Origin of the sequence: Mesorhizobium sp. XAP4 (assembly GCF_029269325.1) — a bacterium.
GTDB classification, from domain to species: Bacteria; Pseudomonadota; Alphaproteobacteria; order Rhizobiales; family Rhizobiaceae; genus Mesorhizobium; species Mesorhizobium ciceri.
The window spans coordinates 344364-401776 of sequence record NZ_JARIXW010000004.1 but is presented as its reverse complement, the minus strand read 5'-3'; the positions used below and the strand labels follow the sequence as shown (position 1 = coordinate 401776).

The window sequence follows — 57413 nt, the reverse complement described above, 5'->3', positions numbered from 1 at the left end:
GCGCCGACCTGGTCGACCGTTTCATCCACGTCGTCGAACACCGCTACGGACACGCGCTGGCCGCACGTGTCGAGAAGGCCAAGATAGAGCTGACCGACAGGTCATCCGCAGAGGTCGCTGTGAAGCTGCCGGGTGCGGAGTTCACCGCCGAAATCACGCGCAGCGGGCTCGACGCGACGATTGCCAGGGACATCGAGCGGGTCACCGCAACGGTCGGGCAGACTATCAGGGACGCTGAGGTGAAGCCGTCCGACATCACCGCGGTGTTCCTGACCGGCGGATCGACCGCGATCCCGCTGGCCAAACGAGAGATCCTGTCGCTGGTGCCGCAGGCATCCGTCATCGAAGGCGACACGTTCGGCTCGGTCGGACTTGGCCTGGCGCTGGATGCGCAACGCAAGTTCGGCTGAGGCTTTCTTCGAGCGGTCCAGCTTTTCAGAGATTACTGATCCGCCTTAGGCCAGGTCGTGTACCCATAACCTTCGGCGTGATGCGATGAAGATCACGTCCGCTTTGCGCCGATAGCGACCAAGCTCGTGCGCCAGCGCGATATGTCGCAATTGGCCAGAAGCTGCCGTGGGGCCGCCGTGACACCCGCGTGTCGTCAAAGTCGAGAGCTGGTTAGTATCGTAGCGGTTCCGCAGCTCAGCGAGGGCTTTTGGGTCCGGCGCACCCTGCGCCGCGAGTCTGGCAAGTTCTTCGAAGTAGCGTTCGTGGCCAGGCGGAGAGACGGTCATCAGCACGCGGGCGGGTCTCTCACTGACATTCGTGATGTCGTGCGGCACTCCCGGTGGAATGAACAGATAGGTTCCGGGCGTTGCGCGAACCGTCTTGTCGCCGACATGCCACGCACACTCGCCTTCGAGCAGGTAGAACGTCTCTTCCTGCACACGGTGAACATGCCGTCCGGTGGCGAATCCCGCTGGGATCGTCCAGTCGAACATGCTCGTGTGCTTGGTGTTTTCGCCGGTGACGAGGAAGACCATAGGTTGACCACGCAGCATGATCCCCTTCTTCTCGTCGGGCATGCGAATAATGGCATTGGCGCTCATAGGATCCTCCTTTGACTGGGTGCTTACTTCCGGCAAGCACCTGTGCAACATTGGCCGTCGATGCCGGGAAAGTCGTGAATTCGTTCCCAAAAATTTGCTAAAAGCGTTGGATGACAATCGGAGGCGACCTTTATCAGTTTGGCCCGTTCCGTCTCGATCAGGTGGCGGGCATTTTGTATCACGGCGCCGAGCCGACCATGCTTGGGCAACGCGCCGTTTCGCTTCTGCGTTTGCTGCTCCAAAACGCGGGCGTACCGGTATCCAAAGACGCGCTGGTCGAAGCCGGCTGGGGCAAATTGGCGGTTGCCGACAACAACCTGACGGTCCAGATCGCGGCGTTGCGCCGGGTATTGGCCGACGCAGCGGATGCTGAGAGCTGGATCGAAACACTGCCGCGCCGAGGCTATCGCTATGTAGGACCGGCTGTTGCGACGAATGTCCCCGATCGTTTTGCAGCCGCCCGCACCGCGTCGGCGCCGACCTTGCCTGAGAAGCCTTCCGTCGCGGTCCTGCCGTTCTCGAATTTGAGCGGAGATCCGCAACAGGAGTACTTCGCCGATGGAATGGTCGATGACATCATCACCGGCCTGGCACGCATAAAATGGCTTTTCGTTATCGCGCGAAACTCGACCTTCGCTTACAAAGGCCGCGCCGTGGACGTGAAGCAGGTCGGCAGCGAGCTTGGCGTACGATATGTCCTCGAAGGCAGCGTGCGCAAAGCTGGCGGTAGTGTGCGCGTAACCGCTCAGATGATCGATGCATCGACCGGCGCGCACGTGTGGGCCGAGCGCTACGACCGGAGTTCGGAGGACATTTTCGCGCTTCAGGACGAAATCGCGCTATCAGCGGTGGGCGCGATTGCTCCAAGCTTGCGAAAAGCGGAAATTGAACGTGTCAGGCGGAAGCGCCCAGAGAGTCTCGACGCATACGATCTCGTGCTTCAAGCCCAGCCTGATGTCGATACAGGTATGCCGGAACAAGTTACGAGAGCACTGGCGCTTCTTGAGCGTGCCATCGCACTCGAGCCTGCCTATGCCCTTGCGCATGGCAATGCAGCAATGTGTCATCATTGTTTGTTCCTTCGTGCCGGGCTGCAGGAATTCAACCGTGCGGCTTCGATCCGGCACGCCCGATTGGCCATTGTCCATGGACAAGACGATGCACTCGCTCTGACATGGGCAGGGTTTTCGATCGGCATGGACGCGCATGATCGCGCCGCTGCATTCACGGCATTAGACGCAGCCCTCGCCATTAGCCCGTCATCGGCGCTGACTTACATTCTTGGCAGCGTCGTTCTCGGATGGGCCGGCGAAGCAGAGCGCGCGATAGAATGGAGCGAGAAGGGTATCCGGCTAAGCCCGTTCGATTCGTGGGCTTGGGCCGCGTTTGACGCCCAAGCAATGAGCCATTTGCTGCGCGGGCGTTACGAAGAAGCTTGTCGCGCAGCCTACAAGTCCGTTCAAGCCAATCCGGCACACAGCATCACCTACGTGCAACTGACCGCTGCGCTCGCCAAACTCGGCCGGCTGGACGAAGCGAGGGCCGCCGCCGCGCGCGTGCGCGAGCTTCAGCCGGGCTTCCGCTACAGGCGCCAATTTGCTGGCGTGCGCTGTGCGCCAGCGCTCGCGGAGACTCTGGGAAGCGCGCTGCGGGACGCCGGATTGCCAGAGTGACGGCTGAGCGTCGAGGCGGACAGCGCTAGCGAGCCCATCTGGGGAGGAAGGTCGTGGTGAGGCGTTTCAATCAGCCACTCGATACAAAGTACCAAGACCTCCGAGCCAACGGCAAAGCCGCAAACTCTGATACTCTAGCCCGCCGACGGGGCATCCGCCTTGCCGTCGAGATGCGCCTTAAGCGCCATCTGGGCCAGGCTTGCTTGGCGATCGCGATGGGTGATCATGGCGAAGTCGCGTTTCGGCAATTCGAGCGGCACCGATCTCAGACTGCCTTCGGCCACGGCGCGGGCCACGACAAGCTCCGAAATGATGGTGGCGCCGGCTCCCGCCTCGACCGCCTGGCGAATGGCCTCATTGCTCGGCAGCACCAGGAATATCTGCAAGTCGGCGAGCGAAATGCCTTCGTGGCGTGCCAGATCCTCCAGCACCTCGCGCGTACCCGAACCACCCTCGCGGATGATCCAGCGCAGGCCCTTGATGTCAGGGCGGCCGGGCGCGACTTCGGGGATCTCCGGATGCGCGCTGGCAACCACCAGCATCAGCTTGTCGACGTCGACCTTGGTGCGGCGCAGGATATCGGACTCGGTGCGGCCTTCGACCAGGCCCAGATCCGCCGCGCCATCGAGGACATTGGCCTCGACCTGCCTGGTGTTGCCGATGGAGACGCTCAGCCTGACGGCCGGATAGGCTTCGTGGAAGGAAGCCAGCCGGCGCGGCAGCCAGTAGCTGGCGATGGTCTGGCTGGCGGCGATCGAGAGGCTGCCGGTGACGGTCTGCGAGACATGCTCCAGCACATTGCGGGCAGCGGCGGCCCGTTCGAGCACGGCCTTGGCCTCGGGCAGGAACCGATGGCCGGTCTGGGCAAGCTCGATGTTGCGGCCGACGCGGTTGAACAGGTGGACGCCGTGCTGTTCTTCAAGCGCCCGGATGGCCGCCGATGCCGCCGACTGCGAAATGCCCAGCAGTTCCGCCGCCTTGGTCATATGGCCGCGCTCGGCGACGGCGACGAAAATCCGCAACTGGTCCAGGGTCATGTCCGCATTAAGAACCAATATCGATCGAATTTACAAGAACAACTGATTAGACAGATCGATAGCTTTATTCTAAGTTTTCCGGCGAAGTTAGAAAAAATTCGCCGAAAGATCGCAGGGAGCAGAATGATCGGGCGTTTCAGATCCCTGCTTGCGCATTGGATCCGCGGCATAAGGCGGCGGCTTGCCGGTGATCGCTACCACCCGGAAGAGCATTACATGCGCGGCCCCGGACCGAAGACGCGGGCCAAATCCATGCGCCGTACAGGCGCCACCGGATCATGATGCAGGAACCGCCGCGCGGCGCGAATTCGGCACCATCGCAACGCCCGCTTGCCGACACGCGAGCGCCCGATGAAGGCGACGGCGTCGACACCTCGCCTGCCGTTTCCGACAGCATCGCCAAGACGACCTGCTACATGTGCGCCTGCCGCTGCGGAATCGATGTACACATCAAGGATGGCAAGGTCCGCTACATCAACGGCAACAAGGACCACCCGGTCAATCGCGGCGTGATCTGCGGCAAGGGCAGCTCCGGCATCATGCAGCATTACAGCCCGGCAAGGCTGAAGAAGCCATTGCTGCGCGCCGGCCCGCGCGGCTCCGGCGAGTTCCGCGAGATCGAGTGGGAGGAGGCGTTTTCTATCGCTACGGAACGGCTGTCGAACATCCGCCGGACCGACCCCAGGAAACTCGCCTTCTTCACCGGCCGCGACCAGTCGCAGTCGCTGACCGGCTGGTGGGCGAGCCAGTTCGGTACGCCGAACTTCGCCGCCCATGGCGGCTTCTGTTCGGTCAACATGGCGGCCGGCGGCCTCTATACGATCGGCGGTTCGTTCTGGGAGTTCGGCGAGCCCGACTGGGACAACACCCGGTATTTCATGCTGTTCGGGGTTGCCGAGGATCACGATTCCAACCCGATCAAGATCGGTCTCGGCAAGCTCAAGGCGCGCGGCGCCAGGGTCGTCTCGATCAATCCGTGCCGCACCGGCTACAATGCCATTGCCGATGACTGGATCGGCATCCGACCCGGAACAGACGGCCTGTTCGTGTTCGCCCTCATCCACGAATTGCTCAAGGCGGGTCGCGTCGATCTCGAGTATCTGCTGCGCTACACCAATGCCCATGTTCTCGTCGTGCAGGAGCCAGGTGCTGCCGATGACGGGCTGTTCGTGCGCGACGCCGACGGCAATCCGCTGGCTTGGAACAGAGTGGCCAAAACACCGGTCAGCGCCGCCGATGCCGGTGCGAAACCGGCGCTGACCGGCAGCTTCACGATCGGCGGGCGCCGCTGCGTCCCGGTGTTCCAGCTGATCGCCGACCGCTACCTCGATGAGAGTTACGCACCGGACTCGGTCGCCGAGCGCTGCGGCATTGCCGCCGACACGATCCGCAGGATCGCCGCCGAACTCGCCCATGTCGCCTTCGAACAGACGATCGAATTGCCGATCGCCTGGACCGACTGGGCCGGGCGCCGCCACGAGACGATCAAGGGCCGGCCTGTCTCGATGCACGCCATGCGCGGCATCTCTGCCCATTCGAACGGTTTTCACACCTGCCGCGCCATCCATCTCCTTCAGGTGCTGTTGGGCACGGTGGATGTCCCCGGCGGCTTCCGCTTCAAGCCGCCCTACCCTCGATCCGCGCCGCCCGGACCGAAGCCGGCGGGCAAGACCGTCAAGCCGATGACGCCGCTCGACGGCATGCCGCTCGGCTTCGTCTGCGGGCCGGACGATTTGCTGGTCGACGAGGCCGGCACGCCGCTTCGCATCGACAAGGCCTATTCGTGGGACGCGCCGCTGGCCGCGCACGGCCTGATGCACACCGTCATCCGCAACGCCTGGGCAGGCGATCCCTACAAGATCGACACGCTGATGATGTACATGTCAAACATGGCGTGGAATTCCTCGATGAACACCGTCGAGACCCTGGCGATGCTGACCGACAGCGATGAAGCGGGCAACTACAAGATCCCTTTCATCATCTATTCCGACGCCTATTATTCCGAGACCGTGCCGTTCGCCGATCTGGTGCTGCCGGACACGACCTATCTCGAGCGCCACGACTGCATCAGCCTGCTCGACCGGCCGATCAGTCATGCCGACGGACCGGGCGACGCCATCCGCCATCCCGTCATCGAGCCCGACCGCGACGTCCGGCCGTTCCAGTCGGTGCTGATCGAACTCGGCGCCCGGCTCGGCCTGCCTGGTTTCGTCGATGAGGACGGCTCGGCCAGATACCGCGACTATGCCGACTACATCGTCAACCATGAGCGCACGCCCGGCATCGGCCCGCTCGCCGGCTGGCGCGGCAAGGATGGGACCTCGACCGGCAGGGGTGAGGCCAACCCGGACCAGTTGCAGCGCTACATCGACAATGGCGGCTTCTGGCATCATGATTTCGCGGACGACCAGCGCTATTACAAGATGGCCAACCGCTCCTATCTCGACTTCGCAGTGCAGATGGGTTTTATCCCGAAAGCCGAACCGATCGTTTTCCAGCTCTACTCGGAGCCTATGCAGCGCTTCAGGCTCGCCGCGCGTGGCCATGGCCGTGTGGTGCCGCCGAAAGGCGATCGCCAGCGCATCGAGACCTACATGGACCCGCTGCCCTTCTGGCACATGCCCTTCGAGGAAGCGGTCGTCGACCTCGAAAAATATCCGCTGCATGCGCTGACGCAGCGGCCGATGCACATGTACCATTCCTGGGGTTCGCAGAATGCGTGGCTGCGGCAGATCACCAGCCAGAACCGGCTGTTCGTGCATCACCGGACGGCAGCCGGTCTCGGCCTTGTCGATGATGACTGGGTGTGGATCGAAAGCATCAACGGCAGAGTGAAGGGGCAGATCAAGCTGATCGACGGGGTGAACGAAAGCACGGTCTGGACCTGGAACGCCATCGGCAAAAGGCGCGGCAGCTGGGGGCTGAAGGACGACGCGGCCGAGAGCAACCGTGGCTTCCTGCTCAACCATATCATCGGCGACCAGACCTCGGCTGACGCTCAGGGCAAACGCTATTCGAATTCCGATCCGGTGACGGGCCAGGCTGCGTGGTTCGACCTGCGCGTGCGCATCGTCAAATGCGCAGCCGAAGAAGCCGGGTTCACCGAGCCGCAGTTCCAGCGTTTCCTGCAGCCGCCGCATTTCGAACCCTCGCCCGACAGACTGACTTTCGGCGCCGAATTCCGCAGGGCGAGAGAGGCGACCAAATGACCTGTCTGCCAAGTCAAAGCGACAAGAAACTCGGCCTTGTGATCGACCTCGATACCTGCGTCGGCTGCCAGGCCTGTGTCACCGCCTGCAAGGAATGGAACACCGGCGGCCACATGGCGCCGCTGACCGACATCGATCCCTATGGCGGCCATGTCGACGGCGTCTGGTTCAACCGCGTGCACAGCTATGAGCACACCACCGAGATGGGCGGACGGACGGTGAACTTCCCGCGCTCCTGCCTGCATTGCGAGACGCCGGCCTGCGTCACCGTCTGCCCGACTGGCGCCTCCTACAAGCGGGCTTCGGACGGCATCGTGCTGATCGACGAGGACAAGTGCATCGGCTGCAAATTGTGCAGTTGGGCCTGTCCTTATGGAGCACGCGAATTCGACACCGATGTCGGGGTGATGAAGAAATGCACGCTGTGTGTCGACCGCATCTACAATGACAATCTGGCCGAAGAAGACCGCGTGCCGGCCTGCGTCGCCGCTTGCCCGACCAGTGCCCGGCATTTCGGCGATCTCGGCGATCCCCTGTCGGCTGTCTCGCAACTGGTGGCGGAGCGCGGTGGCGTCGACCTGATGCCTGAGCTCGGCTATCGCCCGACCAACAAATATTTGCCGCCGCGCGCCCACACAGGGCGCGCCGCATCGGTGGCCGCGCCGGCATTGGAACCGGTGCGGGCCGAAGGCGGTTTCCTCGGCTGGGTCGACCGCATGCTTTCGAACTGACCCATGCATCCAGCCTTCTCCGTCGTCTTCTTCACCACCTCCACCGGTGCCGGCTATGGACTGCTGGCGCTGCTCGGCGTGCTCGGGGGCTTCCAGATCATCCCGCCCGATTTCTGGCTGGGCTTCATCGGCATGGGCCTGGCGCTCGGCCTGATCGTGGCCGGCCTGTTGTCCTCGACCGGCCACCTCGGCAGACCCGAACGCGCCTGGCGGGCGTTCTCACAATGGCGCAGTTCATGGCTGTCGCGCGAAGGTGTTGCCTCGGTCATCACCTTCATTCCGGCGGGACTGTTCGGCATCGGTTGGATATTCTTCGGCAAGACCGATGGCTGGGTCGGCATCGCCGGATCTCTGGCCGCCATCGGCGCAATCATCACCGTCTGCACCACCGGCATGATCTATGCGTCGCTGAAGCCGATCGCCCAATGGCATAGCCGCTTCACCCTGCCCGGCTATGTCATCTTCTCGGCAATGACCGGCAGCGTGCTGCTGAACGCGCTGCTGCAGGGCTTTGCGCTTGGTTCGAAGGTGCAGCTGGCGGCTTGCCTGCTGCTTACCTTGATCGGCTGGGGCTGGAAAGTGGCGACCTGGCGCTACAACGACCGATTGGAGATCGCGACCACCGCCAACACCGCAACCGGGTTGGCCGGCGGTACAGTGCGGTCGCTGGAATGGCCGCATACCGAGGAAAATTATCTGCTCAAGGAAATGGGTTTCCGCATCGCGCGCAAGCACAGCGCGCGGCTGCGCCAGATCACGCAGCTTCTGGCCTTCGCGTTGCCCTTGGGGCTGCTCGCCATTGTGTTCGCCCTGCCCTGGCCGCTGGCAGCGTTGCTGTCGGTACTCGCTGCTGCAATCCAGTTCGCCGGCATGCTGGTAGAGCGCTGGCTGTTTTTTGCAGAGGCGAAGCACACGGTTACGCTCTATTACGGCAGGTAGGGCTGTTTAGCCCGGCCGCAGCATCGAGCCGGAAATGGCAAAGATGCGTTGGGCGCCCAGCATATAAGCCATCAGCGTGTCCAGCCGGAACAGCCCGGCATAGGCGCGGTCGAGCACGTTGAGCGAGCCTGTATAGGCGCCGAAGGCCGGCATGATCATGCGGCCTCCGTCGCCGGCAAAGCAGCGGCGCCGCACCGAGCGGCCCTGCTGGACGATGCGGGCGCAGGGATGCAGATGGCCCGCTATTTCGCCTTCGACACGCTGCTTCGACGGCTCATGCCGGAACAGCAGCGAGCCTATAGCAAGTTCACGCACCGTCTCGCCAGGCAGGTCGGCTGGCGCTTCCGGGTCATGATTGCCGGCGACCCAGAACCATTGCCGGCCTGATATCAGCGCTTCCAGCCGCTCTCGGAAACTTGCATGCATGCGTTGGGCGCCGCCGCCATCGTGAAAGCTGTCGCCCAGGCTGATGACGATCGACGGCTGGTAGTCAGCGATGACGGCCTGCAATCGCAGCAAGGTCGCGCCGGTGTCGTAGGGCGGAATCAGCGTGCCGCGCCGTGCCAGCGACGAGCCCTTTTCCAGATGCAGGTCGGACACGGCCAGAAGCCGCAGATCCGGAAAATAAAGCACGCCGCGCGGGTCGCAGACGGCGCGTTCGCCTGATATGCCGACAAGATCGGCCTCGGCGATCAGCGATGTGCGCGCCAGCGAAAAATTCATTCCTCGACCATCTCCGGCCCCATGGCCTCTGCGACCAGCGTCGCCGCATCCATCAGCAATGTCTCATCGGCTTCGCCGTTCACCGGCATCTTGCCGATCTCGAGCATGATCGGCACGGCGAGCGGCGATATCTGTTCGAGAGCCTTATGCACGATTCGACCCTGGATGCGCGAGAGCATGTCGGCAAGTCTGCTGACATCGAGCAGGCCGGTCGCCGCATCGGCGCGTGTGGCCTGCAGCAGGATGTGGTCCGGTTCATGGCTGCGCAGCACATCATAGATCAGGTCGGTCGAGACCGTGACCTGGCGGCCGCTCTTCTCCTGGCCAGGGTGGCGTTTCTCGATCAATCCGGAAATCAGCGCGCAGTTGCGGAAGGTGCGCTTGAGAAGCCAGCTGTCGGCCAGCCAGGCTTCGAGGTCGTCGCCCAGCATGTCCTGGTCGAAAAGTGCGCTCAGCGAAGGCTTCCTGGCTTTGAACATCGCGCCCATGTCGCCCAGTGACCATATCGCTAAGGCATAGTCGGTGGCGACGAAGCCGAGCGGCCTGGCTCCTGCCCTGTCGAGGCGGCGGGTGAGCAGCATGCCGAGCGTCTGGTGCGCCAGCCTGCCCTCGAACGGGTAAGCCACCAGATAGTGGCGATTGCCGCGTGGAAAGGTCTCGATCAGCAGGTCGTCGCGCTTGGGCAGCACCGATTTGTCGGCCTGGAAGCGCAGCCAGTCGGCGACCTGCTCGGGCAGCTTTTTCCATCGCTGCGGGTCATCGAGCATGATGCGGACCTGTTCGGCGAGATAGGTCGAAAGCGGAAACTTGCCACCTCCATAGTAAGGCACCTTGGCATCGCTGCCCGGCGCGTTCGACACGAAGCATTCATTCTCGCGGATGCCTTCGAAGCGCAGCACCTTGCCGGCGAACATGAAGGTGTCGCCATGCGTCAACGTTTCGAGGAAGGCCTCCTCGATCTTGCCGAGGACCCGGCCGCCACGCGAAGCCGTGCCTTTGCTGCCGGCCTGCACATATCGAACATTCAGCGCCGGCACCTCGATGATGGTGCCGACATTCAGCCTGTATTGCTGGGCGACGCGCGGATTGGACACCCGCCACAACCCGTCCTTGTTCAAACGGATGCGGGCGTAGCGTTCGTAATTCTTGAGCGCATAGCCGCCGGTGGCAACGAAATCGATGACGCGGTCGAATGTCGGCCGGTCGAGGCTGACATAGGGTGCTGCCGTTCGCACCTCCTCGTACAGGTCATCGGCACGGAACGGCGCGCCGCAGGCGCAGCCGAGCACATGCTGGGCCAGCACATCGAGCCCGCCATTGATCAACGGAGGCGTGTCCTGCGCGCCTAGATAGTTCGCGTCGAGGGCGGCCCGGCATTCCAGCACCTCAAAGCGGTTGGCGGGGATGAGGATCGCCTTGGACGGCTCGTCCATGCGGTGGTTGGCACGGCCGATGCGCTGTGCCAGCCGGCTCGCCCCCTTTGGCGCGCCGACATGCACGACCAGATCGACATCGCCCCAGTCGATGCCGAGATCGAGAGTCGAGGTGGCGACGATGGCGCGCAGCGCGTTTTCTCCCATCGCCTTCTCGACCCGCCGGCGCTGGGCGACGTCGAGCGAACCGTGATGCAGCGCGATCGGCAACGTGTCCTCGTTGACCCGCCACAATTCCTGGAACAGCAGCTCCGCCTGGCTGCGCGTGTTGACGAACAGCAGGGTCGTCTTGTGGCGCTTGATTTCGCGATAGATTTCCGGCGTGGCGTAGCGCGCAGAATGTCCCGCCCATGGCACGCGCTCTTCGGAGTCGAGGATGGAAATCTCCGGTTTCGCACCCCCGGTGACGACGATCAGTTCGGCCATGTCATGGCCTGTCGAACCCTTGGGTGGATTCTGGCTGACCAGCCAGCGCCGCAACTCGTCAGGTTCGGCCACCGTCGCCGATAGCCCGATGGTTTGCAGACCAGGGACAAAGCTGCGCAACCGTGCCAGGCCGAGCGCCAGCAGATGCCCGCGTTTCGATGTCACCAGCGAATGCAGTTCGTCGAGCACGACGTAGCGCAGATCTTCGAAGAAGCGTCTGGCATCGCCGGCCGCAATCAGCAGCGCCAGTTGTTCGGGCGTGGTCAGCAGGATATCGGGCGGCACCAGTTTCTGGCGCTGGCGCTTGTGCGCCGGCGTGTCGCCGGTGCGCGTCTCGATGGTGACGGGCAGCCCGATCTCTTCCACCGGTTTGCCGAGATTACGCTCGATATCGACGGCAAGCGCCTTCAACGGCGAGATGTAGAGCGTGTGGATACCGCGCTGCGCCTGGCCCGGCTTTCTCTTTGGCCGGTTGGCCAGTTCGGTCAGCGAAGGCAGGAAGCCGGCCAGCGTCTTGCCGGCACCGGTCGGCGCGATCAGCAGTACCGACTGACCGGCCTGGGCCTTCGCCAGAAGTTCGATCTGATGGGCGCGCGGCGACCAGCCTTTCTCGCCAAACCATCTGAGGAATGGTTCGGGCAGGGCCACGGCGGCATTCTGTTCGGCAAGGCGCGGCTCAACTGTCACCCGCCAGAGGTAGCGCGACGGCGCGCGAACGCCAAGGAAAATCGGAACAAAAGGTGATCGAGGTGAGCTTTCCTCGCCCCAGTACGGGGAGAGGATGCCGGCAGGCAGGTGGGGGGCGGCGCGAACCTCTCAATGCTGGCGCTGTCCCTCATCCGCCCTTCGGGCACCTTCTCCCCGTGAACGGGGCGAAGGAAGAAAGGGCTACGGCCTCCTGAACCCTGTCGGGCCACCATAGAGATAACCGATGCGATCAACCGCATCCTTCAGGCCTTCGCGCGACACCAGCATGGTGTGGCCGTTGGCGTGGATCATCGTGTCGGCATCGGTCATCACGGCGACATGGCCCTTCCAGAACACCAGATCGCCGCGTCGCAAGCCGGAGAAATCAGGTCCCGGTTCCAGCGGCTCGCCAAGGGCCGCAGCCTGCATGTCGGAATCGCGCAGCACGTCTCTGCCGGCCATGCGCATCGCCAGTTGCACCAGCCCCGAACAGTCGATGCCGAAACCGGAAGTGCCGCCCCAGAGATAGGGTGTTCCTAGAAACGCCTCGGCAACCGCGACATAGTCGGACACAGCTTCACTGAGCGGCCGCAGGTGACCTGCGATCAGCGCCTCGCCGGACGGCAGGACCGCATAGTGCGTACCGCGCGTCTCGGCCGCCTCCGTCACTGTCACCGTCGATCCCATCGACAATTGTCTGGCGATCGGAAAGCGCAGATCCGGCCCGGGGTAGAGGAAGGTGCGCGGCACGCAGACGATGTGCGTCGGCGTATGGTCCCGTTTGCCCAGCATCGTGTCAGCGACGTAGCCGACATAGCCGTCGCGTTCGGCCTGGACCCAGGCCCAGCCTTCAGCGACATCGAAGACCAGGACATCGTCGCCGAACAGGGCTTGCGTGTTGACGCCGGCATCCGGCTGCGGCGCCTTGCGCATATCGGCCACTGACGCGATGACCCGCGCCGGCCGGCCGGCGACGAAGCGGTCAGCGGCGACCTCACCCTTCAGCCGTGCATCGGCAAGGTCGGAGCGAAAAGCGTGAAGGCGGGCATCCCTGGCAGTCAAATCGAGCACTCTGTTGAAAAGGTAAATTCGCTCACATAGGCAGTTCGAGCGCCTTGGCGATGATACCATCGCCGAAGCGCTCGACAAAGAGCGCGCCCTCGACCGTGCGCCTGATCAGAACATTGCGCTTGTCGAGCTCGTCGCGATGGCGCGAGACGAGTTTCAAAGCGCCCATCGTGTCAAGGGCGCGGGTGATCACCGGCTTGGTGACATTGAGCCGGGCGGCGAGCCCGCGCACGGTGTGCGGCGGCGGATCGAGATAGATGGTGAACAGGATCGCCGTCTGGCGCATGGTCAGATCGGGCGCGTCGTCGCGCACCTGCGACAGCATCACCTGCTGCCACAGTCGCAAGGCCTGGCTCGGGCGCATCGCAATCGACATCGCGCCAGCATGACGGCAAATTGTTTCGGTTCCGTTTCAGTCAAAGCGATTGCCGTCTTTCGCCTACGACTGTCAGCCATAGCGTTTCGCGATGATCCGCTCCAGCGCGCGGATGCCCTGTGCCTCGCCGCCGGCGGGGCCATGCGGACGGTCAGCCGGGTTCCAGGCGAAGATGTCGAAATGCGCCCAGCCCGCGGTTTTTTCGACGAAGCGCTTGAGGAACAGCGCCGCTGTGATCGAGCCGGCGAAACCGTCCGTGGTGACATTGTTGATGTCGGCGATCTTCGACGACAGTTTTGCATCGTAGGGCCGCCACAGTGGCATGCGCCACAGCGGATCCTCCGTCGCGACGGAAGCCTCCGTCAGATCGGATGCCAGCGTTTCGTCGCCGGTGTAGAACGGTGGCAGATCGGGGCCGAGCGCGACACGGGCAGCCCCGGTCAGCGTCGCCATGTCGACCAGAAGCTGCGGCTCCTCCTCGTCGGCCAGCGCCAGCGCGTCGGCCAGCACCAGCCGTCCCTCGGCATCCGTGTTGCCGATCTCGACAGTGATGCCCTTGCGGCTCATCAGCACGTCGCCAGGCCGGAAGGCGTTGCCGGCAATCGAATTTTCCACCGCGGGAATGAGCACGCGCAGCCGCACATTCAGCCCGGCAGCCATGATCATCGAGGCGAGGCCAAGGACATTGGCGGCACCGCCCATGTCCTTCTTCATCAGCAGCATGCCGGACGATGGCTTGATGTCGAGGCCGCCCGTGTCGAAGCAGACGCCCTTGCCGACCAGCGTCACCTTCGGTGCGTCTTGCTGCCCCCATCGCATGTCGATCAAGCGCGGTGCGCTGGTCGACGCACGGCCGACCGCATGGATCATCGGGAAGTTCCGGTCGAGGAGATCGTCACCCTTGATCACCGAGACTTCGGCCTTGTGCCTGGCGGCCAGGGTCCGCACCGCCTGCTCCAAATCTTCCGGACCCATATCGCTGGTCGGCGTGTTGACCAGATCGCGTGTCAGGAAGACGCCATCGGCAATGCGGCGAACGCGCCCGGCATCGACGTCGGCCGGCAGGCCGAAGCGCAGCGCCCTGCCTGGCTTCTTGCCGTAGCGAGTAAAGACATAACCGCCGAGCAGCAGCGCGATCGCCGCGAGTTCGGCCTCGGCCGGCGCCAAGGCGAAATGCCAGTCGCCTTCCGGCAAGGCTTTCGACAATGCGCCGAGGGCAAGCGCGCCTTCGCCATCGCCGATACCGAACAAGGCGCCGCCGAGCGCCCCGTTTTCGCCGGGCACGACCAGTGTCCTGCCTGCCTCGCCGGAAAAGCCGTTGGCCCTGGCCCAGGCGATGGCGGCCGGCGCAAGACCGGCCGCGTCCAGACCGTCCCTGGCGACCAGATGGACCGGCAACGCGCCCAGCAATGTCTTCCCGACGAGTTCGACAGGCATGCGATGTTCTCCGTGTGAGTCGCCGTTCTTAACCGTCCGTTAGGGTTAACAGAATATTTCTGCGAGAGGGAAGACGGCCACGCAATGGCCGCGCATGAATGGAGGCTTAGGGTGCCATGCCGACCAACCGCAGGATCAATGCCAGGGGAAAACGGCTCATCACCATGGCTCTTGTGCTGGCGCTGACGGCGGGCGTCGCCGGTTGCGGCACCGACAAGCTCTCCACCGGCTCTATCGCACGCACCAGCGGCAAACCGCTTGAAAGCATGTCGGCCGGCGAACTGCACAATGCCACCGGTGCACTTGGCCAATCCTACGCGAAGAACCCCAACGACAAGCGGATAGCGACGAACTATGCGGCGGCGTTGCAGATGGATGGCGACGCCGACCAGTCGCTGGCCGTGATGCGCAAACTCGCCATCGCTTTGCCCAAGGATCGTGACGTGCTTGCCTCCTATGGCAAGGCGCTGGCCGCCAATGGCCAGTTCGAGGCGGCGCTCGACGCCGTGCGTCGCGCTCAGACACCGGAATATCCCGACTGGAGGCTGGTGTCGGCGGAAGCGGCCATTCTCGACCAGACCGGCCAGAAGGACGATGCGCGCCAGCTTTACCGCAAGGCGCTCGACCTCAAGCCGAACGAGCCTTCCGTGCTCTCCAATCTTGGCATGTCGTATGTGCTGGAAGGTGATCTGCGCACCGCCGAAACCTATATGCGCTCGGCCGCGCAACAGCCGAATGCGGACAGCCGGGTCCGCCAGAACCTGGCGCTGGTCGTCGGCCTGCAAGGCCGGTTCGACGAGGCCGAGAAGATCGCCTCACAGGAACTGTCGCCCGAACAGGCGCAGGCAAATGTCGCCTATCTCAGGCAGATGCTGGCCCAACAGAACGCCTGGAGCCAGCTCAAGGACCAGGACAAGCCGAAATCCGCAACCAACTGAGACCACAATTCCGATGCCCCAACGAAGAGGCCGCGCTGCATGCAGCGCGGCCTCTTCGTTTGAAGTGTACTGCAGGAATTTGCCTTGCCGCTACTGGGCGTTTGTTGCCGGCGCCGCATGATCGCCGAAGATACCGCGTTGGCTGACCTGAATGCCGGCGGGACCCAGGATGATGGCGAAAAGCACGGGCAGGAAAAACAGGATCATCGGCACGGTAAGTTTTGGCGGCAGGGCGGCCGCCTTCTTCTCGGCCGCATTCATGCGCATGTCGCGGCTTTCGGCGGCAAGCACGCGCAGTGCATGCGCCACCGGCGTGCCGTAACGCTCGGCCTGGACGAGCGCCTGCGACACCGACTTGACCGAATCCAGGCCGGTGCGGCTTGCCAGGTTCTCGTAGGCCTGCTTGCGCTCCGGCAGATAGGAAAGCTCGGCATTGGTGAGGATGAACTCTTCCGCCAGCGCCACCGATTGCGCGCCGATCTCGTCGGCGACCTTGCGCAATGCTGCTTCCACCGACATGCCCGATTCGACGCAGATCAGCATCAGATCGAGCCCATCCGGCCATGCCATCTGGATCGACTGCTTGCGCTTGGTGGCGCGGTTGTTGACGTAGATGACCGGCGCGTAAAAGCCGCCGTAAGCAACGAGGATGCAGACGAACAGCCTGATGACCAATGGCTTGTCGGGCAGTCCTCCGAGCACGAAAATGTAGATTGCGGCCAGCGCGAAACCGACAAAAGGAAGCACGAGACGGAAGAAAAGAAACCGCGTCAGCGGATTCTGTCCACGAAAACCGGCCACCTTGAGTTTCTGCAAGGTGCCTTCATCGGCGAGCGCGCGTCTCAGATCCAGCCGGTCGACGATGTTGCGCATGCCGATCGACTGTTCCTCACGCAAGCCCTTGCGACGGCGATCGGCCTCGACCGCAAGCCGGGCGCGCTGTTGCGCACGCAGTTCGTCGCGCTCCAGCGCAACGGATTTCATGCGTGACTTGAGCTGGTTTCCGCCAAACGCCGGCAGCAAGGTGAAGACGGTCGCAAACACCGCTATCGCGACCAGCATCGCGATCAGGAAGCTCGGATCCGTCAGGGTCTTGATGACTTGCTCGGTCATGCCAGCATCCTAGACTTCGAAGTTCATCATCTTGCGCATCACCAGGATGCCGATCGACATCCAGACCGCAGAGCAACCAAGGATCAGGTTTCCGACGCTGGTGTTGAACAGCGGCATCAGGTAGGCCGGGCTCGACAGGTAGACGAGAAAGGCGACGATGAAGGGCAGCGCACCGATGATCGCGGCGGATGCCTTCGCTTCCATCGACAGCGCCGCGACCTTGGCTTTCATCTTCTTGCGATCGCGAAGCACGCGCGAAAGATTGCCCAGCGCCTCGGAGAGATTGCCGCCGGCTTGCGATTGAATCTGGATAACGATGCCGAAGAAGCTTGCCTCGGTGCAAGGCATGGTTTCGGGCATGCGCAAGGTCGCGTCGGGGATAGAGAGGCCCATCTGCTGTGAATCGACGATGCGGCGAAACTCGGTCTTTACGGGTTCGGGCGATTCGTTGGCGATCAGGCGCACGGCATCGTTCAGCGGCAGGCCGGATTTGACCGCGCGCACGATGATGTCGAGCGCGTTTGGAAATTCGTTGAGGAATGCCTTGACCCGGCGGGCGCGGCGAAACGTGACGAACCAGCGCGGCAGGCCCAGCCCCCCAGCCAGCAGCACGCCCGGCAAGGCGATCAGCGGGGCTCCGGCCACGAAAGCGGCCATCGTCAAAACGATGCCGCATATTGCGGAATATATATAGAAACGCTCGATGGTGGTCTTGAGGCCGGCCTGACGAAGCTGGGCTTTCAGCGGCGGCTTCTTGACGCGGCTGTCCTTGGTTTTCTGCTTGGCGTCGAGTTCGTTGAGAGAATCCTGAACCGATTTGCGCCGCTTGGCGGCTTCCGCCACGCGGTCGCGCGAGGCCTTGACGACGGAGCGATCCGTCTCGGCGGTCCTGATTGTTTCGAGCCGCTTGCCGACCTGTTTCTCGTTGCTGATCCGGGTGAACAGAAATGCATAAGCGACGGCGCCGGCGCTGAAGCCGGCGAGCACGACAAACGCCAGTACTGTGCCGTCAATTCCAAACATTGGCCCGAACCCTTACACCCCAGCAGACGTCAGTCAGCGCGTTTCTCCATCGCCTCGAGCGCAATGGCGAGACGCTGCTCCTCGCCGTAATAGCGTGCACGCTCCCAGAAATGCGGACGGCCGATGCCGGTCGATACGTGCTCACCCAACAGCCGGCCGTTGGCGTCCTCACCCTTGATGTTGTAGAGGACGATATCCTGCGTGATGATAACGTCGCCTTCCATCCCGATCACCTCGGTGATGTGGGTGATGCGGCGCGATCCGTCGCGCAGGCGCGCTGCCTGGATGATCACGTCGATGGAGCCGACGACGATTTCGCGCACTGTCTTCTGCGGCAGCGAATAACCGCCCATGGCAATCATGGATTCTATGCGGTTCAGGCATTCGCGCGGGCTGTTCGAGTGGATCGTGCCCATCGAGCCGTCATGGCCGGTGTTCATCGCCTGCAGAAGATCGAACACTTCGGGTCCGCGCACTTCGCCGACGATGATGCGCTCGGGCCGCATGCGCAGGCAGTTCTTGACCAGGTCGCGCATCGTCACCTCACCCTCACCCTCCAGATTGGGCGGGCGGGTTTCGAGGCGCACCACATGCGGCTGCTGCAATTGCAGCTCGGCCGAGTCTTCGCAGGTGATGACGCGCTCCTCGCGGTCGATATAGTTGGTCAGGCAATTGAGCAGCGTGGTCTTGCCCGAACCGGTACCGCCCGAGATCACGATGTTGCAGCGAACACGGCTGATGATCTTGAGAACTTCGGCGCCCTGCGGCGAGATGGCGCCGAACTTGACCAGTTGGTCGAGCGTCAGCTTGTCCTTCTTGAATTTGCGGATGGTGAGCGTGGCGCCATCGATGGAGAGCGGCGGCGCGATGACGTTGACGCGGGAGCCATCGGGGAGGCGCGCGTCGCAGATCGGGCTGGATTCGTCGACGCGGCGGCCAACCTGGCTGACGATGCGCTGGCAGATGTTGAGGAGCTGCTGGTTGTCACGAAAGCGGATGCCGGTCTGTTCGACCTTGCCGTTGACCTCGATGTAGACGTTCCTGGAGCCGTTGACCATGATGTCGGCGATGTCGTCGCGGGCGAGCAGCGGCTCGAGCGGCCCATAGCCGAGCACGTCATTGCAGATGTCCTCGAGCAGCTCTTCCTGCTCGGCGATCGTCATTGCGAAGTTCTTGATCGCGATGATGTCGTTGACGATATCGCGGATTTCCTCGCGCGCACTTTCAGGATCAAGCTTGGAAAGCTGCGACAGATCTATGGTGTCGATGAGTGCGGAGAAGACCTGGCTCTTGGTATCGTAATAGGTTTCGCTTTTTTCGCGCTGTGCCCGCTTCGGCTCAGGCGCCAATGGCGGTGCCTCGACCGCACGGCGCGCCGGCGGCGCGACAGGCGCGCTTGGCGCCGCAGGCCGTGTCAGAACCGCCGTGTCCACGGAACCTGCAGCCGGTGGCGCAACAGGCGCCGGTGCTGGCTGGCGAAATTCCGGCGTGAACCGGTTGCCGTCGTCGCTGCCTCTTTTACCAAACATGATCGACTACCGATTCCACTGCTGAAGCGTCACTTCTTGTTGCGCGAGAGCTTGCCGAGCAGGCTGCCGAGCCCGGCCTTCTTCCTGATCTTGATTTCGCTGCGCCCGGTCAGCACATGCGCCATTTCGTTGATCATTGCGACGACCGGGTTCTTGGCATCCATTTCGCCAAGCATACGTCCGTTGTTGGCGGCATTGCCGAACAGCAAGGGATCAAAAGCAATGACCGACATTGGCGACAGACCGAGCGGCTCGGCGAAATCGGCCGGCGAAATCTCCGGGCGTTTCGGGACGCCGGCCTGGTTGATGATCAGCTTGGGCGGCGGATCATTGGGACGAAGCCGCTTGAGCATATCGATGAGGTTCTTGGTGTTGCGCAGATTGGCAAGTTCCGGTGTCGCGGTGATGACGATCTCGTCGGCCTTGACCAAGGTGTTCTTGGTCCAGCCCGTCCAGGCATGGGGGACGTCGAGCACCAGAAGCGGCACGCTGCGCTGGGCGGTGTCGATGAGCTGAACGAAGGCCTCTGGATCGAAATCATAGACCCGTTCGAGCGTCGAAGGCGCCGCCAGCAGCGACAGATGCGCGGCGCACTGGGTCAGCAGCCGGTCGAGATAGACTTCATCGATGCGTTCCGGTGAAAACACCGCCTCGGCAATGCCTTGCGCCGGATCCTGGTCGAAATTGATGTTGGCGGTGCCGAAAGCCAGATCGAGATCAGCGACGACCACTTCGGATTTGAACAGGGAGGACATCGCCCAAGCCACATTGTGGGCGATCGTCGAGGAGCCGACACCGCCCTTGGCGCCGACGAAGGCGATCGAGCGGCCGAGCGGCTCGGCTTCCGGATCGATGAAAATCGACGACACCACGCTGACGATGTCGGCCATCGAGACCGGAGCGATCACATATTCGGAAATGCCGTTGCGGATGAGTTCCCGGTAGAGGCCGACATCATTGTAGTGGCCGATCACCACCACCTTCGACGTCGGATCGCAATATTCCGAAAGCTGGGCGAGTTGTTCCAGCAATTGCTTGGGCTCGCTGCGCGATTCCAGCAGGATCAGATTGGGCGTCGGCGCCGATTGGTAGAATTCGATGGCAGTGGGAACACCGCCCATGTGGACCTTGAGATGCGCCTTCGTCATGCGACGGTCCTCGCCGGCGCGCTCGACCGGGTTGGCAACACCCTCGGTCTCGCAGAATGCCTGGATCGAGATGCGCGGGATCGGCCGCAACGCCTGCATCGCGGCGATGTCCTGCTGCGAGGTATCGCTGCCGTCCACAGGAGTGTCATAGGCCAGATTGTTCATGTCCATGTGCTCCGGAACTGCGCTTTAGTAGCTAACTTCGCCTTCTGCTTGCCAATCAAAGAACGGTTGATTTCGGTACCCGTCGATGACTTTTCCACGCTGCTCGGCGTCGATAGGCGCCTGCTTGCGTGGTCCAAGCAGATCGGCCGGATTGGCCATCTGGGCAGCAAGATTGTTCTGATAGGAGCAGCCGAAATCGGCATAGTGCTTGTTTTCCGATGTCTCCACGAGATCTTCGGGCCAGCGCCCGCATTTATCGGTCTGGGCTTTCACCGAGATATAGGCAACGCGAATGGGGGCCGAGGCTTCGGCGGAAGCGGACTGATAGGAGGTCATGACGATCCGGTTGCGCTTGATGCCGCTGGCAACCGCCAGCCGGGCGAAATCACGCCCGGCAGCGGCCGCCGCGACCTCGTTGGCCGAGCCTGCCGGGATTGCAATCGTCAGCGTCGGGGCGGCGCTCCTGTCGTAGCCGTCGAGGAAGCCCGAAAGCGTGTCACGCTGGGAGCCCGTCATGCCACGGTCACCGGCGCCCACCGGCAGATCTATCTTCTGGTTCTTCTCGGCGATCACGATCGGATGGTTGGTGCGATAATCGTCCGGGATGGAGCCGACCGTGATGCTGTCGCGCTGGGCGCAGCCGGCCAGCAGTGCCGCCATCGCAATCGCCAGAACCGGAACGGACCGCCGGCAGACCCGCGAGCGGCCAAAGCGCATCGTTGCGGCGATGGTGCTTGCCTTCAATGCTGACTGAGACATGTCCGCTTCTCCGCTCACTTGTAGATGAAGCCGACGACGCCGTGGTAGCGGCCGTTGGGCTTGTCGGTCTGCATGGTGCCGTAGACACGATTGACGCGGCCAAGGAACATGGCGGCGCCATCGCTGGCGGCGTTGAAATTGTCGTCCGGCTTGGCAAGGTCGTTGCGTGCCACCGGCTTCACCAGATAGGGGGTGATGATGACGACGAGCTCGGTCTCGTTGCGGACGAAATCCCTGCTGCGGAAGAGCGCGCCAAGCACTGGAATCTTTGTCAGTCCGGGCAGTCCGTTGACGGCTTGCCTGACATCGTCGCGAACCAGGCCGGCGATCATCATGGAGCCGCCCGAGGGCAGTTCAACGGTCGTATCGGCAAGACGCTTACGCAGCGAAAGGGCGTTCATGCCGGAACTCGTCACGCCTTCGGACAACGACACGGATCCCTCGGTTGTCGGCTCGGAAACCGAGGTTCGGACTTTCAGGCTTATGCGGCCGGGAGACAACACCACCGGCTGGAATTCCAGGCCGATGCCGTACTCGATCTTTTCGACACTGTAGGTCTTCAACCCAGTCCGGTTGTCGTCGGATACCTTCTGGTCGACATTTGTGACCATGTTGTATTCACCACCGACCTTGAAGGTCGCCTTCTCGCCGGATACGGCGGTCAAGGTCGGCTCCGCCAAAGTCTTCATGACTCCGGACTGCTCCATGGCGTTGACATAGGCCTGCAGCCCCGACGCGCCGACCTGGAGGCCCGAGTTCGATAGCTGCTTGCCGAGACCCATGAAATTGTCGCTGACCGCGCCGTAGCTAATGCCGTTGCTGCCCCCGCTGCCGACCATGTTGACGCCGAGCTGCTTCATCACCGAGCGGCTGACTTCGGCGACCGTGACCTTCAGCGTGACCTGGTCGTCGCCAATGATCTGCAAAAGGTTGACGATCTTGCTGGTGCGGCGCTCCTGGTCCGGATTGTTGATGTCGACACCGCTCTGGGCCGAACCGCCGGCAGCGGTCTGCGAATATTGTCCGGTCGTCGCTTCACCACCGGAAACGAAGATCGTCGCCAGGTCGACCGCGCGTTTTGCGTCCAGCGGCGTGTCGACCGTTCCGGTCAGGACGACGTTGTCGTTCAGCAGTTCCACCTTGATGGCCGACGTCGGCAGGAAGCGCCTGATATAATCCTCAAGGCCGGCAACGTCGCGCTCGACGGCCAGGTCCAGACTGACGATCTGCTCGCCATTGGGGCCGAAGACAAAGATGTTCGTCTCGCCGACCGCCTTGCCGAACAGATAGATGCGCCTTGCGGTGCGGGTCACCGCATCGGCAACCGCCGGGTTGGCGACGAGAATGTCATAGGCATCGCTCGGCAGGTCGATGACCACCGACTTGTTGAGGCCGAGCTTGACGCGCTGGGTGGCCGTCGATGCCGTGACCTGCGCGTTCTTTGCCTCGACGACGCTGCCTTGCACATTCGTTCCGACGAGCAGCAGGCCGAATGCCGCGGCTACGATTGCCGGCAGTTTGCCACCTAGCTTCATTTCCTTGCTCCCACTTCGGAAACTTCGCCCGACTTGATCAGCCTCACCGTTCCCCTGCGGCCATTGCCGGAAACGAGATAGTCGGCCTCACCCACATTCTTTTCCTGCGTGTCCGCGACCGCCCGCAGCGCCAGGGTCAGGCGATCCGCCATCTGCTGGGCGACGGTGATAATCTCCGCCTGCTTGGGCGTCAGTTCCAGCGTGGCGGTCTGGCCCACCCTGGTCTTCTTGCCTTCCTCGTCCTCCTGAATGGTCTGGTCGATGGCCAGGACGCGGATGTTCTTGAGGATGGTTTCGGTGTTGAAGCCGGCGGCACCGCTGGCGGCATCGGCCCTGCGGGTCATGATGACGTCGACGAAATCGTTGGGAAGAATGAAGCCGCCGGCCGACGTGTCGGCCGAGATGGCCGTGGCGACCGCCCGCATGCCGGAAGGCAGGATCGACGACATGAAGCTCTGCCCCTCCCCGATCAGCTTGGAACGCCGCAGCGGCTCTCCGGCATACATCGCCACACGGGCAATGGAACCCTTCAGCTTGTCCAGCGCCTCGGGCTCGGCGGTGCGGGTGATGAAATTCGCGTTGACGCCGTCGGCGGGCCAGGATTGCCAGGCGATGTTGTTTTGGATCGGGCTGCCCATCGGAACGTCGCCTGAAAGCACAAGCACATCCTGGAGTGCCACTGCCGGGGCCTGGGGAGCGGAATCAACGACGACCTGGGGCGGCGGTGCCACCATGTTCTTCGCGACATAGCCAGCGCCACCCGCCGCGGCCACCGCCACGCTCAGAATTATCAATCGCGATGCTGGCATCTGTCCGAACCCTTGCCCTGGCAAACCACGTAGCCAAGCCGGACTTTGCAGCGGCAATCGTCAAAACAAGGTTAATGTAATGCTTACGATCGTGATTAATTTAACGTTTACATAAATTAGCCGGACTATAGCCGGACCGGCCAAAACAGCCGGGCCGACCCCGTTGAGAACGGGGTCTCGGCAATGCTGACAGACAATAAAATAATATCGTGGTCAGGCCGCCAGCCTGGCCAGCGCCCATATCATCAAAGGCGAGTCCGGATAGGTCAGCAACCCGCCAAGGCCGAGCGCGACGCCATAGGGAACGCCTTTTGCCTCGTCGGCGAAATGGCGCAGAAACGGATTTTGGCCGGTAACGGCCGCAAGCATCGACTTCCGGTAGAGGATGATCGCGAGCGTCAGCAGGCCGCCGATGATTGTCGAGGCGACAAGATACTCCACGAGATTGACATTGAGGCCCATCCACATCGCGGTTGCGGCCAGAAGCTTGGCGTCGCCGCCGCCCATGCCGCCTATTGCAAACAGGCCGAACGTCACGGCCAGGACCAGGGCGCCGGCGGCGAAATGTCCGCCATAGGCCGCCCAGTCCATGCCTGTAAGGGGCGCGACCAGCGCGAAAACGACGACGAGCAGCACCGGCACGCGGTTGGCGATCGTCATCGACAGCATGTCGGAGATCGCGGCAAACAGCATGCAGAACGGAAAGACGACGAAGATCAGGGCTTCAAGCATCGGCGCCATGCCTATTGTCCGATTTCACGGGCTCAATCTAAGTATGTTCGATTAACGATTGATGAGGCCAAGAACGAAAAGACGACCTATATTGGCAGCGGCATAGAAAAAGGGCCGCCACGCGGCGGCCCTTTTCCAGAAATGTAATGCAAGTGCTCGGCGATAAGCCGATCAGCTGCCGCTCGGCGTGCCGTTCAGGGTGCTGCCAATGTTGGTGAACTTGGCATTCAGCGCATTGCCGAGCGTGCCGGCGCCAGTGATGATGGCGAGCGCGATGAGAGCGGCGATCAGACCATATTCGATAGCGGTCGCGCCGGATTCGTCCTTCACAAAACGTGCGATGAGATTAGACATTCGAGAGCTCCTACTCCACGTGTTACAGCACTTCCGTCAACTTCTGTGATGGTTGATCGGATGCTGCCAATCTAGGGAGAAGCTCTTTCGATCGGCTTAAGAAACAGCCTTACCGATTCCTTTCCCGGTTCGAACATATTGCGTGGTTAACTTCGGGCTAAAGTATCGCCGCGCCTTCCAGTCCCAGGTTTGGCAGGCTTGCGCCCCGACTGGACCGCGCCTCGCGGGGCGCCCTTATCGGCCATTGCAGGATTGGCAACATCGCAGGCTTAACCGTTGGTTCACCAATCTCGTTCATGTTCCGTTGATCAGTCCGCCTGCGTGGAGCGCCTCAATGGCCCAGCCGAGATCGTCAATCCTGATTGCCGCGCTTCTTGCCGTCTCGAGCTTCGTCGCGCCCGCCATGGCCGGCGCCGGCATCGAGGTCACGATGAACCAGGCCAAGATCGTCAAACTGTCGCGTCCCGCAGACACCATCGTGGTCGGCAACCCGGCAATCGCCGACGCTTCCGTGCAGGACGCTTCGACGATCGTGCTCACCGGCAAAGGTTTCGGCGTCACCAATCTGGTCGTGCTCGATACCGACGGCAGTCCCATCGTCGATGAGCAGGTAACCGTCGTGCGGCAGGCCGCTTCGTCGGTGCGCATCTATCGGCGTGCCGAAATCCAGACGATGTCCTGCACGCCCTATTGCGAAAGCTCCTACAAGAGCGAAGCGGAGAAGTCTTCCGAGGCGGAGATGAGCGTCAGCCGATAGGTGGCGTGACCGGCTGCCGGTGCGGTTATTGGCCGGTTAAGAGGCCTGCGCCGACTTTAACGATCATCCAAACCGGACCTCAATCGGTTTGCGTTAATGGTCCTTCCGAGACCGCATAGAGATCGGCAGGATCGGACATGAGCAAGGGATACGGCCGCGCAGGCGACCACAAAGTGAGATGCCCAAGGTTTTTCGCCCGCTTTCTTCGTGACCGGCGCGGCGCCACGGCAATCGAATTCGCGATCCTTTCAGTCCCCTTCGCGCTGCTTGTCTTCGCCATTCTGGAAAGCTGCATCTCGTTTGCCGCGCAGGAAGTGATGGCCAACATCACCGACGATGTCGCGCGCAAGCTTCGCACCGGCCAGTTGAGGGCGGTTGACGTCGCCGGAACCAACTTGCGGGACATGATCTGCACAAAACTACAGATCATCGTTTCCCAGGATTGTCCCAATCAACTGCTGGTGGATCTTCGCCAATATACATCGTTCGCCGATGCGGCCACGGCCGGCTTCAAGATCCAGAACGGCGATGTCGTATTGACGAAAGGCACCGCAACCCAGTCGTTTTCAGTGACAGCGGGTGCGGCGGAGTCGAGGAACATGCTGCGGGTCTTTTACAAATGGCCGATCATGACCGACCTGCTGGCCAAATCGATGGGCGGCAACAAGACGCTGCACTTCGCATCGGTGACCTGGCAGAACGAACCGTTCGACAACTGAGCGGAATGCACGAGCAGTATAAGAAAAGGGCAATGGGCATGATGCGTGCGGGGGCACATCTTATGATTACGGGAGTTTGGCGGAAAGCAAGTCTGTTCTGGTCCGATCGTCGTGGCATCGCGGCGGTCGAATTCGCGTTGATCATGCCAATTCTGCTGATCATGTATTTCCTCACAATGGAAGCGTCGCAAGCCATCGAGACCAGCAAGAAGGTCAGCCGTATCGGCAGCATGGTGGCCGATCTCGTCACCCAGCAGACAAGCGTCCTCAAGGCGGATGTCGACGCCATCATGCAGATCGGCAGCGTCACCCTTCAGCCCTACAACCGCTCAAATCCGACCATCACCGTCACGGCAATCCAGGTCTCGGCCGATGCGACGAGGGCACTGGTGGTGTGGTCACGCAAATTGGTAGCCGGCGTTGCCAGCCCTGGCGCCGCCGCCACCACCGAGACAACGATCCCGGCGTCGCTCAGAGTCGCCAACACTTTTCTCATCCGCGTCGAAAGCAACCTCGGCTATACGCCGGTCATCGCGTGGAGCGCGAGCAGTCAACAGAAGCTTGGGCTGACATCGGCTTTCAGCAACATAACCATGGGCGAAACCTATTTTCTGCGCCCCCGCAGAAGCGTGACGATCCCTTGCAGCGACTGTTGAACAGAGGCAGCCAGGCGTGCGCAGGCCGCTCCAGCTACTGCTGCGGCCCACGGTCCGAAACGAAGCGCACGATAGCAGCGGCCATCTCGTAGTCTTTTGGCGCCACGGTGGCGAAGCCGCCGGAATGTTTCGATTCCAGGAGATCGTAGATATCGGGCGTCGTCGACTTGAGGTTGGTGAGGAACACGGCAAGCCGGCGCTTGGCTTCGGGGTCGAGATCGCTGCGGACCGCATGGGGGCCGTATCTCAACAGGCCCGACGTCCATACGATCCGAAGCGCCGTCACCGAGAGCCCTGCCGCCTCCAACCTGGCCTGGGTGCCCGACGGTTCTCGCGGGCCGTCGGCAGCGGCCGTCACCCAGCCGAACAGGCCATCGGCCTTGCCGTCGACCAGCATCGTCTCGGCCGCCGCGGCCGAATCGGCATGGACCAGAAACGGTGCATCTTCCGCGATCTTGCGGCCTTCCGCCGCCAACGCCGCCAATGGCAAGAGAGAACCGCCGACGCTGTCAGAAGGCGCCATGGCGATACGATGGCTGTCCATCGCCGCAAGGTCGGGAAGCTTGCCGTCCCGCGTCAGCAGAACCGAGCGGATGCCGATCGCGCCGTCTGAATCGACCGGAGCCACAAGCGGTTCGATACATAAGCAGCGCTGCGAGGCCGTCGCATATGCAGTGGCCGAATAGATCGCATATTCGATGCGGGCATTGGCCTGCGCCTCGATCAGCGCGGCATAGTTGCGGGCAACGACAAACTCGACCTTCATGCCCAAGGCCTTGGTGTAGGCGTCGGTCAACAGTGCCAGCCCCGGAACGGAGTTGCCGGCGCCTGGCTCGGCAACGATGCCGATGCGAAACGTGCCGATATCGTCGCGCCAGTCGGCATGCGCCGGATTGGACCAGAGCGCGACCTGCGCCAGCATGAGAGCGGCATAAGTCTTCAGCGCAACCCTCATGACAGGAACCACGGTCTGTTGTCCTCGATTCATGCCCATGCCCGGAGCATTTGTGCATGTCGCAGCCCAAAACCGCTGCGCACTTTTGGGCGACATGCATCTCTGTTTGTGCATGTCGTTATCCCAAAACCGCTGCGCACTTTTGGGCGACATGCATCTCTGTTTGTGCATGTCGTTATCCCAAAATCGCTGCGCACTTTTGGGCGACATGCACCAGACTATCACGCCAAGCCGTTGCCGTTTGGTTTCCGAATTGCCAATGAAGTCGCGGAACCCTATGTCTGGTCGGTCAAACTGGCAACAACTCGATGGCACGCGCTTTCCTCTTCGTTCTGGACTCCTTCGGCATCGGTGGAGCGGCCGACGCCGACCGCTACGGCGACGCCGGCGCCAACACATTCGCGCACATCGCAGAAGCCTGTGCAGAGGGCCGCGCGGATCGCGAAGGGCTTCGCAGTGGACCGCTGTTTGTCCCCCAGATGGCCTCGCTCGGGCTTGGCAAGGCTGCCGAAACCGCAACGGGGCTGGGCTTTGCCAGCAGCGGGACGGATCTGCTCCCAACTGCCTTTCACGGCGCCGCACAGGAGGTTTCGAGCGGCAAGGACACGCCGTCGGGCCATTGGGAGATCGCCGGCCTGCCGGTGCGCCTCGACTGGGGCTATTTCCCGGATACGGTTCCCGCCTTTCCGGCCGAACTGACCGAGGCGATGATCCGCGAAGGCAAGGTGCCGGGCATTCTCGGCAATTGCCATGCGCCGGGCACCGAAATCATCGAGCGCTTTGGCGAGGAACACATCCGGACCGGTAAGCCGATCTGCTACACGTCGGTCGACTCGGTCCTGCAAATCGCCGCGCATGAAGTCCATTTCGGCCTCGATCGGCTTTATGAATTCTGCCAGGTGGTGCGCAGGCTGGTTGACCCGCTCAGGATCGGACGGGTGATCGCGCGGCCGTTCGTCGGCGAAACCACCGCCACTTTCGAGCGGACATACAACCGTCATGACTACGCCGTGCCCCCGCCGGAACCGACCCTGCTCGACCGGCTGACGGCGCGTGGCAGCCGTGTCATCGCCGTCGGCAAGATCGGCGACATCTTCGCCCATCGCGGAATTTCGCAAGTGCGCAAGGCGGCAGGCAACATGGCGATGTTCGACGAAGCGCTGGGTGCGATGGATGATGCCGGCGACGGTGACCTCGTCTTCGCCAATTTCGTCGACTTCGACACCGAATTCGGTCACCGCCGCGATGTCGCGGGCTATGCTGCAGCGCTCGAGGCCTTCGACCTGCGGCTGCCGGAGGCATTTGCGAGGCTGCGGCAGGGCGATCTTCTCATCCTGACGGCCGACCACGGCAACGACCCTACCTGGGCCGGGACCGATCACACGCGCGAGCGGGTTCCGGTGATCGGCACTGGACCGGGTCTCAAGAGCGGCGACATCGGACTGAGAACGACATTCGCCGACATCGGCGAAACCGTGGCCGAGCATCTCGGGCTGGCGCCCGGACGCTACGGCAGTTCTTTCTATGCGGCGATCGGCGGTCATGCCTGAGTTACCGGAGGTCGAAACCGTCCGGCGCGGACTTCAGCCGGTTCTGGAAGGCGCCACCATCGCCCGCGTCGAGGCGCGCCGACCGGATCTGCGCTTTCCATTTCCCGAGAAATTCGCGCAGCGACTGGCCGGCAAGACGATCACGGCACTCGGCCGCCGGGCCAAGTATCTGACGATGGACCTGGAAGGCGGCCCCGCGCTGATCTGCCATCTCGGCATGTCGGGCTCATTCCGCATCGAGACGGCCGATGGCAGCGACATGCCCGGCATCTTTCGGCACGACCGCTCGAAGAGCTCCAATCACGACCACGTCGTCTTTCATGTCGTGTCTCCGGCCGGTACCCGATCGCGCGTGATCTTCAATGATCCGCGCCGCTTCGGCTTCATGTTGTTTGCGGAAGGACTGCCGGACGTTCATCCGATGCTGGCTGGACTTGGCGTCGAGCCTACGGGCAACACATTGGACGGTGCGCTGCTTTCCTCATTGATGAAGGGGCGGAGATCACCGCTGAAGGCAGCGCTTCTCGACCAGAGGCTGATCGCCGGGCTCGGCAATATCTATGTGTCGGAGGCGTTGTGGCGTGCGGGCCTGTCGCCGCTGCGCGAGGCGGGCACGATCGCCAGGCCCGGAAAGAAAGCCCAGGCCCAAAGCGAACACCTCGCGCAAGCCATTCGTTCGGTGATATCGGATGCGATCGCAGCCGGCGGTTCCTCACTGCGGGACTATATGCAGACCGATGGGTCGCTGGGCTACTTCCAACACGCCTTCGCCGTCTACGACCGCGAAGGCGAGGCCTGCTCCAAGCCCAGTTGCGGCGGCCACATCGAGCGTGTCGTGCAGAGCGGCCGATCGACCTTTTATTGCCGGACATGTCAGCGATGAGTCAGAGCAATTCCAGCAAAAGCGAGGGCGGTTTTCCGTCCGAAATTGCGTCAAGACAAGGAGATGGAGCGGTTCTGCGTTTCCGTGAAACGATGAACCGCTCTAGACGAGCGTAAGCAAGGAGAAGCAGCCATGACCTATGAGACGATCATCACCGCGACGCACGGCAAGGTCGGGCTGATCACGCTGAACAGGCCGCAGGCGCTCAACGCGCTGAACTCCCAGATCCTGACCGAGGTGGTGGCAGCCGTGAACGGGTTCAGCGCCGATCCCGGTATCGGCGCCATGGTCATCACCGGTTCCGAAAAGGCTTTCGCGGCGGGCGCCGATATCAAGGAGATGCAGTCCATCTCCTATGCGGACGCCTACGCCCAAGACTTCTTCGTCGGCTGGGAGGAACTGACGCGGGCGCGAAAGCCTATTATCGCGGCGGTGGCGGGCTATGCACTCGGCGGCGGTTGCGAGCTGGCGATGATGTGCGATTTCATCATCGCCGCCGACACGGCCAAGTTCGGCCAGCCCGAGATCACGCTCGGCGTCATTCCAGGCATGGGCGGGTCACAAAGGCTGACCCGCTTTGTCGGCAAGTCGAAGGCGATGGACATGTGCCTGACCGGGCGGATGATGGATGCCGCCGAGGCCGAGCGTTCTGGCCTGGTGTCGCGGGTCGTGCCTGCCGGCGAACTTGTCGAGGAGGCGCTGAAGGCCGCGGCCAAGATCGCCGCTTTCTCGCTGCCATCGGTGATGATGGCAAAGGAAGCTGTCAACCGCGCCTTCGAGACGACGCTTGCCGAGGGATTGCGGTTCGAGCGCCGGCTGTTTCACTCGCTGTTTGCACTGGACGATCAGAAGGAAGGCATGGCGGCCTTTGCCGAGAAGCGGAAGCCGAATTTCACCAACCGCTGACGCCAATCCCTTGGCTTCGAAGAAGATGGCTGTTGGCCGCCAAAAAGAAGGCCAGGCAGCGTTGACGCGCCGGAAAAGCTGAACTATAAGCCGCACCAACCGAGGCGGCCCCGTGGCAGCCCGTTTGTTTTTTGCGCCCTGCGGCATCCCGCATGCGCCGACCAGATCAGAAGAGAGGCATCATGGCCAATACATCCTCGGCCAAAAAGGCAACGCGCAAGATCGTCCGCCGCGCAGCGATCAATAAGAACCGTCGCTCGCGCGTCCGCACCTATATCCGCCAGGTCGAAGAGGCGCTTGCCTCCGGTGACAAGGCTGCCGCACAGGCTGCCTTCAAGATCGCGGAGCCGGAATTGATGCGCGCCGCAACCAAGGGCGTGATTCACAAGAACACGGCGTCCCGCAAGGTGTCGCGACTGGCTCAGCGGGTCAAGGTACTGTCGGCCTGACATTACTTGCCTAGACTGACGTTCTTCGGACCCGGCCGTTTGTGCCGGGTTTTTTCGTTTGCCGGCAAGCACTTAAAAAGAATGTCCGGAAACGGCGTCTTATGCGGATTTCACAATAGGGAATAGTTTGCCGGCATATGCATGCCTGCTGTTGATCGGCACGCTTGAAAAGCGCCGGCCTAATGATTCTTGGCTGTCAAAAATAGCTTATATTTTTCAAACGCTTACAGATGGTGATCCACAGCTTGTCCACACCGGACTGGCCCGATCGGGGAGAAGTCGCTGTCAAGCGAATTATTTCAGAATATTTCTGTCAGCGCCCGGTTTTTCATATTCGCCGGAAAAGGGTTTGAATCACAATGGCTTTGTTAAAATGTGCCGTCGCGGCATGCCACTCGAACCCGCCTCCACTAACCAGATTCCTTAAAAATCCGTTAGACGTGGCCTTGCCCTATCCACAGCGATTTCGGTAGTGTCGATCTATCGAAAGGGACGGGCTCTGGCTCTTAACCCAAGCCTGAATCGGCCAGCTTAAATTGGCGGGATTTGCAACGCGGATCAAGTCCGCGGACGGCTTTGGTTTGTCTTTTTCGATACGGTAGGGGACTGGCGTAACTAGACATGGCAGGTAGACGGCGCGCCGGCGCTCTTTTCGCCGGACGGTGTTGTATTGCCCTGACATACCCAACGCGGACTGGCTTCCATGGGCCGGCACCGGTTCCCACGGATAATGGGCGACGTTCACCTGCCGGCGGCGGCAGCGGACATCGTAGCAAAGACTTAGGTCGCCGGAACCGGATGCAGGAGGCGCATCCCCGGCGGAAAACAGGTACGGAAGGACAAGGAAAAGATCATGCAGAGCGGCATCGAAAGGGAACTTACGGGCGACCTCCCATTTCCTGGAACTTTGATCGGAGCAAACGACATGGCGGTGTCCAGCGACGCGGAACAGAAATTCGACCGGGTCAAGACCCAGTTGAAGGCGCGCCTGGGAACCGAAGTCTATTCGAGCTGGTTTGGCCGCATGAAAGTCGCCGAGGCTTCCAAGGGCATTGTCCGCATCTCGGTGCCTACCGCCTTCCTGCGCTCATGGATCAACGGCCACTATCTCGACCTCATCTCCGAACTGTGGAAGCAGGAGGATCCCGATCTTCTCAAGATCGACATCGTCGTGCGCACGGCAACCCGTCAGGGACGCGCCCAGGCCGAGCCAGAGGTAACGCCGGCACGCAGCAAGGTGACACGGCAGACGCAGACGGCGCTTGCCGCAGGCACAGTCAGCCCCAGCCGGGTGGAGCGCGCATCGACTCCGCGTCCGGGCACACCCGTCGAGAGCGAATTCCGCCACAACGTTCTGGGGTCACCGCTCGATCCACGCTACACGTTCGGCTCTTTCATCGAGGGGCCGTCGAACCGGGTGGCCTTCGCCGCCGCCAAGGCAGTGGCGGAATCGCAATCGAGCGCGGTGCGCTTCAATCCGCTCTTCCTTCACGCAACCGTCGGGCTCGGCAAGACCCATTTGCTGCAGGCCATCGCCGCGGAATCGCTGAAGCAGAACCCCAAGTCGCGCGTCGTCTATCTCACGGCCGAGTATTTCATGTGGCGCTTTGCCACCGCGATCCGCGACAACAACGCTCTGACGCTCAAGGAGCAGCTGCGCGACATCGACCTGCTCATCATCGACGACATGCAGTTCCTGCAGGGCAAGTCGATCCAGCATGAATTCTGCCACCTGATCAACATGCTGCTCGACAGCGCCAAGCAGGTCGTCGTCGCTGCCGACCGGCCACCATCGGAACTGGAATCGCTCGAACCGCGGGTCCGTTCGCGCCTCAATGGCGGTGTCGCGCTTGAAATGTCGGCGCCCGATTTCGCCATGCGCCTCGGCATGCTCAAATTGCGCCTTGCCACGGCCAGGAGCGACGACGCATCCCTCGACATTTCGGAGGAGATCCTCAATCACGTCGCCCGCACCGTGACCGGCAGCGGACGCGAGCTGGAAGGCGCCTTCAATCAGCTTTTGTTCCGTCAATCCTTCGAGCCGCAGATCACCATCGACCGGATCGACGAAATCCTCGGCCACATCTATCGCACAGGCGAGCCGAAGCGTGTCCGTATCGAGGACATCCAGCGCATCGTGGCGCGTCACTACAATGTGTCGAAGACCGAATTGCTGTCCAACCGGCGCACGCGCACCATCGTCAAGCCGCGGCAGGTCGCCATGTACCTGTCGAAGGTGATGACGCCGCGCTCGCTACCCGAGATCGGACGGCGTTTCGGCGGCCGCGATCACACCACGGTGCTGCATGCCGTGCGCAAGATCGAGGACCTTTCCGGCAACGACAACACGCTGGCGCAGGAACTTGAGCTTCTGAGGCGGCTGATCAACGATCAGGCCTGACCCTCCGGGAGGGCCGAACCGAAACAACGCCGGAATTCAATGGCTTGCCAGTGCGGCGCCGGGCCTGCATCGGGCTCGTGGCATCGCCTGGAAGCGATCTGGATTTCGGTTTTTCGACACTGGCTCGCGGACTTCGGGCGCGTTATCCCCAGAAAGCCCGCGTAGCCGGCCTGAACCGGCGGCGCGGGCTTGCGTTTGCTGGTTTTTTCCTGTCAGTTTACGCAGATTCTGAGCCTATTCAGACCTTTCGCGGGACGCCGCTCACTGGTGACCCGTCATTCATTCAAGCGAGCCTGTTTCGTCATGCGTGTTATCCTGGAACGGTCAAATCTCCTGAAGTCGCTCAACCACGTCCATCGTGTGGTCGAGCGGCGAAACACCATACCGATCCTGTCCAACGTGCTGCTCGGCGCCGAAGGCGCCAGCCTTGAAATGAAGGCAACCGATCTCGACCTCGAGGTGACCGAAGCGACGCCCGCCAAGGTGGAGCGCGGCGGGGCGACGACGGTCCCGGCACATCTGCTCTACGACATCGTGCGCAAGCTCGCCGACGGCGCCGAGGTGATGCTGAAGACGGACGAGGACGGCAACGCCATGACGGTGACGTCCGGCCGCTCGAGCTTCCGCCTTCAGTGCCTGCCGCAATCCGACTTCCCGGAGCTTTCGGCCGGATCCTTCTCGCATATCTTCCGTCTCGACTCGGTTGCCCTGAAAGGCCTGATCGAGAAGACCCAGTTCGCCATCTCCACCGAGGAGACACGCTATTACCTGAACGGCATCTACCTGCACACGCATGAGGTCGGCGGCAAGCTGAAGCTGCGCTCGGTGGCGACCGACGGCCACCGCCTGGCGCGCGCCGAGATCGACGCGCCGGCGGGTTCCGAGGGCATGCCGGGCATCATCATTCCGCGCAAGACGGTGAGCGAGCTGCAGAAGCTTGTCGACGATCCGGATGTCGCGGTGACCACCGAACTGTCGGACACCAAGATCCGCTTCACCATCGGCAGCGTGGTTTTGACCTCGAAGCTGATCGACGGCACCTTCCCCGATTATCAGCGGGTCATTCCGACAGGCAACGACAAGAAGCTGATCATCGACCGCCAGAGCTTTGCCGCCGCCGTCGATCGTGTCTCGACCATCTCTTCCGAACGCGGTCGCGCGGTGAAGCTGTCGATCAGCGAGGGTCAGGTGACGCTTGCGGTCAACAATCCGGATTCAGGCAGCGCCACCGAAGAACTGTCCGCTGACTATTCATCCGATCCGATCGAGATCGGCTTCAACGCCAAGTACCTGCTCGACGTTGCCGCGCAACTGACCGGCACGGAGGCCAAGTTCATGCTGGCGGATGCCGGTTCGCCGACGCTGATCCACGACATGGCCGACGAGACCGCACTCTATGTGCTGATGCCGATGCGCGTGTAGCGGCGCGGTGTCAGCACTTCGGTCCTGTTGTGGACCGGCGGCAAGCGCGATATTTACGGCGACTTCTATAGGCGGATAGCGGTTGCCGGCACAGAACCATATAAGTAAGCTAACACTTACTAATTTCCGCAACTATGCGGCGCTGACGATCGATCTGGCGCCAGGTGCCGTGGTTTTTTCCGGCGACAACGGCGCCGGCAAGACCAATCTCCTCGAAGCGATCTCCTTTTTGACACCGGGACGTGGCTTGCGCCGCGCGCCCTACGCCGATGTCGCGCGCGAGGGCGGCGACGGCGGCTTTGCGCTGCATGCCCGGCTCGACGGACCTGATGGCCAGGTCGAGATCGGAACAGGCATTTCCGGCGGTGACACCGCCGGCGAAGGCGGCAGGCGGGTACGCATCAACGGAGCTTCGGCGCGTTCGGCCGAGGACATGCTGGAATGGCTGCGCGTGGTTTGGCTGACGCCAGCCATGGACGCGTTATTCACCGGACCGGCCGCGGATCGCCGGCGCTTCCTCGACCGGCTGGTGCTGGCGATCGATCCCGGCCACGGGCAACGTGCGATCGACTACGAGAAGGCGATGCGCGGTCGTAACCGACTGCTTACCGAAAGCTCTCGGGACGACCGCTGGTTCGACGCTATCGAGACGCAGATGGCCGAAACCGGTGTGGCGATTGCCGCGGCGCGCGCCGAGATGGTGCGCCTGCTGGCCGCCATGATCGACAGGCTGCCCGACACGGGACCGTTTCCGCAGGCCGATATCGGCCTTTCAGGCGAGCTGGAAGCCGAGATTGCCGTGGCGCCGGCGGTCGATGTGGAGGAACGCTTCCGTCGGACGCTTGCCGAGGGCCGCGAGCGCGATCGCGCCGCCGGGCGCACGCTCGACGGCCCGCACCGTTCGGACCTGGTGGTTCGGCACCGCCCCAAGGCGATGCCGGCCGAGCTCTGCTCGACCGGCGAGCAGAAGGCGCTGCTGGTCGGCATCGTGCTGTCGCACGCGAGGCTGACCGGCGAAATGTCGGGCATGACGCCGATCCTGCTGCTCGACGAGATCGCTGCGCATCTCGACAGCGGGCGGCGCGCGGCGCTGTTTTCCATCCTGGAGGAACTGAACTGCCAGGCATTCATGACAGGAACCGATGCTGCGCTGTTTTCCAGTCTCCAGGGCCGCGCGCAATTCCTGACCGTCGACCATGGGACGGTTGGGCCAACCGAAGACCCCTGACAAGGTTTTTCCGTGCCTGTATGATCAGGCAATGACCACTGCCGCCCTGACCGCAGACGAGATCGAACGCTATGCCCGCCACATCGTGCTGCCGGAAATCGGCGGCGCCGGACAGCAGAGGCTGAAGCAGGCCCGGGTGCTGGTCATCGGCGCCGGCGGGCTGGGCGCCCCGGTGCTTGAATATCTTGCCGCCGCCGGCGTCGGCACGCTCGGCGTGGTCGATGACGACACCGTTTCGCTCTCCAACCTGCAGCGCCAGGTCATTCACGGCACCGACACTGTCGGCCTGCTGAAAACCGACAGCGCCAAGGCGGCAATCGCCCGCATCAATCCCAATACCACAGTCGAACCGCATACATTCCGGCTGACCACGGACAATGCGCCTGCCCTCGTCGCCCGCTATGACATCGTCGTCGACGGTTCCGATAATTTCGAAACGCGCTACGCCGTGGCCGATGCCTGCGCGAGCGCTGGGAAACCGCTGGTGCATGCCGCCGTCGGACGCTTCGACGGCTCGGTCACGGTGCTGAAGCCATTCGAAGACGGCAAGGACGGCAAGCCCAACCCAGGCTATCGTGACCTGTTTCCCGAAGCGCCACCGCCGGGCCTGGTGCCGTCCTGCGCCGAAGTCGGCGTGCTTGGCGCGTTGACCGGCGTCATCGGCACGCTGCAGGCCATGGAGGCGGTCAAGCTGATCACCGGCGTGGGCGAACCGCTGGTCGGCCGGCTGCTGCTTTATGATGGGCTGGCGGCGCGCTTCGACACCATCCGTTACAAGAGAAGCTGAATTCTTGGGCCGGATCGAAGCAGTCTCCATCAGGCGGATCCCGACCGATTTCGACCGTTGGGACGATGTGCTCGCATTGATCATGCGTGCCTTCGCCTCGATGGACGATGTCATCGACCCGCCCTCCTCGGCCCACCTTTTGACCGCAGACACTCTGCGGGACAAGGCAGGGCGGGAGACCGGCTTCGTGGCGCTCAAGGGCGATCGGATCGTCGGCTGCGTCTTTGCCCTTGAAAAGGTGGCAGAGTTCTATGTCGGCAAGCTCGCCGTGGCGCCGGACTGCCAGGGACAAGGCATTGGACGGCAGCTGATGCAGGCGGTCGAAGACCTTGCCCGCAGCCGCGGCAAGGCCGCCATCGAGCTTCAGACGCGGATCGAGTTGACCGCAAACCATGCGGCCTTTGCTCGCCTCGGCTTTCGCGAAACTGAACGGACGGCGCATAACGGCTATGCCAGGCCGACTTCGGTCACCATGCGCAAAGCCCTCCCGTAAGTCTTATCTTACGGTTTGTGGGCCACGGATATTGCACCGCGACAGCATCAGGTCCTGAGCGGCAGCACGCGGTCTGGTGGGCGGTGGCCGTCAACGAAGGCGCGGATGTTGATGATGACCTTTTCACCCATGTCGATACGGCCCTCGAGCGTCGCCGAGCCCATATGCGGCAAAAGCACGACCTTGTTCTTGGCCGCGAGCTTCAGCAGCTTGCCGTTCAAGGCTGGCTCGTGCTCGTAGACATCGAGGCCGGCGCCGGCGATCTTGCCGTCCTGGATCAGCTTGACCAGTGCTTCCTCGTCGATGATGTCGCCGCGCGCGGTGTTGACGACATAGGCGGTGGGCTGCAGTAGCGCCAGCCGCCGCGCCGAAAGCAGATGGAAGGTTGCCGGCGTCGAGGGACAGTTGACCGAGATGATATCCATCCGGGCCAGCATCTGGTCGAGGCTTTCCCAATAGGTCGCCTCCAGCCCGTCTTCCACGGCCGGCAGCACGCGGTGGCGGTTGTGATAGTGGATCGACAGTCCGAAGGCCTTGGCCCGCCTGGCTACGGCCGTGCCGATCCGCCCCATGCCGACAATGCCGAGCCGCTTGCCCCAGATGCGCCGGCCCAGCATCCAGGTCGGCGACCAGCCGGCCCATTTCTTGTCGCCGGTGAGCACATTGGCGCCTTCCGCGAGCCGCCGCGGCACCGCCAGCATCAGCGCCATCGTCATGTCGGCGGTGTCTTCGGTCAGGACATTCGGCGTGTTGGTGACGGTGATGCCCCTCTTGGCCGCAGCCGCGACATCGATCTTGTCGACGCCGTTGCCAAAATTGGCGATCAGCTTGAGGTTGTCGCCTGCCTGAGCGATCAGCGCCGCGTCGATATTGTCGGTAATGGTCGGCACCAGAACGTCGGCTTCCTTGACCGCCGCGACCAGTTCCGGCTGCGTCATCGGCCGGTCCTCGACATTCAGCCTTGCGTCGAACAGTTCGCGCATGCGGGTCTCGACCGGGTCGGGCAGCTTGCGCGTGATGACGACGAGAGGCCTTTTTTTGCCTGCCATTGTTTCCCTCTCGAGTATTTGCCGCAATACCGAACGCAAAACCGCTTCACAGGTTTGCTGGAATTGCTCTAACCCGATCTCGTTGAGACCTCTTTAACCAAGACCGGCGAAACTGAAAGCCGGTCGCGGTGCCGATTACCCATGTAACAAGCGGTGCCGCCGAAGACAAAGAAAAAGGGGCGCCGAGGCAAGCGCCGAAAGGAATGAAAGTGTCTGGTTTCGCGTCGCTTCGCCTGACCCTCAGTGCAGCATTTCTCGGCGCTCTGCTTTATTCTCCGCTTACGGCGGCACAGAGTGCGGCTGCACCTGCCCAGAGCGTCGTCACGCTCGGGCCGAGCGGCCTGCCGCTGCCGCGATTCGTCAGCCTGAAATCCGGCCGCGTCAACTCGCGCGTCGGCCCCGGCGCCAACTACTCGGTCGACTGGATGTACATGAAGGCCGGCCTGCCGATGGAGATCATCCAGGAATTCGACACATGGCGCCGCGTGCGCGATGCCGATGGTTCGGAAGGCTGGATCAACCAGTCGCTGCTTTCCGGCCGACGCACGGCAATCGTCGCACCATGGCAGCGTGGCAAGGGCACCCAGATCAACCTTCTCAACAGTCCCGACAAGGACGCAAGGGTGGTCGCGATGATCGAACCTGGCGTCATGGGTACGATCAAATCCTGCGACGGCCAGTGGTGCGAAATGACGTTCGACGGCCACACCGGCTGGCTTGCCCAGTCGGTCGTCTGGGGCGCCTATCCCGGCGAACGGGTCAAGGACTGATTCTCTTTCGCGGTCCTGGCTTTATGCCCGATACTGCCGAGATGGGTGTCCTGGAAGCCGGTCGGCAGCTTCAGACCGTAGCCCAGCGCACGGTCGATGGCGATGTGGGCGATCCATATCAGCGCAACCGCCATCGCGGCCGCATTGCCCCACATGTGCCCGCCGAGCAGCAGCAGCACGGGCACGATCAGGATGTGCAAGGCGTTATAGGCAAGGGCACCGACGCGCGGACCGGCCAGATAGCCCGACATCGATAGGTCAGGCGCCAGGATAAGCAATCCGAAGAGCCACCAGGAGATGCCGGTCGAACCGTAGAAAATGACGGCAGCCAGTGCCACGATCGCCCATTCGAGCCGGATTACGAGATCGAGGGGTTTCATCCCTGGCCGATAATTCTGACTTGGCAGATGATTCCGGCCTCGCCAGTCATTCGCGGCGTTTGGGGCGCAGCCTCACGACGATGTCGACATTGGCGATCTCCATCCCTTCCGGAGGCTCCGGCAGGTTGGCAACCGTCACCGGACCGCTGTCGATGTCGAATATACGGTTTTCGCCTTCGATGTAGAAATGGTGGTGGTCGGAGGTGTTGGTGTCGAAATAGGTTTTCGCGCCTTCGACGGCGAGGATGCGCAAAAGTCCCGCCTGGGTAAACTGGTGAAGGGCATTGTAGACGGTGGCCAGCGACACCGGCACGCCGGCGGCAACCGCCTCCTCGTGCAGTTCCTCGGCCGACAGATGCCGGTCGCCCTTGGCGAAAAGCAGATCGGCCAGCGCAATGCGCTGACGCGTCGGCCTCAGCCCGGCTTCACGGACCCGCTTGTCCACAGCGACATTTTCCTTCCGGCCGTCCAGGTCCATCTTCTCGTCGAACCCCACAGTTCCGCCCCAAGACACGCCCAGAATGGCAAAAAAATGAACGTCTGCCGAAACCGGACCTCTCAGGACATATATTCTGTCGTCCGAATGCGATCAATAGCGCGCATTGACCCAGGCAGACGAGCAGGCTAAGCGCAAACGCCGGTTTCCGGCCTGAAACAGATTGTGTTAGGAAACCAACGACAAGGGCACCCGATGGCCCGGAACGATATGGGATGAGATTGATGGCGGGTAAATCCAGCTACGAGTACGATGAATTGCTGGCCTGCGCCCGCGGCGAACTGTTCGGACCGGGCAACGCCCAGCTTCCCTATCCGCCAATGCTGATGTTCGACCGCATCACCGAGATCAGCGAGACCGGCGGCGCCTTCGAGAAGGGTTTCATCCGCGCGGAGTTCGACATCAAGCCGGACCTGTGGTTCTTTGCCTGCCATTTCATCGGCAATCCGATCATGCCGGGGTGCCTCGGCCTCGACGCCATGTGGCAATTGACGGGCTTTTATCTTGGCTGGCTTGGCGAACCCGGCAAGGGAATGGCGCTGTCGACCGGCGAAGTGAAATTCAAGGGCATGGTCACGCCTTCGGTGAAGAAGGTCGAATATGGCATCGACTTCAAGCGCGTGATGCGGGGCCGGCTGGTGCTCGGCATCGCCGATGGCTGGCTGAAGGCGGATGGCGAACCCATATACGCGGCAACGGATTTGAAAGTCGGTCTGTCCAAGCAGTCGGCGGTCGGCTGACCGGCACCCCTGGCCAGCCCCCTTGGCCAGCATCCCTGGAAGGAGTTGCGAATGAGACGTGTCGTAGTCACAGGCCTCGGCATCGTGTCGTCGATCGGCAACAATGCCAACGAGGTGCAAGCCTCGCTGCATGACGCCAGATCAGGCATCAGCTTCTCGGATTCCTTCGCCGAACACGGCTTCCGCTGCCAGGTCTGGGGAGCGCCGACGCTCGATCCATCGGCGATGATCGATCGCCGTGCGATGCGCTTCCTGAGCCAGGGTGCTGCATGGAACCACGTCGCCATGGACCAGGCGATCGCGGATGCGGGCCTCGGCGAGAGCGACATCACCAATGAGCGCACCGGCATCGTCATGGGATCGGGCGGACCATCCACCCGCACCATCGTCGAAGCTGCCGAAACGACGCTGAAGAACGGCAGTCCGAAGCGCATCGGTCCGTTCGCGGTGCCGAAGGCAATGTCGTCGACCGCATCGGCGACGCTTGCCACATGGTTCAAGATCCACGGCGTCAACTACTCGATCTCGTCGGCCTGTTCGACCTCGGCGCATTGCATCGGCAATGGCTATGAATTGATCCAATGGGGCAAGCAGGACATCGTCTTCGCCGGCGGCCACGAGGATCTCGACTGGACGATGTCGGACCTGTTCGACGCCATGGGCGCCATGTCGTCGAAATTCAACGACAAGGCATCGACCGCCTCCCGTGCCTATGACGTCAATCGCGACGGCTTCGTCATTGCCGGCGGCGCCGGTGTGCTGGTGCTGGAAGAGCTTGAGCATGCCAAGGCGCGCGGCGCCAAGATCTATGCCGAGATCGTCGGCTATGGCGCGACGTCGGATGGCTACGACATGGTTGCTCCTTCAGGCGAGGGCGCGGTCCGCTGCATGCGCCAGGCGCTGGCCACGGTTTCCACGCCGGTCGACTACATTAACACCCATGGCACCTCGACGCCGGTGGGAGATTCCAAGGAAATGGGCGCCATCCGCGAGGTGTTCGGCCCAGAGATGCCGTACATCACCTCGACGAAGTCGCTGACCGGCCATTCGCTGGGCGCGGCCGGCGTGCAGGAATCCATCTACTCGATCCTGATGATGCAGGGCGGTTTCATCGGCGAAAGCGCCCATATCGAGACCCTCGACCCCGAATTCGAGGGCATGCCGATCGTGCGAAAGCGCATCGACGACGCCAGGATCGACACTGTTTTGTCCAATTCGTTCGGCTTCGGTGGTACCAACGCCACGCTCGTTTTCCAGCGCTATTCCGCATAAGGATTTGCCGGCCATGGACGGATTGATGAAGGGCAAGCGCGGGCTTGTCATGGGTGTCGCCAACGATCATTCGATCGCCTGGGGCATCGCCCGGAAATTATCCGAACACGGGGCGGAACTCGCCTTCACCTATCAGGGCGATGCCTTCGGACGCCGGGTCAAGCCGCTGGCCGACAAGCTCGGCGCCTCGCTGGTCGTGCCGTGCGACGTCGAGGACAGCGCTTCGGTCGCCGCCACGTTCGAGACCCTGGGCAACGAATGGGGCGGGCTGGATTTCATCGTCCACGCCATCGGCTTTTCCGACAAGAACGAGTTGAAAGGCCTCTACGCCGACACCAGCAGGGACAATTTCGTCCGCACCATGGTGATCTCCTGCTACTCCTTCACCGAGGTCGCCCGCCATGCGGCCACCTTGATGAAGGACGGCGGATCGATGATCACGCTGACCTATGCGGGCTCCGTCCGCGTCATGCCGAACTACAATGTCATGGGCGTCGCCAAGGCCGGACTGGAGGCCAGCGTGCGCTACCTCGCCAACGATTACGGTCCGCGCGGCATCAGGGTAAACGGCATATCGGCTGGGCCCGTGCGCACGCTCGCCGGCGCCGGCATTTCGGACGCCCGCCACATGTTCTCCTACCAGCAGCGAAACTCGCCACTGCGCCGCACGGTGACCATCGACGAGGTCGGTGGTTCGGCGCTTTATCTGTTGTCGGATCTGTCTTCCGGGGTTACCGGCGAAATCCACTATGTCGATTCCGGCTATCACATCGTTTCCATGCCGACGCTCGACGAATTGAAGCAGACCGACGGCGGGCGAGACTAACGCCTGTCGGCCAAAGGTGCGCGACGGTTTTGAAATGGCGGACATCTGAAAACACGAAGCTTAAAGCGCGCGGCTAAACCCCGTTTCAGCGCCAGTCGCATTGATCCGCTCAAGAAATACTTGAGGTCCAATAAAATTGGATTCATTCGCGGAAACTCATTTTAAGGAGATATCCACTAGAAAGCCCCGTACTCAGGGGAACTTTCAATGCTCGCCGTCAGCAACCCGAAGCGAACACCGGTGTTCCGACTGCTCACCATAGCGAGTTCGGGTCTCGGCAGTTTCGTCCTCGGGCTCTGGGGCCTGAAGCTCGGTCTCGGCGATGGCTTTGCCGGCATCTCCGCCGACATGATGGTCTCGGTGATGGCCGCTCTTTGCGCACTGGCGGCGTCGGTCGCCGCGATGTCCTTCTTCGCCGGCGTCGATGAATCGGCGGATTTCGTCTTCACGGAAACCCATTTCGACAAGCTGACCGGCCTGGTGGCACGTCCGGCGATGGTCGGCAAGATTGCCGAGGCGGCATGCGCGACCAGCCGGACCGGCGAGCCGATGTTCCTCATCGATATCGACATCGACCGGTTCAAGCAGATCAATGACGCCATCGGCTACAGTCAGGGCGACGAGCTGATCCGCGCCTTCACCAAGCGCTTGAAGACGTGCGTGCCGCCGCGCGCGCTGATCGGACGCATCGGCGCCGGTGAATTCGCGATCCTGCTCCCCGACAACCAAGTCGCAGGGTCCTTGGAAAGCACCATAGAGAGGCTCATCGACGAGATGATGGAGCCCTATGATCTCGGTACGCACCTGCAATCGGTCAGCCTGTCGGTCGGCATCGTGGCGATGCCAAAGGACGGTGTCGATCCCGTCCTCATCCTGCGCCGCTCCAATCTGGCGCTGCAGAACGCGCGCGCCAGCGGCGTCGGCAACTGGTCCGTCTTCCATGCCGAAATGGGCAGGGTCGCCGACCATCGCCAGTGGATCGAATCCGAACTGCATACAGCCTTCGAGCGCGGTGACTTCGACCTTCATTACCAGCCGCAGCTCGATCTCCCGACCGGCCGCATCGTCGGCTACGAAGCGCTGATCCGCTGGCGGCATCCGGAACGCGGCATGATCCCGCCGATGGAGTTCATTCCGATCGCCGAGGAAACCGGCATGATCGGCCCGATCGGCGAATGGGTGCTGCGCAAAGCCTGCAGCGACGCCCGGCATCTGCCCGACGACTGCTTCGTCGCCGTCAACATCTCGCCCGTCCAGTTCATGACCAAGGACTTCGTCGGCATCGTGCGCGACACCATGACGAGCACCGGCATCAAGCCGTCACGGCTGGAACTGGAAGTGACCGAGACGGCGATGATGCAGGATCGCGACCGCGCCGCCGCCATCCTGAAGGAGCTTGCGGATATCGGCATTTCGGTCGCCGTCGATGATTTCGGCACCGGCTATTCCAATTTGAGCTACCTGATCGATTTCTCATTCGGCAAGCTGAAGATCGACCGGTCCTTCGTCAGCCGCCTCGACACGGATTCCAGCTCCGGCGCGGTCGTCTCGACCATCGTCGGGCTTTCGCGCGCGCTCGGCGTCAGCATCATTGCCGAAGGCGTCGAGACCGAAAGCCAGGCGACACTGCTCAGGGCAGCCGGCTGCGAGGTGGTGCAAGGCTACCTGTATGGCAGGCCCGCCCCCCTCAAGATCAGGGTCGGCGACGTGCATATCACCGATGAGGTCCGGCGCGTTGCCAATCTGCATTGAGTGCGACGCGATATCTGTTTTTGAGCATGATCTTTTCCGAAACCGGTATCCACTTTCGGGATCATGCTTCAACGACGAGCGGAAAGCACCTTGAACATGCCGTCACGAGCGAGTTCGGCATGGCTCGAAAAGACAGCCGCCAAGATCGGTTCGTAGGGAAGCTGACGGTTGGCGACCATGAACAGCCGCCCACCCGGCTTCAAGGCCTTGGCCGCCGCTCGGATCATGCCGGCGCCGATCTCCGGCTCGGCCGCCCGGCTGCGGTGAAAGGGCGGGTTCATGGCAATCGCGTCGTAGCGCTTCTCGACTGGTTCCTTCAGCAGATCGATCCAGAAGAAATTCCTGGCGGTCGGCTGGCTGACCGCTGCCAGATTGAGCTTCGCGGCTTCAAGCGCGGCGAAATCGGCCTCATAGAGGTCGAGCGCCTGAACGCCGGGGGAGCGGGCGGCGATCTCGGCCGCCACATAGCCCCAGCCGGCGCAGAGATCGGCAATGCTGCCACGCAGGTCATTGGGCAGGTTCTCGACCAGCAATTTCGATCCGGTATCGATCCGGTCGAACGAGAACATGCCGGGCGCGGTGTGGAACCGGCCTTCAACCAGCAGAGCGGGGTTGGCAGCGCGCAATTCTTCCGCGGCGGCCAGATCGGCGGGACGTCGCAGCCAGAAGGCAATGCCGTGATATTTGGGCAAATGGCCTTCAAGCGGCACAAGCTCGTCAACGCGCTTGCGCAGGCTGGCAATGCCATCGTCCTTGCCGCCGGCAATGACGACCAGGCCGCCCGGCGCCACGCACTCAAGCGCCTGCGCGATGCGCACTTCGTTCAAGCCGCGATGCCGGCCGGCAAGCACAAGTGCCATATCGAAGCCATCGCCTTCCACTTGCGCGGTGACGACGAAGCCGGAGGCTTGCAGCGCGCTAAAATGCGGCCGGAAACCCTGCACGAGGTGAAGTGTCGCCTCAAAGCCTTCAGGCAGGCGAAAACCCGGCTCAGCGCCGAGAAACAGGGCGCGCGTGCCCTTGGCCGGTAGAGGAACAGCCTCCGCCTCGAAGGGATAGAAAAGCGTCTTCAACGGCTCGGCGGACATTGTTCGATCTCGACTTGTCTAAGCGCTTTGAAACCCAGGCTGAAAATGAAAACGGGCGCGACATAAGCCGCGCCCGTTTCGATTCATGATCTCAGACCAATCAGGCGGCGTTTTCTTCGCCTTCGGTCTTCTTGTCGCGGGCGAGTTCCTTGCCGGTGGCCTGGTCGACGACCTTCATCGACAGGCGGACCTTGCCGCGCTCGTCGAAGCCCATCAGCTTGACCCAGACCTTGTCGCCTTCCTTGACCACGTCCGAGGTCTTGGCGACCCGGTCGTTGGCAAGCTGCGAGATGTGGACGAGGCCGTCACGCGGACCGAAGAAGTTGACGAAAGCGCCGAAGTCCGCGGTCTTGACGACCGTACCTTCGTAGATCTCGCCGACTTCCGGCTCGGCGACGATGGTGTGGATCCACTTCTTCGCCGCCTCGATCTCCTTGGCATTGGACGAAGCGATCTTGACCGTGCCGTCGTCCTCGATGTTGATCTTGGCGCCGGTCTTTTCGACGATCTCGCGGATCACCTTGCCGCCCGAGCCGATCACGTCACGGATCTTGTCGGTCGGGATGTGCATCACTTCGATGCGCGGGGCGAACTCACCGAGTTCCGAACGCGCGCCGGTCAGAGCATGCGCCATCTCGCCGAGGATGTGCTGGCGGCCATCCTTGGCCTGGTCCAGCGCGATCTTCATGATCTCCTCGGTGATGCCTTCGATCTTGATATCCATCTGCAGCGAGGTGATGCCGTTGGCGGTGCCGGCGACCTTGAAGTCCATGTCGCCGAGGTGATCCTCGTCACCGAGGATGTCGGATAGAACGGCGAAACGCTCGCCTTCCTTGATCAGGCCCATGGCGATACCGGCGACGGGCTTGGCCAGCGGCACGCCGGCATCCATAAGCGCCAGCGAGGTGCCGCAGACGGTGGCCATCGACGACGAACCGTTGGACTCGGTGATCTCCGAGACGACACGCAGCGTGTAGGGGAACTGGTCGGCGCTCGGCAGCATCGGGCGAATGGCGCGCCAGGCGAGCTTGCCATGGCCGATTTCGCGGCGACCCGGCGAACCCATGCGGCCGGTCTCGCCGACGGAATAGGGAGGGAAGTTGTAGTGAAGGAGGAACTTCTCCTTGTACATGCCGGTCAGCGAATCGACATACTGCTCGTCCTCGCCGGTGCCGAGCGTGGCAACGACCAGCGCCTGGGTCTCGCCGCGGGTGAACAGCGCCGAACCGTGGGTGCGCGGCAGGACGCCGACTTCGGAGACGATCTTGCGGACCGTCTTGAGGTCACGGCCATCGATGCGCGAACCGGTGTCGAGGATGTTCCAGCGCACGACCTTGGCCTGGAGTTCCTTGAATACCGAACCGATCTGCTCGGAAGTGTACTTGGCATCTTCGCCTTCGGCCGGGGCAAACGCTGCCTTGACCTTCGCCTTGACGGCGTCGACGGCGGCGTAACGCTTCTGCTTGTCGACGTTCTTGTAGGCATTGCTGAGTTCGTCGCCGACGATCTTCAGCATCTCGGCTTCAAGCGCGGAATAGTCCGGCGCGGTGAAGTCGCGCGGCTCCTTGGCGGCGACTTCGGCCAGCTTGATGATGGCGTCGATGACCGGCTGGAAGCCCTTGTGGCCGAACATGACGGCGCCGAGCATCAGCTCTTCGCCCAATTCCTTGGCTTCGGACTCAACCATCAGCACAGCGTCGGCGGTGCCGGCGACAACGAGGTCGAGCTTGGATTCCTGCATCTCGTCGACATGCGGGTTCAGAACGTATTCGCCGTTGATGTAGCCGACGCGGGCGCCGCCGACTGGGCCCATGAAGGGAACGCCGGAGAGCGTCAGGGCGGCCGAAGTGGCAACGATCGACAAGATGTCGGGATCGTTCTCGAGATCATGCTGGACGACGGTGACGACGATCTGGGTGTCGTTCTTGTAGCCGGAGGCGAAGAGCGGGCGGATCGGGCGGTCGATGAGGCGGGAAACCAGCGTTTCCTTCTCGCTCGGACGGCCTTCACGCTTGAAATAGCCACCCGGGATCTTGCCGGCGGCGTAGGTCTTTTCCTGGTAGTTGACGGTCAGCGGGAAGAAATCGAGGCCGGGCTTCGGCTCCTTCATCGAAACGACGGTGGCGAGGACCTTGGTCTCGCCGTAGGTGGCGAGCACCGCGCCATCAGCCTGGCGCGCGATCTTGCCGGTTTCGAGGATGAGCGGACGACCGCCCCATTCGATTTCCACTTTGTGGTGATTGAACATCTCTTGTCCTTAATATGAGGAAAGGGCCGCGCCGTTTCACGGTGCGCGGAGATGCCCTTTCCCTGGCTTCCTTTCTCGGGCAGCCACGGGCAAGACAACGGGAGGCTCGGGTGTTTCGGCGCGGTGCGCGCGAGCGTCCTGCAATCCTGCCCCATGACCGTCCATGGGCGGTTTCGAGTGCCCTCTGCACGATCGAAACCGGGTCTGGCCAGTCGATACGACTGGCAGAATGCGCGACCGGCGGGCTCTCCTTCGAAAGCCCGCCGGTCAATTCGTCAACGACGCAGACCGAGCTTCTCGATCAGCGTCTGGTAGCGCGCGTCGTCCTTGCGCTTGAGATAATCAAGCAGGCTGCGGCGCTGGGAGACGAGAGCAAGCAGACCACGGCGGGAATGGTTATCCTTCTTGTGGTCCTTGAAATGGTCGGTCAGGTTCTTGATGCGCTCGGAAAGGATGGCCACCTGGACTTCCGGAGACCCGGTATCGCCCTTGGCGGTTGCGAATTCACCCATCAATTCCTGTTTGCGCTCGGCAGTAATCGACATCGTGTTTTTCCTTATCTGTTTGAGGAAACGGGTCGCCCTCAGCCGGGATGTCGTCCAGCAGGGGCCGGTGCAAGCAAAGCGTCATAGCGCTAAGCTGCGGCGCATATAGTGCAATTCCCCGGAAAACACCAGCCCAATTCACAAGCCGGCTTTTCAGGCCAAAATGGCAGGTTTATCCCTGTCAAAGCCATTTCTTCCATTTGAAGAAGGCGATCAGCCCGAACGCGACAAGCGCCATGAACAGCAGCGACAAGGGATAGCCGTAGTAGGCCTTCAGTTCCGGCATGTTCCAGGGCGAAGACTCCGGATCGAAATTCATGCCCCAGATGCCGACCAGGAAGGTGAGCGGCATGAAGATGACCGAGACGATGGTGAGATAGCTGATAACGTCGTTGGTGCGCGCCTGGCTCAGCGACAGGTGCATCTCGATCAGGCCGGTCAGCATATCGCGCTGGGTCTCGACCAGCTCGATCAGCCTGAGCGCATGGTCGAGCGTGTCGTTGAGGAAGATCTTGGTCTCGGCCTTCACATAGGGCACATCGTTGCGGATCAGCGTCGCCAGCGCATCGCGCATCGGCCACAGCACGCCTTTCAGCACGTTGGCGTCACGCCGCAATTCATGTAGCTGCCGCATCTGGTGTTTGTGCGGCGAATGCAGCATCTGGTCCTCGATGCTGTCGACCATGTCACCGGCGGCCTCGATCGGCGGAAAATAGCTGTCGACGATGGCATCAATCAGCGCATAGGCAAGATAGTCGGCGCCGCGGGCGCGCAGCCGGTTGGGCGCCGAACTTTCGATGCGCTTGCGCACCGGATCGAATGGATCGCCTTCCCGCTCCTGGAAGGTAACGACGAAGTTGCTGCCGAAGAAGACGGCGATCTGCTCATAGCGGTGCGAGGTGACATCGTCGATCATCCTGACGACGACGAAGGCATGGTCCTCGAAGAAGTCGACCTTAGGCCGCTGGCCGGTGTTGACGACGTCCTCCAGCGCCAGCGGATGCAGGCTGAAAATGCGGCCGATCTCCTCGATCAGCGGGATGTTGGCGAGGCCGGTGCAGTCGAGCCAGAGGACCGGCCATTTGTGGCAATGGGTGTTGAGGTCGTCGATGCTGGCATTTTCGATAGTCTTGAATTTTTCGGGCGAGATCAGCGTCAGACGCAGTTCCGAGCGACGCGCCGACGGGTCGGCGATCAGCGTGCCGGGCGACGCACCGACCGGCGGCCGCCGCGTTTTCGCCGGTGCCCGCGTCTTCACGGTCTCAGTCTTTGCCATATTCCCCTCGTGCGAGTCCTCGCCTCGACATTAGACGACAGGAATCAACCGGCAAAGACCCGCTTGGGCTTGAACATGCCTTGCTCAATGGCACCGATGGCGACCAGCTTGCCGCGCGCCGTGGCGCAGGCTTCTTCGGCTTCCACCGGTGCGTCGCGGCCGCGGATGATGACCGGGTTGCCGAGGCGGATCTTGGTTGCCGCGTCATCGCTGATGGCGATCTGCGGCAGGCAATCGAGGGCAGCCGATGTGTCGACCAGAAGCGCATCGATGGCGTCGAAGTCGATTGACGCTTCCACCTTGTCGGCAGCCTCTGCCTTGTCAGCGGCTTCTGTCGTGTCCGAGCTGTCGACCTCCTCCACACCGAAACGGGCGGCTTCCAGTTCGGCGATGGTGACGAAGTCTTCCGAGGTGAACGGCTCGACCTCGACCCGGCGCAATTCGGAGATGTGACCGAAGCAGCCGATGTCGCGGCCCATGTCGCGGGCCAGCGAGCGCACATAGGTGCCCTTGCCGCACTCGACCTCGAAAACAGTATGGTCGGCGCCATGCTCGACAACGTCCAGACGGCCGATCTCGATCTCTCGCGCGGGTATGTCGACCGTCGCGCCGTCGCGGGCCAGATCATAGGCGCGCTCGCCTGCGATCTTGATCGCCGAGAATTGCGGCGGCGTCTGCATGATGACGCCGGTGTATTTCGGCAGCAGGGCGAGCACTTGGGCTTCCGACGGACGCAGGTCGGATTCTTTCGTCACCGGACCTTCGAGGTCATCGGTCGAACGCTCCTGTCCCCAGGCAACGGTGAAGCGATAGATTTTGGCGCCGTCCTGCACGTAAGGCACGGTCTTGGTAGCCTCGCCAAGCGCGATCGGCAGCATGCCGGACGCCAGCGGGTCGAGCGTGCCTGCATGGCCGGCCTTTTCCGCCTGGAACAGCCATTTGATCTTGGAGACGGCTTCGGTCGAGCCCATGCCGACCGGCTTGTCCAGGATCAGCCAGCCCGAGATCGGCCGGCCCTTCTTCTTGCCGCGACGCGCCACTATTCGGTGTCCTTGTTGTCGTCTTTGTCCTGGTCTGCGTTTTCCTGGTCCTCAGGACCCAGATCGCGCGCCACTTCCGGCGATTTCAAGAGGTCGTTGATCCTGGCAAAATTGTCGAAGGAGGTGTCGAGCTTGAAGCGGAACTCCGGCATGAACTTCATCTGCCGCAGCGCGCCGGAGACACGGCCACGGACGAATTTCGCATGCTTGTTCAGCGCCTCGACCACCGCATCGGTATCCTTGGCGCCGAGCGGCGAGACGAAAGCGGTAGCGACCTTCAAATCGGGCGACATGCGCACTTCCGAGACCGACACCACGGTGTTCTCGATCAGCGGATCGATGATCTCGCCGCGCTGCAGGGTTTCGGATAGCGCATGGCGCACCTGTTCGGCGACGCGCAGCATGCGCTGGGATGGGCTGGATGCGGTTGGACGGGGCATTTTTCTCAATCCTGAAAGCGTGAGGCGCGGGATGGAACCGTGCCGCATGTCTCATATGGGCATTCTCAATAGACTTGGGGCGGCGGCCTTTCGACCACCGCCCGGTATGGACAAGTCACTCGAACTCAGAGTGTCCGGGTCACCATCTCGACGCGGAAGCACTCGATGACGTCGCCGACGCGCATGTCCTCGTAGTTCTGGAAGGCCATGCCGCACTCCTGGCCGCCGGGGACTTCCGAAACTTCGTCCTTGAAGCGCTTCAGCGTCTTCAGCGTGCCTTCGTGGATGACGACGTTGTCGCGGATCAGGCGCACGCCCGCACCACGCTCGACCTTGCCTTCGGTGACACGGCAGCCGGCGATCTTGCCGACCTTGGTGATGTCGAAGATTTCGAGGATCTGCGCATTGCCGATGAAAGTCTCGCGACGCTCCGGCGACAACAGGCCCGACAGAGCCGCCTTCACGTCATCCACAAGGTTGTAGATGATCGAGTAGTAGCGGATCTCGATGCCAGCCGCCGCAGCAGCGGCACGTGCCTGGACGTTGGCGCGGACGTTGAAGCCGATGATCGCGGCACCCGAAGTCTCGGCCAGCGACACGTCGCTTTCGGTGATGGCGCCGGCACCGGCATGGACGATGCGTGCACGAACCTCGTCGGTGCCGAGCTTATCGAGTGCGGCATTGATCGCCTCGATCGAGCCCTGCACGTCGCCCTTGATGACCAACGGGAATTCCTTCAGCCCGCTTGTCTGCAATTGCGACATCATCTGCTCGAGCGAACCGCGCTGGCCGGCATGCTTGGCGACCGCCTTCTCGCGCGCCAGACGCTGGCGGTATTCGGTGATCTCGCGGGCACGGGCCTCGTTGTTGACCACGGCGAAGCGATCGCCGGCCTGCGGGGTGCCCTGCAAGCCAAGCACTTCCACCGGCATCGCCGGCGGCGCTTCCTTGATCTGCACGCCACGATCGTTGACCAGCGCACGCACCCGGCCCCATTCATTGCCGGCAACGAGGATGTCGCCCGGCATCAGCGTGCCGGTCTGCACCAGCACGGTGGCAACGGGACCACGGCCCTTGTCGAGCTGGGCCTCGATGACGACGCCTTCGGCGGTACGGTCCGGATTGGCTTTCAGGTCCAGAATTTCGGCCTGCAGCAGGATCGCCTCAAGCAGTTTGTCGAGATTGGTGCCCTTGGTCGCCGATACTTCGACGTCCAGAACTTCACCGCCCATGGATTCGACGAAAACCTCGTGGCGCAGCAGTTCGGAGCGCACCTTCTGCGGATCGGCATCATGCTTGTCGATCTTGTTGATCGCCACGATGATCGGAACGCCGGCCGCCTTGGCATGGCTGATCGATTCGATCGTCTGCGGCATGACGCTGTCATCGGCCGCAACCACCAGGATGGCAATATCGGTCGCCTGGGCGCCACGAGCACGCATCGCCGTGAAGGCGGCGTGGCCGGGCGTGTCGATGAAGGTGATCTTGTGACCATTCTTCTCGACCTGGTAGGCGCCGATATGCTGGGTGATGCCGCCGGCTTCGCCGGAGACGACATTGGCGTTGCGGATCGCGTCGAGCAGCGAGGTCTTGCCATGATCGACGTGACCCATGATCGTCACGACCGGCGGACGCGAAACCAGGTCCTCGGCATTGTCGGCGATGTTGAACAGGCCTTCCTCGATGTCGGACTCGGCGACGCGGCGGACCGTGTGGCCGAATTCGGTGGCGACCAGCTCGGCCGTGTCGGCGTCGATAACGTCGCCCGGCTTCAGGATCTGGCCCTGCTTCATGAAGAACTTGACCAGGTCGACCGCGCGCTCGGACATGCGTTGCGCCAGTTCCTGGATGGTGATGGTCTCTGGCAGGATCACTTCGCGCATGACTTTCTCGCGCGGCTCATTGTGCATCGCGCGCTTGAATTTTTCCTGGCGACGACGCATCGACGACAGCGAACGGGCTCGCGCATCTTCGTCGGACAATGCCGAATTCAGCGTCAGCTTGCCACGGCGGCGATCTTCCTCGCTCTTGGTCGGCTTGGCCGGACGCGCCACTTCAGGCGTGACCGGACGGCGCACCGGTGCGCCGGCGCCAACCCGCTTCGGCTTGGCCACTTCCTCGTCATCGACTGTTGCCAGTTCGGCAGCCAATGGCGCGCGGCGACGCGCCTCTTCCTCAGCCCGACGGCGGGATTCGGCCTCGGTCTGCAACCGTGCTTCTTCCTCGGCCTGGCGGCGTGCGGATTCATCGCGTTCGCGCTTGCGGCGCTCTTCGTCCTCGGCGCGACGCTTGGCATCCTCGGCGGCGCGCTGGCGGTCCTCGACCTCGCGAACCTTCGAGCCCTCGAGCGCCCTGCGGCGTGCTTCCATTTCACTGCGCGACAGTTCGTTCAGCACCATGCCGCTGCGCTCGACCGGGGCCGGTGGCGGCGGGGGTGGCGGCGCCTTCGGTGCTTCCGGCACGACGACGGGTGCGGCCACGACCGCCGGCTTCGGTGTGAAGACGGGGGCGGCAACAGGCTCCGGCTTGTCGCCGGGCATCGAGAACTTGCGCTTCTTGGTTTCGACGACGACCTGCTTGGTGCGGCCGTGCGAGAAGTTCTGGCGCACAGTGCCCTGTTCCATACCGGGGCGCTTCAGCGTCAAGGTCTTCTTCGGCGTCACACTCAGCGTATTGTCGTCACCCGATTTCGTATCGCTCATTCCATATCCTCTGCGGCATCATCTTCGTCAGCAACAGCCGCAAGCATTGCCAGATCGTCCGGGGAACCGCCCCGATACCGGTCGAGCGCAACCATGCGCTTCTGGACCGCCCTGCCCGCGTCTCCCGCGAGAACGGCAGCATGTATCACATTTGTACCCCCCAATGCCAAGCTCAACTCGGCCTCGGAGAAAAGTTTGTAGGCAAGGATAGCGGGCCCACCAAGATGGACCGTCGCCCGTCGCGCCTGGCTGATCTTGCGCACGCCGTCATCGGACGCCTCGGAAGCATGCAGCACGAAAAGCGCCAATCCGCCGCGCACCGCGCTCTCGACCTTGGTAGCACCAAGCGAAATTGCGCCTGCCTTGCGGGCAAGACCAAGCATGCCCAGAGCGTGCCTGGAAAGCAGCCCGTCGACCATGCCGCCAAGATCGGGCGGCACGACCACCTGTGCCTTGAAGGCGCGGGCAAAGAGGTTCTTCGCCGCAGCCTTGTCGATATGTAGGCGGTCGGCGCTCACCCAGCAACCGCGGCCGGGCAGATTTCTCTTGATGTCGGGAACGACGGCCGAATCCGGGCCGACGACGAACCGGATCAGATCATCCGGTTCGGCTTGTTTGCGCGTAACGATGCAGGTGCGATCGTTCATCTCGTCCAAGGGCGGGTTCGGTGCGATGCGGCTTCACCTCACGCACCAACGGCTTCGTCAGCCGAGACTTCTTCGGCTGCAAGCTCGTCTTCGGTGATCCAGCCGGCCTTGAGGCGGGCGGCCAGAACCATCTGTTCGGCGTCTGCGCGGGTCACGCCATGATTGGCCAGCACGCCCGGATAGACTTTTGTCTCGCCGTCCTTGCGTTCCTTCCAGCCGGTCAGGTCGTCGGCGGCATAGCCGGCGAAATCCTCGATCGTCTTCACGCCGTCCTCGCCAAGCGTCACCATCATGGCGGTGGTGACGCCGGGGATTTCGCGCAATTCGTCCGAAACGCCGAGCGCCTTGCGCTTGTCGTCGTGCTCGGCCTCGATCTTCTCCAGATATTCGCGGGCGCGGGTCTGGATTTCGGAAGCGGTGTCCTCGTCGAAACCGTCGATAGAGGCGATCTCGCCGGAATCGACATAAGCGACTTCCTCAACGCTGGTGAAGCCTTCGGAGGCCAGCACCTGGCCGACCATCTCGTCGACGTCGAGGGCTTCCATGAACAGCGACGAACGCTCGACGAATTCCTTCTGGCGGCGTTCGGATTCTTCGGCTTCGGTCAGGATGTCGATATCCCAACCGGTCAGCTGCGAAGCCAGACGCACATTCTGGCCGCGGCGACCGATGGCCAGCGACAGCTGGTCGTCGGGAACCACGACTTCGATGCGTTCGGCATCCTCGTCGAGCACGACCTTGGCGACTTCCGCCGGCTGCAGCGCATTGACGATGAAGGACGCCGCAGAAGGCGACCACGGAATGATGTCGATCTTCTCACCCTGCAATTCGCCGACGACGGCCTGGACGCGGCTGCCGCGCATGCCGACGCAGGCGCCGACCGGATCGATCGAAGAGTCCCGCGAGATGACGGCGATCTTGGCGCGCGAACCTGGGTCGCGGGCGACCGACTTGATCTCGATGATGCCGTCATAGATTTCCGGCACTTCCATGGTGAACAGCTTGGCCATGAACTGCGGATGGGTGCGCGACAGGAAGATCTGCGGGCCGCGCTGCTCGCGGCGCACATCGTAGACATAGGCGCGGACGCGGTCGCCATATTTGTAGTTCTCGCGCGGGATCAGCTCATCGCGACGGATGATCGCTTCGCCGCGGCCGAGATCGACGATGACATTGCCGTATTCGACGCGCTTGACGGTACCGTTGACGATCTCGCCGATGCGGTCCTTGTACTCGTCATACTGGCGGTCGCGTTCGGCCTCGCGGACCTTCTGGACGATGACCTGCTTGGCCGACTGGGCGGCGATGCGGCCGAAATCCATGGGCGGCAGCTGTTCGGCGATGAAGTCGCCGAGCTGGGCGTCGGGATTGCGCTCGCGAGCCGAGGAAATGGCGATCTGCGTGGCGTAGTCATCGACCTTCTCGACCACTTCCATCAGCCGCTGCAGTTTCATCTCACCGGTGTTCGGGTTGATGTCGGCGCGGATGTTGGTCTCCTGACCGTAACGCGAGCGCGCCGCCTTCTGGATCGCATCGGCCATGGCGGCGATGACGATCGACTTGTCGATCGACTTTTCACGCGCGACCGCGTCGGCGATCTGCAGCAATTCAAGTCTGTTGGCGCTTACAACCATCGTTTTTCTCCCGAGCTTGTTTGCCGGACCTTTGCGCCCGGCAGCTCAATCATAGTTCCTGTTCGTGTTCTTCCGTGGCGTCCGCTTCCGCACCCGACTCGTCGTCGTCCGGTTCGCCACGGCGCTTCTTGGCTTCCTTGCGCGCCCTGTTGTCCTTCGACAGGGCATCGCGGATGAGATCGTCGGTCAGGATCAGGCGCACATCGGCAATCGCGTCATAGGGGACGCGCACCGTCGGCTCCTCGCCATAGGCTGCCTTGTCGCGCTCGATCAGCACATCGTCTTCGCCGGCTTCGGCGATCTTGCCCTTGAAGCGCTTGCGGTCGGCGACGACGATCGATGTTTCCATTTTCACCAGATGACCCGTCCAGGTCGTGAAATCCGATTTGCGGACCAGCGGCCGGTC

The 57413-nt window shown here is 62.4% G+C and carries 53 protein-coding genes and 1 pseudogene (2 of these 54 cut by a window edge); 24 read left to right on the top strand and 30 right to left on the bottom strand.

Going from position 1 to position 57413, the window contains the following annotated elements; genetic code table 11:
- A protein-coding gene (locus P3C39_RS19525) for an Hsp70 family protein (RefSeq protein WP_275954053.1) crosses the window boundary here: on the top strand, positions 1-410 show its 3' portion. Its footprint begins 847 nt before the window's first position; the window shows 410 of its 1257 coding nt (coding positions 848-1257); the start codon falls outside the window, past its left edge; the stop codon is at positions 408-410.
- A gap of 186 nt (positions 411-596) precedes the next feature.
- Here P3C39_RS19525 and P3C39_RS19520 read toward each other — a convergent pair.
- Positions 597-1052, bottom strand: a pseudogene (locus P3C39_RS19520) (cupin domain-containing protein); the annotation flags it as partial.
- A gap of 110 nt (positions 1053-1162) precedes the next feature.
- On the opposite strand from P3C39_RS19520, the gene P3C39_RS19515 reads away from it, so the two are divergent.
- Complete coding sequence (locus tag P3C39_RS19515) at positions 1163-2725, top strand: winged helix-turn-helix domain-containing tetratricopeptide repeat protein (RefSeq protein WP_027161736.1); 1563 nt, start codon at positions 1163-1165, stop codon at positions 2723-2725.
- 134 nt (positions 2726-2859) lie between these two features.
- Here P3C39_RS19515 and P3C39_RS19510 read toward each other — a convergent pair whose 3' ends face one another.
- Positions 2860-3762, bottom strand: coding sequence for a LysR family transcriptional regulator (locus P3C39_RS19510; protein ID WP_275954054.1), 903 nt, complete (start codon positions 3760-3762; stop codon positions 2860-2862).
- Here P3C39_RS19510 and P3C39_RS19505 point away from each other — a divergent pair.
- Genes P3C39_RS19505 through P3C39_RS19490 form a run of 4 tightly spaced genes read left to right on the top strand, consistent with a single transcriptional unit; the run spans position 3712 to position 8641 of the window.
- A complete protein-coding gene (locus P3C39_RS19505; protein ID WP_275954215.1) occupies positions 3712-4044 on the top strand; it encodes a hypothetical protein in 333 nt (110 codons plus the stop codon). The genes P3C39_RS19510 and P3C39_RS19505 overlap by 51 nt on opposite strands.
- Positions 4041-6971, top strand: coding sequence for a molybdopterin oxidoreductase family protein (locus P3C39_RS19500; protein WP_275954055.1), 2931 nt, complete (start codon positions 4041-4043; stop codon positions 6969-6971). The genes P3C39_RS19505 and P3C39_RS19500 overlap by 4 nt, the downstream gene beginning before the upstream one ends.
- Entirely contained in the window at positions 6968-7702 is a 735-nt protein-coding gene (locus P3C39_RS19495) for a 4Fe-4S dicluster domain-containing protein (protein ID WP_275954056.1), read from the top strand. The genes P3C39_RS19500 and P3C39_RS19495 overlap by 4 nt, the downstream gene beginning before the upstream one ends.
- Positions 7703-7705: 3 nt before the next feature.
- Positions 7706-8641, top strand: a complete 936-nt coding sequence (locus P3C39_RS19490; protein ID WP_275954057.1) for a DmsC/YnfH family molybdoenzyme membrane anchor subunit — start codon at positions 7706-7708, stop codon at positions 8639-8641.
- A gap of 6 nt (positions 8642-8647) precedes the next feature.
- Here the strand turns inward: P3C39_RS19490 and pdeM are convergent, their stop codons facing one another.
- From pdeM to P3C39_RS19465, 5 genes are all read right to left on the bottom strand, one after another.
- Positions 8648-9364, bottom strand: a complete 717-nt coding sequence (gene pdeM / locus P3C39_RS19485; protein ID WP_013533672.1) for a ligase-associated DNA damage response endonuclease PdeM — start codon at positions 9362-9364, stop codon at positions 8648-8650.
- Positions 9361-11910 (bottom strand): ligase-associated DNA damage response DEXH box helicase, encoded by a 2550-nt coding sequence (locus P3C39_RS19480; protein WP_275954058.1) that lies wholly within the window; start codon positions 11908-11910, stop codon positions 9361-9363. Before P3C39_RS19480 ends, pdeM begins: the two co-directional genes overlap by 4 nt.
- A gap of 201 nt (positions 11911-12111) precedes the next feature.
- Positions 12112-12972 carry an NlpC/P60 family protein gene (locus P3C39_RS19475; protein ID WP_275954059.1) on the bottom strand — a complete coding sequence of 287 codons (861 nt, stop codon included), beginning with the start codon at positions 12970-12972 and terminating at the stop codon, positions 12112-12114.
- Positions 12973-13003: 31 nt separating this feature from the next.
- Positions 13004-13354 carry a MarR family winged helix-turn-helix transcriptional regulator gene (locus P3C39_RS19470; protein ID WP_013533675.1) on the bottom strand — a complete coding sequence of 117 codons (351 nt, stop codon included), beginning with the start codon at positions 13352-13354 and terminating at the stop codon, positions 13004-13006.
- A 72-nt stretch (positions 13355-13426) separates the two neighbouring features.
- The gene (locus tag P3C39_RS19465) at positions 13427-14791 is read right to left on the bottom strand and encodes a leucyl aminopeptidase family protein (protein WP_275954060.1); all 1365 of its coding nucleotides are present in this window, start codon (positions 14789-14791) and stop codon (positions 13427-13429) included.
- Positions 14792-14907: 116 nt separating this feature from the next.
- On the opposite strand from P3C39_RS19465, the gene P3C39_RS19460 reads away from it, so the two are divergent.
- The gene (locus tag P3C39_RS19460; RefSeq protein WP_275954061.1) at positions 14908-15729 is read left to right on the top strand and encodes a tetratricopeptide repeat protein; all 822 of its coding nucleotides are present in this window, start codon (positions 14908-14910) and stop codon (positions 15727-15729) included.
- Positions 15730-15819: 90 nt separating this feature from the next.
- On the opposite strand, the gene P3C39_RS19455 is transcribed toward P3C39_RS19460, so the two are convergent.
- The 9 genes from P3C39_RS19455 to P3C39_RS19415 all read right to left on the bottom strand — a co-directional run bounded on the left by P3C39_RS19455 (position 15820) and on the right by P3C39_RS19415 (position 24896).
- Positions 15820-16842 carry a type II secretion system F family protein gene (locus P3C39_RS19455; protein WP_013533678.1) on the bottom strand — a complete coding sequence of 341 codons (1023 nt, stop codon included), beginning with the start codon at positions 16840-16842 and terminating at the stop codon, positions 15820-15822.
- 9 nt (positions 16843-16851) lie between these two features.
- A complete protein-coding gene (locus tag P3C39_RS19450) occupies positions 16852-17865 on the bottom strand; it encodes a type II secretion system F family protein (protein WP_013533679.1) in 1014 nt (337 codons plus the stop codon).
- A gap of 29 nt (positions 17866-17894) precedes the next feature.
- Positions 17895-19394, bottom strand: a complete 1500-nt coding sequence (locus P3C39_RS19445; protein ID WP_013533680.1) for a CpaF family protein — start codon at positions 19392-19394, stop codon at positions 17895-17897.
- A 29-nt stretch (positions 19395-19423) separates the two neighbouring features.
- Positions 19424-20713 carry a CpaE family protein gene (locus P3C39_RS19440; RefSeq protein ID WP_275954062.1) on the bottom strand — a complete coding sequence of 430 codons (1290 nt, stop codon included), beginning with the start codon at positions 20711-20713 and terminating at the stop codon, positions 19424-19426.
- 18 nt (positions 20714-20731) lie between these two features.
- Positions 20732-21466, bottom strand: a complete 735-nt coding sequence (locus P3C39_RS19435) for a CpaD family pilus assembly protein (RefSeq protein ID WP_063171183.1) — start codon at positions 21464-21466, stop codon at positions 20732-20734.
- A 14-nt stretch (positions 21467-21480) separates the two neighbouring features.
- Complete coding sequence (locus P3C39_RS19430; protein WP_063171182.1) at positions 21481-23001, bottom strand: type II and III secretion system protein family protein; 1521 nt, start codon at positions 22999-23001, stop codon at positions 21481-21483.
- The gene (gene cpaB / locus P3C39_RS19425) at positions 22998-23810 is read right to left on the bottom strand and encodes a Flp pilus assembly protein CpaB (protein WP_013533684.1); all 813 of its coding nucleotides are present in this window, start codon (positions 23808-23810) and stop codon (positions 22998-23000) included. The genes P3C39_RS19430 and cpaB overlap by 4 nt, the downstream gene beginning before the upstream one ends.
- A 213-nt stretch (positions 23811-24023) precedes the next feature.
- The gene (locus P3C39_RS19420) at positions 24024-24542 is read right to left on the bottom strand and encodes a prepilin peptidase (protein WP_013533685.1); all 519 of its coding nucleotides are present in this window, start codon (positions 24540-24542) and stop codon (positions 24024-24026) included.
- Positions 24543-24713: 171 nt separating this feature from the next.
- Positions 24714-24896 carry a Flp family type IVb pilin gene (locus P3C39_RS19415; RefSeq protein WP_063171181.1) on the bottom strand — a complete coding sequence of 61 codons (183 nt, stop codon included), beginning with the start codon at positions 24894-24896 and terminating at the stop codon, positions 24714-24716.
- A 334-nt stretch (positions 24897-25230) separates the two neighbouring features.
- Between P3C39_RS19415 and P3C39_RS19410 the strand changes: the two genes are divergently transcribed.
- From P3C39_RS19410 to P3C39_RS19400, 3 genes are all read left to right on the top strand, one after another.
- The gene (locus P3C39_RS19410; RefSeq protein ID WP_013533687.1) at positions 25231-25653 is read left to right on the top strand and encodes a pilus assembly protein N-terminal domain-containing protein; all 423 of its coding nucleotides are present in this window, start codon (positions 25231-25233) and stop codon (positions 25651-25653) included.
- Between the two features lie 137 nt (positions 25654-25790).
- A complete protein-coding gene (locus P3C39_RS19405; protein WP_063169998.1) occupies positions 25791-26372 on the top strand; it encodes a TadE/TadG family type IV pilus assembly protein in 582 nt (193 codons plus the stop codon).
- Positions 26373-26410: 38 nt separating this feature from the next.
- Entirely contained in the window at positions 26411-27028 is a 618-nt protein-coding gene (locus P3C39_RS19400) for a TadE/TadG family type IV pilus assembly protein (protein ID WP_275954206.1), read from the top strand.
- A gap of 34 nt (positions 27029-27062) precedes the next feature.
- On the opposite strand, the gene P3C39_RS19395 is transcribed toward P3C39_RS19400, so the two are convergent.
- Positions 27063-27983, bottom strand: a complete 921-nt coding sequence (locus P3C39_RS19395) for a PhnD/SsuA/transferrin family substrate-binding protein (protein WP_275954207.1) — start codon at positions 27981-27983, stop codon at positions 27063-27065.
- Positions 27984-28291: 308 nt separating this feature from the next.
- Here P3C39_RS19395 and P3C39_RS19390 point away from each other — a divergent pair, with 308 nt between their 5' ends.
- The 9 genes from P3C39_RS19390 to P3C39_RS19350 all read left to right on the top strand — a co-directional run bounded on the left by P3C39_RS19390 (position 28292) and on the right by P3C39_RS19350 (position 38102).
- Complete coding sequence (locus P3C39_RS19390; protein ID WP_275954063.1) at positions 28292-29533, top strand: phosphopentomutase; 1242 nt, start codon at positions 28292-28294, stop codon at positions 29531-29533.
- Entirely contained in the window at positions 29526-30416 is an 891-nt protein-coding gene (mutM, locus tag P3C39_RS19385) for a bifunctional DNA-formamidopyrimidine glycosylase/DNA-(apurinic or apyrimidinic site) lyase (RefSeq protein ID WP_275954064.1), read from the top strand. The genes P3C39_RS19390 and mutM overlap by 8 nt, the downstream gene beginning before the upstream one ends.
- Before the next feature lie 132 nt (positions 30417-30548).
- Positions 30549-31322 carry an enoyl-CoA hydratase gene (locus P3C39_RS19380; protein WP_275954065.1) on the top strand — a complete coding sequence of 258 codons (774 nt, stop codon included), beginning with the start codon at positions 30549-30551 and terminating at the stop codon, positions 31320-31322.
- A gap of 182 nt (positions 31323-31504) precedes the next feature.
- Positions 31505-31771: a 30S ribosomal protein S20 gene (rpsT, locus tag P3C39_RS19375; protein ID WP_013533694.1), complete on the top strand. Its 267-nt coding sequence runs from the start codon at positions 31505-31507 to the stop codon at positions 31769-31771.
- Between the two features lie 925 nt (positions 31772-32696).
- A complete protein-coding gene (dnaA, locus tag P3C39_RS19370; RefSeq protein ID WP_224618575.1) occupies positions 32697-34172 on the top strand; it encodes a chromosomal replication initiator protein DnaA in 1476 nt (491 codons plus the stop codon).
- A 303-nt stretch (positions 34173-34475) separates the two neighbouring features.
- The gene (dnaN, locus tag P3C39_RS19365; RefSeq protein ID WP_013527877.1) at positions 34476-35594 is read left to right on the top strand and encodes a DNA polymerase III subunit beta; all 1119 of its coding nucleotides are present in this window, start codon (positions 34476-34478) and stop codon (positions 35592-35594) included.
- Between the two features lie 82 nt (positions 35595-35676).
- Complete coding sequence (recF, locus tag P3C39_RS19360; protein WP_013527878.1) at positions 35677-36822, top strand: DNA replication/repair protein RecF; 1146 nt, start codon at positions 35677-35679, stop codon at positions 36820-36822.
- A 31-nt stretch (positions 36823-36853) separates the two neighbouring features.
- Positions 36854-37609, top strand: coding sequence for a molybdopterin-synthase adenylyltransferase MoeB (locus P3C39_RS19355; protein WP_013527879.1), 756 nt, complete (start codon positions 36854-36856; stop codon positions 37607-37609).
- A 4-nt stretch (positions 37610-37613) separates the two neighbouring features.
- Positions 37614-38102 (top strand): GNAT family N-acetyltransferase, encoded by a 489-nt coding sequence (locus tag P3C39_RS19350; protein ID WP_275954066.1) that lies wholly within the window; start codon positions 37614-37616, stop codon positions 38100-38102.
- Positions 38103-38149: 47 nt separating this feature from the next.
- Here the strand turns inward: P3C39_RS19350 and P3C39_RS19345 are convergent, their stop codons facing one another.
- Complete coding sequence (locus P3C39_RS19345) at positions 38150-39151, bottom strand: D-glycerate dehydrogenase (protein WP_013527881.1); 1002 nt, start codon at positions 39149-39151, stop codon at positions 38150-38152.
- Between the two features lie 209 nt (positions 39152-39360).
- On the opposite strand from P3C39_RS19345, the gene P3C39_RS19340 reads away from it, so the two are divergent.
- The gene (locus P3C39_RS19340) at positions 39361-39921 is read left to right on the top strand and encodes an SH3 domain-containing protein (protein ID WP_275954067.1); all 561 of its coding nucleotides are present in this window, start codon (positions 39361-39363) and stop codon (positions 39919-39921) included.
- Here the strand turns inward: P3C39_RS19340 and P3C39_RS19335 are convergent.
- Positions 39894-40301: a DUF4260 domain-containing protein gene (locus P3C39_RS19335; protein ID WP_275954068.1), complete on the bottom strand. Its 408-nt coding sequence runs from the start codon at positions 40299-40301 to the stop codon at positions 39894-39896. The genes P3C39_RS19340 and P3C39_RS19335 overlap by 28 nt on opposite strands.
- A 46-nt stretch (positions 40302-40347) precedes the next feature.
- Positions 40348-40779 (bottom strand): iron response transcriptional regulator IrrA, encoded by a 432-nt coding sequence (irrA, locus tag P3C39_RS19330; RefSeq protein WP_024503471.1) that lies wholly within the window; start codon positions 40777-40779, stop codon positions 40348-40350.
- A gap of 242 nt (positions 40780-41021) precedes the next feature.
- Between irrA and fabA the strand changes: the two genes are divergently transcribed.
- The 4 genes from fabA (at position 41022) to P3C39_RS19310 (ending at position 45387) form a co-directional block, all read left to right on the top strand.
- Positions 41022-41537 carry a 3-hydroxyacyl-[acyl-carrier-protein] dehydratase FabA gene (gene fabA / locus P3C39_RS19325; protein WP_013527885.1) on the top strand — a complete coding sequence of 172 codons (516 nt, stop codon included), beginning with the start codon at positions 41022-41024 and terminating at the stop codon, positions 41535-41537.
- A gap of 51 nt (positions 41538-41588) precedes the next feature.
- Positions 41589-42809 carry a beta-ketoacyl-ACP synthase I gene (fabB, locus tag P3C39_RS19320; protein ID WP_024503470.1) on the top strand — a complete coding sequence of 407 codons (1221 nt, stop codon included), beginning with the start codon at positions 41589-41591 and terminating at the stop codon, positions 42807-42809.
- Positions 42810-42822: 13 nt separating this feature from the next.
- A complete protein-coding gene (gene fabI / locus P3C39_RS19315; RefSeq protein WP_013527887.1) occupies positions 42823-43635 on the top strand; it encodes an enoyl-ACP reductase FabI in 813 nt (270 codons plus the stop codon).
- A gap of 207 nt (positions 43636-43842) precedes the next feature.
- Positions 43843-45387: a bifunctional diguanylate cyclase/phosphodiesterase gene (locus tag P3C39_RS19310; RefSeq protein ID WP_027161757.1), complete on the top strand. Its 1545-nt coding sequence runs from the start codon at positions 43843-43845 to the stop codon at positions 45385-45387.
- Positions 45388-45455: 68 nt separating this feature from the next.
- Here the strand turns inward: P3C39_RS19310 and P3C39_RS19305 are convergent, their stop codons facing one another.
- The 10 genes from P3C39_RS19305 to rimP all read right to left on the bottom strand — a co-directional run.
- The gene (locus tag P3C39_RS19305) at positions 45456-46475 is read right to left on the bottom strand and encodes a class I SAM-dependent methyltransferase (RefSeq protein ID WP_275954069.1); all 1020 of its coding nucleotides are present in this window, start codon (positions 46473-46475) and stop codon (positions 45456-45458) included.
- A 100-nt stretch (positions 46476-46575) separates the two neighbouring features.
- Positions 46576-48723, bottom strand: a complete 2148-nt coding sequence (pnp, locus tag P3C39_RS19300; RefSeq protein ID WP_013527890.1) for a polyribonucleotide nucleotidyltransferase — start codon at positions 48721-48723, stop codon at positions 46576-46578.
- Positions 48724-48998: 275 nt separating this feature from the next.
- Positions 48999-49310, bottom strand: coding sequence for a 30S ribosomal protein S15 (gene rpsO, locus P3C39_RS19295; RefSeq protein ID WP_269470859.1), 312 nt, complete (start codon positions 49308-49310; stop codon positions 48999-49001).
- A 139-nt stretch (positions 49311-49449) separates the two neighbouring features.
- Positions 49450-50544 (bottom strand): magnesium/cobalt transporter CorA, encoded by a 1095-nt coding sequence (gene corA / locus P3C39_RS19290; RefSeq protein WP_275954070.1) that lies wholly within the window; start codon positions 50542-50544, stop codon positions 49450-49452.
- Positions 50545-50588: 44 nt separating this feature from the next.
- Positions 50589-51584 carry a tRNA pseudouridine(55) synthase TruB gene (gene truB / locus P3C39_RS19285; RefSeq protein ID WP_024503465.1) on the bottom strand — a complete coding sequence of 332 codons (996 nt, stop codon included), beginning with the start codon at positions 51582-51584 and terminating at the stop codon, positions 50589-50591.
- The gene (gene rbfA, locus P3C39_RS19280; protein ID WP_013527893.1) at positions 51584-52024 is read right to left on the bottom strand and encodes a 30S ribosome-binding factor RbfA; all 441 of its coding nucleotides are present in this window, start codon (positions 52022-52024) and stop codon (positions 51584-51586) included. The genes truB and rbfA overlap by 1 nt, the downstream gene beginning before the upstream one ends.
- Before the next feature lie 125 nt (positions 52025-52149).
- Positions 52150-54726: a translation initiation factor IF-2 gene (gene infB, locus P3C39_RS19275; protein ID WP_013527894.1), complete on the bottom strand. Its 2577-nt coding sequence runs from the start codon at positions 54724-54726 to the stop codon at positions 52150-52152.
- A complete protein-coding gene (locus tag P3C39_RS19270; protein WP_024503463.1) occupies positions 54723-55373 on the bottom strand; it encodes an RNA-binding protein in 651 nt (216 codons plus the stop codon). Before P3C39_RS19270 ends, infB begins: the two co-directional genes overlap by 4 nt.
- A 38-nt stretch (positions 55374-55411) precedes the next feature.
- Positions 55412-57007: a transcription termination factor NusA gene (nusA, locus tag P3C39_RS19265; protein ID WP_013527896.1), complete on the bottom strand. Its 1596-nt coding sequence runs from the start codon at positions 57005-57007 to the stop codon at positions 55412-55414.
- Between the two features lie 49 nt (positions 57008-57056).
- Positions 57057-57413 carry the 3' portion of a ribosome maturation factor RimP gene (gene rimP, locus P3C39_RS19260; protein WP_013527897.1) on the bottom strand. 288 nt of this gene lie beyond the right edge of the window, so the window shows 357 of its 645 coding nt (coding positions 289-645); its start codon lies off the right edge, out of view; its stop codon occupies positions 57057-57059.

Coding starts and splice junctions, on each gene's coding strand:
- P3C39_RS19515 (WP_027161736.1), top strand. CDS start 1,163: ATGACAATCGGAGGCGACCTTTATCAGTTTGGCCCGTTCCGTCTCGAT.
- P3C39_RS19505 (WP_275954215.1), top strand. CDS start 3,712: ATGGCCGCGCTCGGCGACGGCGACGAAAATCCGCAACTGGTCCAGGGT.
- P3C39_RS19510 (WP_275954054.1), bottom strand. CDS start 3,762: ATGACCCTGGACCAGTTGCGGATTTTCGTCGCCGTCGCCGAGCGCGGC.
- P3C39_RS19500 (WP_275954055.1), top strand. CDS start 4,041: ATGATGCAGGAACCGCCGCGCGGCGCGAATTCGGCACCATCGCAACGC.
- P3C39_RS19495 (WP_275954056.1), top strand. CDS start 6,968: ATGACCTGTCTGCCAAGTCAAAGCGACAAGAAACTCGGCCTTGTGATC.
- P3C39_RS19490 (WP_275954057.1), top strand. CDS start 7,706: ATGCATCCAGCCTTCTCCGTCGTCTTCTTCACCACCTCCACCGGTGCC.
- pdeM (WP_013533672.1), bottom strand. CDS start 9,364: ATGAATTTTTCGCTGGCGCGCACATCGCTGATCGCCGAGGCCGATCTT.
- P3C39_RS19470 (WP_013533675.1), bottom strand. CDS start 13,354: ATGTCGATTGCGATGCGCCCGAGCCAGGCCTTGCGACTGTGGCAGCAG.
- P3C39_RS19465 (WP_275954060.1), bottom strand. CDS start 14,791: ATGCCTGTCGAACTCGTCGGGAAGACATTGCTGGGCGCGTTGCCGGTC.
- P3C39_RS19460 (WP_275954061.1), top strand. CDS start 14,908: ATGCCGACCAACCGCAGGATCAATGCCAGGGGAAAACGGCTCATCACC.
- P3C39_RS19455 (WP_013533678.1), bottom strand. CDS start 16,842: ATGACCGAGCAAGTCATCAAGACCCTGACGGATCCGAGCTTCCTGATC.
- P3C39_RS19450 (WP_013533679.1), bottom strand. CDS start 17,865: ATGTTTGGAATTGACGGCACAGTACTGGCGTTTGTCGTGCTCGCCGGC.
- P3C39_RS19445 (WP_013533680.1), bottom strand. CDS start 19,394: ATGTTTGGTAAAAGAGGCAGCGACGACGGCAACCGGTTCACGCCGGAA.
- P3C39_RS19440 (WP_275954062.1), bottom strand. CDS start 20,713: ATGGACATGAACAATCTGGCCTATGACACTCCTGTGGACGGCAGCGAT.
- P3C39_RS19435 (WP_063171183.1), bottom strand. CDS start 21,466: ATGTCTCAGTCAGCATTGAAGGCAAGCACCATCGCCGCAACGATGCGC.
- P3C39_RS19430 (WP_063171182.1), bottom strand. CDS start 23,001: ATGAAGCTAGGTGGCAAACTGCCGGCAATCGTAGCCGCGGCATTCGGC.
- cpaB (WP_013533684.1), bottom strand. CDS start 23,810: ATGCCAGCATCGCGATTGATAATTCTGAGCGTGGCGGTGGCCGCGGCG.
- P3C39_RS19420 (WP_013533685.1), bottom strand. CDS start 24,542: ATGCTTGAAGCCCTGATCTTCGTCGTCTTTCCGTTCTGCATGCTGTTT.
- P3C39_RS19415 (WP_063171181.1), bottom strand. CDS start 24,896: ATGTCTAATCTCATCGCACGTTTTGTGAAGGACGAATCCGGCGCGACC.
- P3C39_RS19410 (WP_013533687.1), top strand. CDS start 25,231: ATGGCCCAGCCGAGATCGTCAATCCTGATTGCCGCGCTTCTTGCCGTC.
- P3C39_RS19405 (WP_063169998.1), top strand. CDS start 25,791: ATGAGCAAGGGATACGGCCGCGCAGGCGACCACAAAGTGAGATGCCCA.
- P3C39_RS19400 (WP_275954206.1), top strand. CDS start 26,411: ATGATGCGTGCGGGGGCACATCTTATGATTACGGGAGTTTGGCGGAAA.
- P3C39_RS19395 (WP_275954207.1), bottom strand. CDS start 27,983: ATGAGGGTTGCGCTGAAGACTTATGCCGCTCTCATGCTGGCGCAGGTC.
- P3C39_RS19390 (WP_275954063.1), top strand. CDS start 28,292: ATGGCACGCGCTTTCCTCTTCGTTCTGGACTCCTTCGGCATCGGTGGA.
- mutM (WP_275954064.1), top strand. CDS start 29,526: ATGCCTGAGTTACCGGAGGTCGAAACCGTCCGGCGCGGACTTCAGCCG.
- P3C39_RS19380 (WP_275954065.1), top strand. CDS start 30,549: ATGACCTATGAGACGATCATCACCGCGACGCACGGCAAGGTCGGGCTG.
- rpsT (WP_013533694.1), top strand. CDS start 31,505: ATGGCCAATACATCCTCGGCCAAAAAGGCAACGCGCAAGATCGTCCGC.
- dnaA (WP_224618575.1), top strand. CDS start 32,697: ATGGCGGTGTCCAGCGACGCGGAACAGAAATTCGACCGGGTCAAGACC.
- dnaN (WP_013527877.1), top strand. CDS start 34,476: ATGCGTGTTATCCTGGAACGGTCAAATCTCCTGAAGTCGCTCAACCAC.
- P3C39_RS19355 (WP_013527879.1), top strand. CDS start 36,854: ATGACCACTGCCGCCCTGACCGCAGACGAGATCGAACGCTATGCCCGC.
- P3C39_RS19345 (WP_013527881.1), bottom strand. CDS start 39,151: ATGGCAGGCAAAAAAAGGCCTCTCGTCGTCATCACGCGCAAGCTGCCC.
- P3C39_RS19335 (WP_275954068.1), bottom strand. CDS start 40,301: ATGAAACCCCTCGATCTCGTAATCCGGCTCGAATGGGCGATCGTGGCA.
- irrA (WP_024503471.1), bottom strand. CDS start 40,779: ATGGACCTGGACGGCCGGAAGGAAAATGTCGCTGTGGACAAGCGGGTC.
- fabA (WP_013527885.1), top strand. CDS start 41,022: ATGGCGGGTAAATCCAGCTACGAGTACGATGAATTGCTGGCCTGCGCC.
- fabB (WP_024503470.1), top strand. CDS start 41,589: ATGAGACGTGTCGTAGTCACAGGCCTCGGCATCGTGTCGTCGATCGGC.
- fabI (WP_013527887.1), top strand. CDS start 42,823: ATGGACGGATTGATGAAGGGCAAGCGCGGGCTTGTCATGGGTGTCGCC.
- P3C39_RS19310 (WP_027161757.1), top strand. CDS start 43,843: ATGCTCGCCGTCAGCAACCCGAAGCGAACACCGGTGTTCCGACTGCTC.
- P3C39_RS19305 (WP_275954069.1), bottom strand. CDS start 46,475: ATGTCCGCCGAGCCGTTGAAGACGCTTTTCTATCCCTTCGAGGCGGAG.
- pnp (WP_013527890.1), bottom strand. CDS start 48,723: ATGTTCAATCACCACAAAGTGGAAATCGAATGGGGCGGTCGTCCGCTC.
- corA (WP_275954070.1), bottom strand. CDS start 50,544: ATGGCAAAGACTGAGACCGTGAAGACGCGGGCACCGGCGAAAACGCGG.
- rbfA (WP_013527893.1), bottom strand. CDS start 52,024: ATGCCCCGTCCAACCGCATCCAGCCCATCCCAGCGCATGCTGCGCGTC.
- infB (WP_013527894.1), bottom strand. CDS start 54,726: ATGAGCGATACGAAATCGGGTGACGACAATACGCTGAGTGTGACGCCG.
- P3C39_RS19270 (WP_024503463.1), bottom strand. CDS start 55,373: ATGAACGATCGCACCTGCATCGTTACGCGCAAACAAGCCGAACCGGAT.
- nusA (WP_013527896.1), bottom strand. CDS start 57,007: ATGGTTGTAAGCGCCAACAGACTTGAATTGCTGCAGATCGCCGACGCG.